A 51,951-nucleotide genomic window follows, 5' to 3' on the forward strand; every position below is an offset into this window, starting at 1 on the left:
ATCTGGTATTGTTTAAATTTTTAGCTGTTTCGTATTTCATAATTTAAGATTATAGCAGATGTTTCGCAGTAACTCTATTATTTGCAACTGATGATCATTACAAGTTCACTGATGATGGTGCAGCAACTGTAAAGATCGACAGAAAAGCTAAGACAATAACTGTTACGATCAAGAAGGGCGTTAAGTGGTCCGATGGTAAGCAAGTTACCGCTAAGGACTATGAATATGCTTATGAAATTATTGCGAATAAGGCAAGTAAATCTCAACGTTACTCATCAAGTTTAGCTGATTTAGTAGGCTTGGAAGAATACCACGAGGGTAAGGCCAAGACTATTTCTGGTTTTGAAATGCCTGATGGTGAAAATGGTCGTGTAGCAGTATTGCACTTTAAGACTATGAAGCCAGGTATGGATACAAGTGGTAATGGTTACTTCTGGGAAACTGCTGCTCCTTACCACTACTTGAAGGATGTTAAGTTTGCAGATTTAATGTCAAGTGACAAGATCCGTAAGCGTCCTTTATACTTTGGTGCTTACAAACTTGATAAAATCGTTCGTGGTCAGTCAGTAACTTGGGTTCCAAATAAGTATTACTACAAGGGTCAACCTAAGATTAAGAAGATTGTTGCCTCAGTAGTTTCACCTAACTCAGTTGCTCAATCGATTAAGTCTGGCAAGTTCGATGTTACTGGAGTATTGAACTCACAATGGCAAAATACTAAGGATGCAAAGGGTGTAAACTTTATTGCTAGTGTTCCATTGAAATATAGTTACCTTGGTTTCAAGGTTGGTAAATGGGATGCTAAGAAGGGCGAAAACGTAATGAACCCTGATGCTAAAATGAATAACAAGTCTTTGCGTCAAGCCATTGCTTACGCTATGAACGTTGATCAAGTTTACGCTCGTTACAGCTATGGTTTGTCATTCCGAATTCCAACTTTAATTCCAAAGGGCTTTGGTGAATACTTCGATAAGAATGCTAAAGGTTACACTTACAATTTGAAGAAAGCTAATGAAATCCTGGATAAAGCTGGATACAAGAAGAAGGGAACCTACCGTGTACAACCAAACGGTAAGCCATTAACTATTTACCTTGCAGCTATGAGTGGTAGTTCAGTTCAAGAACCAATTATTCAAAACTACATTCAACAATGGAAGAAGATTGGGTTAAATGTTAAATTAACTACCGGTCGTTTGATTGAATTTAACTCATTCTATGACAAGATTCAAAATGATGATCCATCAGTTGATATGTTCTTAGGTGCTTGGGGTCTTTCAAGTGAACCATCACAAGCTGACCTCTATGGAAGAACAGCGCCTATGAACTACACTCGTTTTGCTTCTTCAGAAAATGACAAGTTATTGGAAGACATGGATTCACAAAAGGCATTTAACAATGCATATCGTGTGAAGGTATTCCATGAATGGCAACAATACATGCTTGATCAAGCATACGTTGTTCCTGTAGCTAACAGCTACTCAATTGTAGCAGTTAACAAGAAGATCACTGGTTACTCACTGAAGCCATCTAAGTCAATGGGTAATGGCTTCCCTAACTGGTACTACGTATCTTTAGCTAAATAATAATTTAAGATAAAAGACTATTTCTACTGAGGTAGTCTTTTTTCTATGCCTTTAAAAATGTATAATCAATTATTATGAAAGGGCGTTGATAAAATGATAAGCAAAGAATTTATTAAACGGTTGGATCAAAAGTATGGCATTACTTTCAAGAACATCGAATTGCTTGAAGAAGCTTTTACTCATTCTTCATATGCTAATGAACACCCAGATCAAGCCAGAGATTATGAAAAATTGGAATTTCTGGGAGATGCAGTATTGGAATTGGCAATTTCAGACTATTTGTATCGGCATTATCCTAATCTCAATGAAGGGGAATTGACTAGAATGCGTTCTAATATTGTTAGAACGGAAGGCTTTTCTGAATTTGCGATTGAATGTGGTTTTCAAAATGAAATCAATTTAGGTAAGGGAGAAGAAAAAGCGGGATCTCGTTCTCGTAAAACTTTACTTGAAGATGTCTTTGAAGCATTTAACGGAGCATTATTCCTTGATCAAGGGCTTAAAGCAGTTCAGCACTTTTTACATTTAACGGTTTATCCTTTAATTGACAGTGGTGAATTCGATGACTCTCGTGATTACAAGACCGACTTGCAAGAATTATTGCAACAAAATGGACCAGTCAATATTGAATATACTACGATTAGCGAGTCTCAAGCACCCTCTCACTTTGTAGTTGAATTGAAGGTAAATGGAGAATTGCAATCTCAAGGTGAAGGTCACAATAAAAAAGCAGCAGAACAACAAGCAGCTAAGGCAGCTTTAACTAAATTAGAATAGGAGAATTGATCTGTGCCATTAACAGAATTAATCATTGATGGTTTCAAATCTTTTGCCGATAAAACAACAATTCATTTCAATGATGGGATTACTGCGATTGTTGGCCCAAATGGTAGTGGAAAGAGTAATATTACTGAAGCACTCAGATGGGTAATGGGTGAATCTCGTGCTAAAACACTCCGTGGCGATAATATGAAAGACATTATTTTTGCTGGGAGCCAATTTCGCAAACCATTAAATCGTGCAGAAGTTACTTTGATTTTTGACAATAAAAAGCGCGAATTAAGGTTCGATGATGACAGAGTATCAGTCACGAGACGTTTGTTAAGATCTGGAGATAGTGAATATCTCATTAACAAACGACTAGTTCGCCTTCGAGATATTAAAGAGCTATTTATGGATTCAGGAATATCTCAAAATAGTCTTGCAATTATTTCTCAAGGACGAGTTGATCAAATCCTTAATTCTAAACCAGAAGAGCGGAAGGCTCTTTTTGAAGAGGCTGCAGGTGTTCTTCACTTTAAAGCACAAAAAGAAGCTGCAGAGAGTCAACTGGCCAAAACTAATGATAATTTGATTCGAATCAACGATTTGGTAAAAGAATTAGAGAATCAAATAGGACCACTTCAAGAACAGAGCTCGTTAGCCAAGGAGTATCAGTTTCAGAAAAAAGGTCTTGACCAGGCTTTAAAAACCTTGTTAGGATTGGAACTACATTTTTTAAATCAGCAGAAAACTGAGCTTGAAAATCAGAGCGTTAAGAGTCAACAACTTTTAGCTAAATTAGATAATGAAGTAAAGCAATCTCAGGCTGCAGTTCAAGAGAAGCGAGAAGCCTATCAAAAAATTACCAATCAAAGGGATGTACTTCAACAAAAATTAGTGCAAGTAAGCCAAAGAGTTTCGGATTTGACTGCTCAAATACAAGTCGCTAAGCAGAGTAAACAATTTGATTTGGCAACTCAAGCTGAATACCAGAATCAAATATCTGATCTTACAAAACAAATAACTGGTTTGACAGCAGAAATAAAGGAAATAAAAGGTAAGGAACAAGTTGTTGATAAAGAAATAAGAAGCTTACAAGAACAAAAAGCCAAGATTCTAAAACAACTAAAAGATGATCCTGAAAAATTAAATCAATTACTGGATGATGAGAGAAATAATTATATCCAATTGTTGCAAGATCAAACCTCAAATAATAATCAAATAGTATATTTAAAATCGGAATTAAAGCGCGCAAATGAAGAAAAACAATCCCAAGATAATAATGTTGGTGTTCAACTTGCTCAAGCTACTAATCAACTTGAGCAATTAAAACAATCAGGAAAAGCTTTAAAAGAAGAAGCGGAAAAATTACAAATTACTTTTGAAGAAGTCAAAGCTAAAAAAGCAACTTCGGATCAAAAAGCTAGACAGATTCAACAACTAGTTTTACAGCAGCGAGGCAAAATTCAACGGCTTACAGCTCGCAAAGAAGCACTTAATAATATTCAAAAGCGACATGAAGGTTATTACTATGGCGTTCGTAATATTTTGAATCATTTAAGCGATTATCATGGCGTTGTTGGTGCTGTTGGCGAATTGTTAACTTTCCCTGAAAATCTAGAAGCTGCGATGATCACGGCACTTGGAAGTAGCGTTCAAAATTTAATTACTGATACCAAAGAAAATGCCAAAAATGCAATAAACTTGTTGAAGCGTAATAACGCAGGTAGAGCAACTTTTTTGCCATTAGATGGCATACGCCAGTATGAAATTCCTAGTTCAACAGTTAATGTCCTTAAAACATATCCTGGTTTTATAGGAATAGCAAATGAGTTGGTAGCAAATAAAGGCAAAATTGATATAAAACCGGCTATTAATTATTTATTGGGAACTGTTGTAATTGTTGACTCGATTGAAACTGCTGTCCAAGTTTCGCAAAAAGTTAACCGTTATCGGATTGTTACTCTTGAAGGGGATGTAATTTCACCTGGAGGCTCAATGACCGGTGGTGTTCGTAATGAAAGAAACAATACTCCATTGCAAACAACATCTGAAATTAATAAATTGACGCAAGCAATAACAAAATATCAAGAGCAACTTCAAATTGATAGTGAATCTTTGAACGAAATTGAAAGTCAGGGCAAACGTTTAGTAGAGCAAATTGCTCAATTAACTGCCCAACTTCAAGATAAGCATCAAGCATTGAATTCAGTCATGGTGTCATATCAAGCTCAACAAAAAGAAGTTAATCGCTTAGAAAGTGTCAATAAACTTTATACCTCAAGGATTGAACAACAAAAAGCTGAGGTGGCTAAATTAACAGATGAGATTGCACAATTAACCAAAGAACAAAACAATTTTGAAGATAAAATTACTGCTCAAAAAGCAAAGATCAACGATCTGCAGTTGCGAATCAATGATTTTGCTAAGATGAATCAGGAACTTCAAAGTAAGGTTAATGATCTAGAGCCAAAAATTGCGGTAAGTGAAAATAAACTAGAAAATTTACGTGATCAGCGTAAGGATAAGCAGCGACAATTGGCGATGCAAGATAAACAACTAAAACTGATCAAAGCAAAGTTTGCTGATTTATCAAATTCAAGTCAGGCTTCTTCCGACAAACAAGAGCAATTAGAGCAGAATTTGGTAACATTAGAAGCTGAAAAGAAAGCAACCGAGCAACAATTGACTGAGCTTGCAGTTAAGATGGGACAAGCCAATGCTCAAATTAATAAGTTAGATCAAGTAGCAAGCCGAAATTACGATTTGCGCAAGGATGCTGCGGTTGAGCAAGAAGAGCTTTCAGTTAAACTGGCAAAGATCACAAGTCAAATGAACCAACATTTGAATACTTTGAGTGAAGATTATAGTTTGACCTATGAGGCAGTTATTAAGCAAATTACCGTTGAAAACACTGAAGAAGAGCGTGATCGTCTAAAGCGTAGTATCAAGTTGCATCGAATGTCGATCGAAGATATTGGCCCAGTAAACTTGAATGCCATTGAAGAGTACGAAAGCGTTAAGCAACGCTATGATTTCTTAAAGGGTCAACAAGATGATTTAGTGACTGCAAGAGAAAATCTTAAGCAGTCGATGTCTGAGCTCGATGATGAAGTAAATCGGCGTTTTAGCAATACTTTTGAAAAAATTGCTACTAGTTTTTCAAAAATCTTCCCTAAGGTTTTTGGTGGAGGAAGTGCTAAGCTGTTGTTAACTGAACCAGAAAACTTGATGACGACGGGAATCGAAATTATTGCTGAACCACCTGGTAAAAAATTGCAAAGATTGAGTTTGCTTTCAGGTGGAGAACGAGCATTGACGGCAATAACTTTACTATTTGCAATGCTTAATATTAATCCAGTACCTTTCTGTGTTCTGGATGAGGTTGAGGCAGCCCTGGATGATGCCAATATTGATCGTTTTGGAAAATTCTTGAAAAAGTATGATTTAGAAACGCAATTTATTGTTATTACTCACCGTCGTGGCACGATGGAACAAGCAAGTCAATTATTTGGTGTTGTAATGCAAGAATCAGGCGTATCACAGATCTTGTCAGTTAATCTAAAGGATATTGATGAAGAGGTGGAATAATTGGGTTTATTTGATCGTATAAAAAAATCGCTTTTTGGAGTAAAAGAAGAAACTGAAGAAAAAGATAAAGTTGTAAAAGAAAAAGAAGCTGAACAACCGGAAGCAACTTCTGTTGATGAAGAAAATGAGCAAGCCGAAACAGTAGCGGAAAATCATGAACAGCTTTTAAATGAAAATACAACTTCAGAAACTAACGATATTTCAACTGAAAAAGAAACAGAAGATGCTACTCAATCGACTAATGAACCAGAAGTAATTGAGGCAAATAAAGAAGTAGAAGAAGCTGACACTGGCGAAGAAAATGAACCGAATTCAGAAGAGCAACAAGAAAAAACCAGTAATGAAACAGAGCTATATGAAAAAGGATTAGCTAAGACTAATCAGGGCTTTGGGGCTCGTTTGAATGCCTTTTTTGCGAAGTTTAGAAGTGTTGATGAAGATTTCTTTGATGATTTGGAAGAATTATTAATTGAATCAGATGTAGGATATGAAACTGCAGAGGAATTAACTGAGCAACTTCGCGATGAAGCTAAATTACAGAACGCTAAGTCGAGAGATGATTTGAAACGAGTAATCGTTCAAAAACTTGTTGATCTTTATGATCAAAATGGTAATGAAGATGATGAGAAGTTAATCTATCATGCCGAAGAACATCCGAATATCTATCTTTTTGTAGGCGTCAACGGTGCAGGAAAAACAACCACAATTGGTAAGCTTGCAAAAAGATTTAATGATCAAGGCAAGAAAGTTATTTTAGCTGCCGCTGATACCTTTAGAGCAGGTGCGGTTGAACAATTAGTTGAATGGGGTAGACGAGTTGGCGTAACTGTTGTAACAGGCGCTGAAAAAGCAGATCCTGCCTCCGTTGTCTATGACGCTACTAAAAAAGCAATTGAAGAACAAGCTGACTATTTACTTGTAGATACAGCCGGTAGATTGCAGAACAAAAAGAATTTAATGATGGAGCTGGAAAAGATTGAACGAACAATTCAAAAATTGGCTCCAAATGAACCAACTGAAACTTTGCTGGTCTTAGATGGTTCAACTGGTCAGAATGCTTTGTTACAAGCAAAAGATTTTGATAAAACAACTAAATTAACTGGTTTAGTTTTAACCAAGATCGATGGTAGTTCAAAGGGTGGGGTCGTTTTGGCAATTCGCAATGAAATGAAATTGCCAGTTAAATTAGTGGGTCTTGGCGAAAAGCCAGAAGATTTGGCAGATTTTGATGCAGCCAATTATGCTATTGGACTTTTCCGCGGATTGGTATAGTATATATTTAAGTGAATATAGTAAGGAGAAAAAATATGATAGAACCAAGTGCATGTACCACTATCTTAGTTGGTAAAAAGGCTTCAATTGATGGCACAACGATGATCGCCAGAAATGATGATACTTTTAGACCAATCACCCCTCAAAAATTTATTATCGAACCAGCAGCTAAGGGCGAAAAGAATCGTCACATTAAATCATGGCTTAATAAATTTGAAATGGATCTTCCAGAAGACGCTCAACGTGTACCAGCTGTACCAAATGTTGATTATAAGCATCGCGGGTATTATGACGAAAGTGGAATTAATCAAGAAAATGTTGCAATGTCATGTACTGAATCGACATATAGTAATGAAAGAGTCTTGGCATTCGATCCATTAGTAAAAGATGGTTTGGATGAAGACTGTATGCAAACGGTAACTTTACCATATATTCACTCAGCAAGACATGGTGTAGAATACTTAGGCGAATTGATTAAAAAATATGGCTCACCTGCTGGAAATTCAGTCTTGTTTAGTGATAAGGATGAAATTTGGTACATGGAAATCGTTACTGGTCACCACTGGGTAGCCCAACGAATTCCTGATGATGCCTATGCAATTGCTGCCAACCGTGTTTCAATTGAACAAGTTGATCTCGCAGATTCTGATAACTTTATGTGGAGTGAAGGGATTCAAGAATTCGTTGAAAAGTATCACTTAAACCCTGATCATGAAGGTTGGAATTTCCGTCATATTTTTGGAACTTACACAGAACAAGATCGTCACTACAATACTAATCGTGTGTGGTATGGTCAACGTTACTTCAATCCTGATATTGAACAGGATCCTGAGGATGGTGATCTTCCATTTATCCGTCGTGCAAATAAGAAGATTACTCGTGAAGATATTCAATTTGTTTTGGGCTCTCACTACCAAGATACGCGATATGATCCATTTGGTAAGGGAACCGAAGAAGAAAAGCATCGGTTCCGTCCAATTGGATTGAATAGAACTCAAAATGCTCATATTTTACAAATTAGAAACGATGTTCCAGCTGATCGTGCAGCAATTATGTGGTTATGTATTGGTGGCCCAACATTTACTCCTTTTGTCCCATTTTTTGCAAATATGAGTGATACAGATCCTTCATATAACAATACTTCAATGGAATATAATATGGATGATGCATGGTGGTACTATAAATCCGTAGCTACTATTGTAGAAAGCCATTATTCACAATTTGTTCAACTAGACACTACTTACTTAACTGAATTGAATCGTTGGTACCGTGCTCGTGTTGAAGAAGTGCTTGCTGGTGCTGAAGGTAAGAGTGGTGAAGAATTGACTGCTTATTTAACTGCAGAAAATCAAAAGACTGTTGCCCACACTAGAAAAGAAACTGAGAAGCTATGGGGACAAATGATGGTTGAATCCATTAAGATGTCAAAATTAACTTTTAATATGGATAAGAATCTATAAAACTTCGCATATTAAAAAAGAATATGGTCGGTTTTTAAGAACTGACCATATTCTTTTTTGTTACTCTGAATGTCGAATTCCATATGCAAAATAAATAATTAAACCTAAGAGGAACCAGATTCCAGCATATAATTTTGCTTGACTATCTAAGCCTAAGAAAACAATTAGGGATGCAAGAAAAGCTAAAAATGGTAATACTGGATAAAATGGTACTTTAAATGCGGGATCTTCAATATCTTTGCCTTCACGTTTCTTAAGTGGGTAGATTGCTAAAGAAACAAACATAAATGCTATTAAGGTTCCTGCGGAGATCAATTGGGATAGTGCTGAAAACGGGAAAATCGTGCTGATAACTACGGCAATAGCAGTTAGAGCAATTACGGCATGATTGGGCCGGCGTTTTTTATCTAGTTTTCCAAGAAATTTCGGTAACATTCCGTCACGACCAAAAGAATAGATTAAACGTGACCCTGCCATACTCATTCCAATTAGAGCAGTAAACATCCCTAAAACAGCGATTATCTGAACTACTGCTGCAATGACAGGATGATGGATGTAACGCAAAGCTAGTCCAACTGGTTCAGCACTATTAGCATAATTTTGATATGGCATTATACCAACAAGTACTAGACTAACAGAAATAAACAAAACAACAGCAATAATTAGGGAGCCGATTATCCCACGTGGCATAGTTTTTTGTGGATTGATTGCTTCGGCAGAATTGGCAGCTACCGAATCAAAGCCAATATATGATAAGAAAATCATTGATACGCCTGCATATATTCCTTGCCATCCACCAAATGACCCGTGAGCAGTAACTACATGTTTGGGAATGAACGGAATAAAGTTTTGACTTTTAATGGCAGTTGCACCAACGAAAACAAATAGTAAAATGGCAATAACTTTTAAGACCACTAGGGCATTTTCAACTCTTGCAGCTTTGCCAACACCACGCATAATTAAAAATGCCACAATAATGATTGAAGCAACGGCAATGATATCGACTACGCCACCATTTGTTCCAAATGCATTGGATAAATATTTAGGTAACTGAATTCTAATAGGTGCGAGCAAGGCTCTTAAATTTGCGGATAATCCTGAGCCAACAAAAGCCAATGCAATGAAATATTCTGCAAGAAGTGCCCATCCAGCAATCCAGCCCCAAAATTCACCAAATATTACGTTAATCCAAGTATAAGCAGAACCTGCAAATGGCATCGCAGCTGACATTTCAGCATAAGTGAAGGCAACTAAACAGGCCGCTAATGCTGCTAGCAAGAATGAAATTGTTACTGCTGGACCTGCATGCTTGGCAGCTACTTCTCCAGGAAGGGTGAAAATTGAAGCCGAGACAATTGTTCCAACTCCAAGAGCCAGAATATCTTTAACCCTCAATGACCTAATTAAATGACCATCTTTATTTTGATAAATCGTTGGATCAGTTTTTCGATTCATCTTTTTAAAAATTCCCATAAGCATAGCACCTCAAAACAGAATGTAATTTTTTTATAATAAATATTACTAGTCTAGCAATGTTTCTTAGGTAGGTCAATCGAAAATATAGGAACTTTTTGATATACTAGAATGCGGTGAACAATAAAATGGATGAATTAACAAAAAACGAGACCTTAGGCGATCTGTATGCATACTATGGTGCACTTCTAACCAAGGGTCAGCAAAGTTATTTTGAAGATTATTATTATAATGATTTATCACTAGGTGAAATTGCGCAAAATCATCAAGTTTCGCGTCAAGCTGTTTATGATAATCTCAAGCGTTCAAGTAAAATCTTGCAGAATTTTGAAGCAAAATTAAAAATGCAACAAGAGTTTGATCAAATTGAAACAGTCTTGATTGAGACCATCACTTTGCTTGAAACTGGTGATAATAAAACTGCTCAGAATAAACTAAAAAAATTACTTCAACAATTAAGAGGAGAATAAGATGGCATTTGAAAATTTGAGTGAACGAATTCAAAAAGCATTACGCAACCTAACTGGTAAAGGTAAAATCTCAGAAGAAGACATCAATGCTGCTAGTCGTGAAATTAGACTTGCTTTATTAGAGGCCGATGTTAATTTTAAAGTGGTTAAGGACTTCATTAAGAAGATCAAGCAAGAGGCCTTAGGTAAAGAAGTTCAAGAAAGCTTAAATCCAGGTCAACAAGTTATCAAGATTGTTAATGAAGAATTGACAAAAATGATGGGTGAAAGTGCGACGACTTTAACTAAATCTAAGCACATCCCAACGATTGTGATGATGGTCGGACTTCAAGGTACTGGTAAGACTACTACTGTTGGTAAGTTAGCTTATCATTTGCAAAAGACCGAACATGCTAGACCATTGCTGATTGCTGGAGATATCTATCGTCCCGCAGCCGTTGACCAATTAAAGCAAATCGGTCAACAACTGAATGTTCCAGTATATAGTGAAGAAAATGAAAAAGACGTTAGCCAAATTGTAGCAAGAGGATTGGCCGAGGCTGACAAAAATAAGAATGATTATGTTTTAATCGATACTGCTGGTCGACTAGAAATTGACGAACCTTTAATGGAAGAACTAGAAAAGGTTAAGGCAGTAGCACATCCCGACAACATATTGTTAGTTGTTGATGCGATGACTGGTCAGGCTGCGACTGATGTTGCTAAAGGGTTCGATGAACGTTTAGATGTAACTGGCGTAATTTTGACCAAGCTTGATGGTGATACCCGTGGTGGTGCAGCTTTATCAATTAGAGCCGTAACTGGTAAGCCAATAATTTATACTGGACAAGGCGAAAAGTTAACAGATCTTGAAGATTTCCATCCGGATCGAATGGCATCACGTATTTTAGGAATGGGGGATGTGTTAACCCTTATTGAACGAGCACAGCAAGACTATGATGCCAAAGAAGCACAAAAAGTTGCTAAAAAAATGCGCGAAAATACCTTTGATTTCAATGATTTTATTGATCAATTGGAACAGGTACAAAAAATGGGGCCATTAGACCAAATTATGAAAATGATTCCAGGCATGGCTAATAATCCACAACTTCAGAATCTATCAATCGATGAAAAACAAATTGCTCATACTAAAGCAATTGTGTATTCAATGACAGAAGCTGAACGTCAAGACCCTGATATTTTGAATCCAAGTCGAAGAAGAAGAATTGCTGCCGGCTCAGGACGTCCAGTAGTTGAAGTTAATCGAATGATCAAGCAATTTAAGCAGGCTCGGGATTTAATGTCTAAAATCAGTAATGGCAATACCAAAGCTTTAAGTGGATTACCAGGCATGGATACACCAATGGGCAGAATGGCTTTGAGATCAATGAATAAGAAATTTAAGAAGAATAAAAAGAAGCGCATGAAGAAGATCAAGCGATTCCATTCATAAAAATCAAACTGTTAAGTAAAAACACTTTACACCTAAAAATAAAAGTGCTATAGTAATTATCGTTAAGTTTTAGGAGGAAATTAATATATGTCAGTTAAAATTCGTATGCACCGCATGGGTGCCAAGAGAAAGCCATTTTACAGAATCGTTGTAGCAGACTCACGTATGCCTCGTGATGGTCGCTTCATCGAAGAAGTTGGTTACTACAACCCAGTTTCAAACCCAAAGCAATTGAAGCTTGACGAAGACAAGATCTATGCTTGGCTTAAGAAGGGTGCTCAACCTTCAGATACTGTAAGATCACTTATTTCAGGTGCTGGCTTGTTGAAGAAGTTGCACGACGAAAAATACAGCAAGTAATTACTTGCCTTTTAAAAGTTTGAGGCTATGGCTTCAAACTTTTTTTATAGCTTAGAATTGATGAGGTTGTATATGGAATTTTACGATGTTGCGAAAATTTTAACTACACATGGTTTAAATGGTGAAATTAAAGTAAGTGCGATAACTGATTTCCCAGAAGAACGATTTGAGCCGGGAGTAGTGTTACATTTAAAACAAGATCCTACCAAACAGTTAACAGTAAAGTCTAGTCGCCCATTCAAACAGTTTTGGCTCGTACAATTTGATGAGGTACCTTCTATAGAAGAAGCTGAAAAATTAAGAGGGCAAATTTTAGTCATTAGTGAAGCAGACCGGCAAGAGCTTCCAGAAGGTATGTACTATTATAAAGACATTTTAGATTGTCAAGTTAAAGATAATGAGACTGATAAGTTGATTGGAAAAATTGTGGAAATCGAATCTCCCGGTGCCAATGATATTTGGCTGGTAAGAGAAACTGATGGTAAAGAATTTTGGCTACCATACATTGATCAGGTTGTTAAAAAAGTAGATATTGCTAATAAGGTCGTATATGTTGAATTAATGGAGGGCTTAAGAGATGAGGATTAACGTATTAACTCTTTTTCCAGAAATGTTTACGCCAATTCAGACTTCAATTTTGGGTCGTGGCTTGGAAGATAAAAAATGGGAGTTAAATATTGTTAATTTTCGTGAATTCTCTGAAAGAAAGCATCATTCAGTCGATGATACTCCATATGGTGGCGGTGCAGGCATGGTTTTACAAATCATGCCAATCAAAGCAGCATTAGATTCATTGCCATCAAAAGGTAAGGTAATTATTACTGCTCCGCAAGGAAAAACTTTTAACCAACAAATGGCAAAGGAATGGGCTCAAGAGGAAGAATTAACCTTTATTTGTGGACATTTTGAAGGCTTTGATCAACGAGTATATGATTATGTTGATGAAGCTGTGTCAATTGGAGACTATGTATTAACAGGTGGCGAATTGCCAACCATGAGTATGATTGATGCTACTGTCCGCTTAATACCTGGTGTTTTGGGGAATGATTTTTCAAGTGTTGAAGAAAGTTTCTCACATGGATTGCTTGAATATCCACAATATACTCGACCGGCAGAATTTGAAGGGAAAAAAGTACCAGAGGTATTAACATCCGGAAATCACCAAAAAATTGCTGAATGGCGCTTAAAAGAAGCTTTACGTGCTACATATTTGCATCGCCCAGATTTATTAGCCGGTAAAGAACTGACAAAACAAGAAGTTAAACTTCTTGGGGAGGTTAAACGTGAAGAGGAAGAATACCATTAAGTTATTGGCAAAGCAATCGCCGAAAGAAATAAAAATTGTTTGGTTATGGACTAGAATAACCACATTAATACTTATGCTAGTATTTGGCATAGTAGTTAAAATTACCACTACTATTATGAAACTAAATAACGGATGGCTTGCTTGGGGATTGCTGGTATATTTTACTGTGGTTGCTTTAAGTGGAATTTGCTACTTAGTTGTAATTCCTTGGGAATACAATTATCACCGTTATCAAGTATTTGATGATTATCTTGCATTTCAAAAAGGTTTGTTCTTTCGTAGTACTACTTATGTTCCTTTTATCCGTATTCAACATATAACAGTAGATCAAGGGCCATTTTTAAGAATGAAGAATCTTGCTAGTTTGACAATTCATACTGCTGCCACAGATCATGAAATTGTTGGTTTGAAGTATAGTGATGCGACCTGGTTGCGTGAAGAAATTTTGCAAAAAGTAAAGCAGGTGGAAAATGATGTCTAGCAAAAGACGTTTACATCCATTAGCTATTGGAATTTTCTTTTTTAAAAGACTACGAGAGCTGTTTTTTATTTTCATAATATTGCTATTACCTAATGAGCATCTTAATTATGAGCTGGCAAAAAGTTTAGCATTGGGACTACTTATCTTGATTATGCTCTTAAGCGTTGCTAAATTTTGGTTCTTTGATTATCAATTCACAAATGATAGTTTGGTAATTCATAGTGGGATTTTCAAAAAGAATGAAATTATCATTCCTTTTACACGAATTCAGAATGTCAGAAATAGTCAGAATTTTTTGTTGAGACCTTTTAAGTTATCAAAATTGGAAATTGAGACTGCAGCGGGAGGCGCTGATCGTGCCGAGGCTGTGTTAGAAGTGGTGTCGAATGAAGTAAAGACAGAACTTTTCTCAAAAATGAATCATGGAAAAAGTATGACTCAGCGGGAGAAATATTATCAAACTACTTATGTAATGGGGGTTAGACAGAATCTTTTACGAATTATATCAACGCCGGGAAGAGAAATCGGCTATTTAATTATTGCGTTGGTGTTGGATAATGCGCTCGATGTAATACAAATGTTGGTAAAAAATCGAACCAATATTTTAGAGATTACTAGTAATATTAATAATGAAGAATTGATTTTTATTTTAGTAATAGGAGCTGTCCTTTTTGCTATAAATTTTATTTATGAAATTGGTAAGTTCTATAACTTTACAGTTGTGAGAACTAAAAATAGCCTCCAAGTCTCACAAGGATTGGTAAAACGAGTCACGAAGCAGATACCGCTTAATAAAATTCAAACTGTTATTGTTGAACAGTCACTGCTACAACAAATTGTTCACCTTGCCAGCATTCGTTTGCAGCTTGCTGGTTCTCAGGAAGATGATGAAGGATTAGATGATGCAGTCTACTTTTTACCGTTGATTGATATTAATAGTACCTTTATTTTGTTAAATGAATTTCTTCCTGAGTGGGATTTACGACAACCAAACTATCAATTGACAGCTACGGAGACTTGGTATTTTATGCGCTGGCTACTATTAATGGTGCCAAGCACCTTAGTAATATTTAAAATTAATCCGATCTTAGGTATGTTGGCTACTGTACTCGTTGTAATTTATTGTTTGCAGAGAATCTTTCAAAGGCAAAGCCAGGGTTATGAACTTAGTCATAATAGCATATGGATAAGATATTATTCATTTTTAAATCGGCGCCAAGTATTGATAAATAGAGGTAAAATTCAAGAAGTTAAGTATACAACAACGCCATTTTTATCACTTAAGGATGTTGGTCAAATTACGATCATAGCTAAGTCAGGTAATAATAAACTTGCTGCTAGACAAAAGTTTGTTAAACTCGATGATTTTGTTAAGATTCAAAAGTTTTACCTTGATAAATAGTCTAAAGCTTGGTATGATAGACGCTGTGTGAAAACACATTAAGAATATGGGTATTCCGCTGTCACAGAGAGTGAGAATGAATGCCGTAGAAGGAGAAAAAATATGGATCCATTAATTGCTGAATTAACTAAAGAACAATTGCGTGACGATATTCCTGCTTTCCGTGCAGGGGACACTGTTCGTGTTCACGTACGTGTTGTTGAAGGTACTCACGAACGTATTCAGATGTTCGAAGGCGTTGTAATCAAGAAGAAGGGTACTGGCATCGGTGCAACTTACACTGTTCGTAAGATTGCTTCAGGTGTTGGTGTTGAACGTACTTTCCCAGTTAACACTCCACGTGTTGCTAAGGTTGAAGTATTACGCCACGGTCGTGTACGTCGTGCTAAGCTTTACTACTTACGTGATCGTCATGGTAAGGCTGCAAGAATTGCAGAAGCACGTCGTTAATCTTAAATCGACACAAAGAAACGATTTCCAGAGATTGGGAGTCGTTTTTTTATTGCCTGAGAAAAAGTATTTGGGATTGTGCTATTTTAGACTTAAACTAGATAATATAAGACATGTTTAAAAGAAAAGAGGAAATCAAATGATTGGCTTTATTGGTACTGGCGTAATGGGCAAGGGTATAATTAGAAATTTGATCAATAAAGGCGAACAAGTTGTAGTCTTTAATCGGACCAAGGCTCATGCTGAAGATATGCTTGAAATTGGTGCAAAATGGGCAGATACACCAGCAGAGCTTGTTAAGCAAAGTGATGTTATTTTTACTATGGTTGGTTTTCCTAAAGATGTAGAGGAAGTTTATTTTGGTGAACAGGGAATTTTTTCCGCTGTAAAAAGTGGCCAATACCTAGTAGACTTAACGACAAGTAAGCCAAGCTTAGCACGTAGAATTGGTTTAGAGGGTGAAAAGCTTGGGGTACACGTTTTGGATGCCCCTGTCTCAGGTGGCGATATAGGTGCTAAAAATGGTGCTTTAACCATTATGGTTGGTGGCCAAAAAGCTGCTTTAGAATATTTGAAACCGACATTTTTAAAGTTCGGTAAGCAAATTACTTATTTTGGTTCTTATGGTAGTGGTCAACATACCAAGATGGCTAATCAGATCATGATCGCAGGAACAATGACAGGTATGACCGAAATGTTTGTCTATGCTAAAGCTGCAGGATTAGATTTAGAAAAAGTCATGAATACCTTGCAAGGTGGAGCTGCCGAAAACTTCAGCTTAGGTAATTATGGACCAAGAATTTTGCGCGATGATTACACTCCTGGTTTCTTTGCCAAACACTTTTTAAAAGATTTGAGAATTGCCCTTGAGGAAGCTGAAGCAATGAATCTGGATTTACCTAATACGAAACAGGCTAAGGAATTGTATGATCTCTTGGTTAATGAAAAAGGTTTGGGTAATGATGGAACTCAAGCACTAATCAAATTATGGTGGCAGAAATAGCAAAATGAGCAATGAGACTTTTTTAATTTCAATTAGACAAAATAATGATCTTTCAGATGTAGCTGTTAATCAGCTAAGAATGGATTTAGCTGATCATCCATTAAATCAACGACAATATATCACATTTGCTGATCTTAAAGGTAATAGTCGTCAATACGGAGTTAATCAAATACAATTTTGTCCGGAAAAGTTAACAGGTAAGAAGGTACTTTTCTTAGGTTCTTCTGTTACCTTTGGCTATGGTGCCTTGGCTGAATCTTTTGTTGATTATTTATGGAAAAAATGTGGTGTAGTAGCAATTAAAGATGCAGAAAATGGTACTACTTTAGCTGATCATGATGTTTATCGACCTGGAGATTCATATTATCATCGTTTGCTTGAAGAATTGACGGAAACAGAATACATTGATGCATTTGTCTTGCAGCTTTCAACCAATGATGCTTTTAAGAGCTCAAAATTGGGAACGATTGCTCATGATAAAGAAATTTCTACAAAAACGGTAACTGGTGCAATAGAAGCAATTCTTACGCAGGTAAAATCCCGTTGGCATTGTCCGATAATTATTTACAGTAATCCTTATTTTGCTAATGAGATGTATGCTCAAATGGTCAAACAAGTACAACTGCTCAAAAGTAAATATGACTTTACTTTTTTGGACTTTTATCACGACCAAGCTTTTCAAGTAAATCAAGAATTGTATATGGCAGATGAAATTCATCCTACAAGAGCCGGCTATCAAGAAATATGGCTGCCTAGGTTTGAATCGGCTTTGAATAATTTATTAGACTAAAAGCAAATAAATTGCTTTTTCATCTTTTTTTGTGATCATAAATACTGTAAACTAACATATGTTAATATCAAGGGAGTGATTTTGATGGACAAAGACGAAGAAAAGAAAGTCATTGACCGGATTAATTTCTTGTTCCATAAAAAAGAAGAGCAGGGCTTAACTGAAGAAGAAGAGGCAGAACGCAAAGAATTGCATAAAAAATTTATTGCTAACTTCAGAGCAGGTTTTAAGCAACAATTAGAAGATTTAGTAATAATCGATAAAAACGGTAAGGATGTAACATCCGAAAAAGCCAAACGAGCTCAAAGAAGAAAAGGACTAAGAAAAGATTAATTTGGCCTTTAAAAAAATAAAAATATTAGGTAAGATATAAAGTGTTAGTTATGGAGGATTTTTAATATTATGAATTTAGGTTTAGCAATCGTTTTGATTATTGTTGCACTAGGAATAGGTTTAGTGGGCGGTTTTTATGGTGCCCGTGCCTACATGAAGAAATATTTCCAAGATAATCCTCCAATCAATGAAGATATGATTGTTGCGATGATGTCTCAAATGGGTCAAAAACCATCTGCAAAGAAGGTAAACCAAGTAATGAATATGATGAAACATCAACAACGCAAATAATATCTAAAATAATTGTTGAAGGTTAAAGACGGAGAATTTCTTCGTCTCTTTTTGTTTTCTGGTGAAACCGTAGAAAGGAAAAAGTATGGGTATTTTTAAAAAGCTTTCGTGGTTTTTTAAAAAAGAACGAAAAAGATATATATTAGGAATTACTTTTTTAGCCTTGACCTCATTAGCTAACTTAATCCCTCCACGAATATTAGGGTTGATGTCAGACCAGTTAGATCAAGGACAGATAACGTGGAAAAATTATTTCATTGATATTGTTTTAATCATTTTGACAGCAATCTTTTTATATGTGTTACGCTTCTTTTGGCGTAAACAAATTTGGGGTGGAGCTGCTGAACTTGAAAGGCAATTGAGATCGCGTTTGTTCAATCATTTTATGCTGATGGATCGAACTTTTTACCAACGGCATCGAACAGGAGATTTGATGGCTCATGCAACCAACGATGTTTTAGCTATCCAAAATGTTGCTGGGGATGGAGTTTTAACTTTGGTCGATTCATTAATGATGGGAGTTTCAACAATGGTTGCCATGATTATTTTTGTCGACTGGCGTTTAACGATCATTGCGTTAATTCCATTGCCATTTCTTGCTTTAGGTGCTTGGAAACTAGGCGATCGACTTCATGATGCCTTTGATAAATCACAAGCAGCATTTTCTCGGTTGAATAATAAAACTCAAGAATCAGTTTCGGGGATAAAAGTATTAAAGACTTTTGGTCAAGGGCAACAAGATGCCGAAACTTTTGACAAAATGGTTAATGAAACAATCAACATCAATAAAAAAGTTTTTGTGTGGGATTCATTATTTGATCCGCTTGGAACCATTGTTATTGGTTTGACATACTCAATTACGATTATTTATGGTGGTTTGCTTGTAGCTGGTAAGATTTTGACAATTGGTCAATTGGTTTCATTTATTGCTTATATTGGTAATATGGTTTGGCCAATGTTTGCGATTGGATATTTATTCAATATTTTGGAACGTGGTAGCGCCAGTTATGATCGAGTAGAAAAATTATTAGAAGAAAAGCCATTGATTACTGATGATCATGCTGATGATAGTTTAACCGCTAAGGATATTGAAGGAGATTTACGCTATCAAATTGATAGTTTTGCTTATCCAGATGAGCCACAACTACCAGTTCTAAAGAAAATTGACTTTACTTTAAAGGAAGGTCAGACCTTAGGGTTGGTAGGACGAGTTGGAGCAGGTAAAACGACAATTATTCAATTGTTGCTACGAGAATTTGATGGGTATGATGGCTCAATTACGCTAAATGGTTATGATATTAGAGAAATTCCATTAAACGTATTGCTTCGACAAGTTTCGTATGTTCCTCAAAACAACTACCTCTTCTCGACTAGCATTCAGAAAAATATTGCCTTTTCGGATGTTGCAGCTGAAGATACTGCCATTGTTGAAGCTGCTAAAAAGAGCGATCTTCATGATGATATTTTGAAGATGCCACGGTCTTACGAAACCTTGGTAGGTGAAAATGGAGTGGCTTTATCAGGTGGTCAGAAACAAAGAATGTCTATTGCCAGAGCGCTTTTGAAACATAGTGAAATTTTGATTCTTGATGATGCGCTTTCAGCTGTTGATGCTAGAACTGAATCAGAAATTTTGAAAGCACTACGCAAAGAAAGAGCAGGTAAAACGACTTTGATTGCAGCACACCGCTTAACTTCTGTAATGAACGCTGACTTAATTTTAGTATTAAAAGATGGACAAATCGTTGAACGTGGCAATCATCAGGAGTTATTGGCAGAAGATGGTTGGTATGCGGAAATGTGGAGACGACAAGAGTTAGAAGAAAAGGTGGGTGGATAATGAACGACGAAAAAGAAATGAAATCTGTTTGGTCACAAGCCATCCCGGTTTCCGAACAAATCCAAATTTTTAAACGATTATTGAAATTTGTTAGCCATTATAAAGTTGAAATGGCCATTGCTCTGATTGGTGCTTTACTTGTAAGTATTATTAATATGCTATTGCCATTTGGTTTACAGTACTTTTTGGATCATTTCTTATTATTTAAAAATGCTACAGTGAAAATAATTATTTTTGCTGGTGTGGTTTATGCCCTTGGAGCACTTTTAAAGGCAGTGATTCAATTTACATATTTGTACTTTTTCTCGTTGGGATCGGAAAGATCGTTAGAGAGCGTGCGTCGAGCATTGTATAAGAAGCTACATACTCTAGGCATGCGATATTTTGATCAAACCCCAGCAGGATCGATTGTGTCGCGTGTTACTAATGATACCATGACTCTGAGTAACTTCTTGATGGTTCTAGCCAGTGTTATCATTAGTTTCTTCTCCATTATCTCTGCTTTGGTGGCGATGTATTCTACAAATAAAATGGCAGGTTTCCTAGTGACCTTGTTTTTACCGATTTTATTTGCGATCATGGTTATTTATTCAAGAACGAGTTCCAAATTGTATCGTGGATATCGGGAACGATTAAGTCGAATTAATACCAACTTAAATGAGTCTATTGAAGGGGTATCTTTAATTCAACAATTTAAGCAAGAGAAGCGAATTACCGAGGATTTTGAAAAAGAAAATGGAGCTTTGATGCAAACTCGTTTTAGTATGATTAGGGTCAATTCGTTGCTACTCTCGCCTTTGACCAGCATGATGTATTCTTTTGCATTAGCTGTTTCATTAATGTACTTTGGCTACCCACTACATGAAACCTTTGTTCCCGCAGGAGTAGTCTATGCCTTCTCTCAATATATTTCACAATTTTTCAATCCAATTGCAACAATGATGGATCAGATGACGCTTTTTCAAGACGGGATTGTTGCCGGTAAACGTATATTTAGAATTCTTGATGAAGATCAATATGAACCAGCTCAAAATGAAAAGGCAGGATTGACAATTGAACAGGGTAAAATTGAATTTAAGCATGTAAGTTTTTCTTATGATGGCGAACATGAGATTTTGCATGATATTTCATTCACAGTAAATCCTGGTGAAACCTTAGGAATTGTTGGTCATACAGGATCAGGAAAAAGTTCGATTATCAATGTGATGATGCGCTTTTATGAATTCCATCAAGGACAAATTTTGATTGATGGTCATGATATTAAAGATTATCCTAAAGCGGAATTACGAAAAAAATTAGGGTTAGTGTTGCAAGAACCATTTATGTTTCATGGCGACATTGCATCAAATATTCGTTTATATAATGAACAGATCACCGATGAACAAATAAAGAAAGCAGCAAGAGCGGTTCAAGCAGAGCGTTTTATTGACAAGATGCCGGGAAAGTACCATGCTAAGGTTATTGAAGGAGGTAGTGAACTTAGCCAGGGAGAACGGCAGCTAATTTCTTTTGCTCGGACGCTTGTTACTGATCCTAAAGTTTTGGTATTGGATGAAGCAACGGCAAATGTTGATACTGAAACTGAAACTTTAATTCAGCAAGGATTGAAGCGATTGCGTAAAGGACGTACCACCTTAGCTATTGCCCACAGGCTGTCAACTATTGCAGATGCAGATCAGATCATCGTCTTAGATCAGGGGAGAATTATTGAACATGGTTCTCACGAAGAATTATTAGCGCAAAAAGGGTACTATTACAATTTGTATCAATTACAGAACAATAAGAGGGAAGTTTAAAGGAGTTTTTTATGAAAAGATATTTTGCTGTTAGAGGTGGAGTTGGCGATTTAACTAAGCCAGATGTAAATGCAAGACCACAAGACAATCTTTATTTAGCTGTGAATTCAGCTTGGCAAGCTCAAGCTGAAATCCCTGAAGATAAGGTTGATGCAGGGATCAATGATGAATTAGATACCAGAATTGAGAAGAAGTTAATTAATGACTTAAATGAGATACTAGAGCAAACGGTTGCGGTGCCCAAAGTGCCTAACTTTGATAAAGCTGTAAAACTTTATCAATTGGCAAAAGACTTTACTCGTCGTGATAAAGAAGCTGCAGAACCAATTCAAGAAGATTTAAAAGCCTTGCTATCTTTGAAGGATTTCAAGGAGTTGGTTGAACTGGCAGGAGATTTGAATAACACATATTTAACTTTGCCATTTAGCTTTTCAGTCGAGGCTGACATGAAAAACACTAAGGTCAATGTCTTGAATTTTGCTGGACCGGGAACTTTTTTGCCTGATACGACTAGCTATGAAGCTGAAGATGCAACAAGTTTGCTTGAAATTTATCGAAAGCAAACCTTGCACTTGTTAGCAATGGCAGGGGTTGCTGAAGATCAAGTAAAAACTTTGATAGAAGCAGGTTTTGCTTTTGATAAGAAATTGGCTAAAGTGGTTAAGTCAACTGAAGAATGGTCAGATTATCCAGCAGCCTATAATCCTGTATCTTATGATAAATTTGTTGCTAAGTTTGAATCTTTCCCAATGGCATCATTCTTAGAAGAAATTCTACCTACTAGCGTTGAACGGGTAATTGTACAAGAACCAAGATTCTTAGATAGTGCTGAAGAATTAGTAAACCCAGATAACTTTAAAGAACTTAAAGGCTGGATGTTGATTCGCTTTATTAATGGGGCAGCCGGCCTACTATCACAAGAATTTCGTGAAGCAGCCTTTCCATTTGCACAAGCACTTAGTGGCCAACCCAAATTAATTCCTCAAGAAAGACATGCCTATTACATAGCTAATGGATCATTTAGCGAAGTAATTGGAATCTATTATGGACAAAAGTATTTTGGTCAAGATGCTAAAGCCGATGTTACTGATATGATCAACAAAATGATTGGCGTATATGAAGATCGAATTGCTAATAATACATGGTTATCTGACGAAACTAAGAAAAAAGCAATTGTTAAATTACGTTCATTAGTTTTGAAAATTGGTTATCCAGAGAAGAATCAAGCTATTTATGATTTATTAGAAATTGATCCTAATAAGAGTCTTTATGAAAACGAAACAGCAATGTCAAAGGTTATGGTTAAGTATCAACTTGATCAATTAACTAAACCAGTTGATCGTTCTGTGTGGTTGATGCCAGCAAACATGAACAATGCTTGCTATGATCCACAACGTAACGATATTACTTTCCCTGCGGGAATTTTGCAGGCGCCATTCTATGACCTACATCAAAGTCGTGGGCAAAATTATGGTGGTATCGGTGCTACTATTGCTCATGAAATCTCACATGCCTTCGATAATAATGGCGCTAAGTTTGATGAACTTGGAAATATGACTAATTGGTGGACCGATGAAGACTATGCTGAATTTAATCGTCGCACACAAGCAGCAATTGATCTTTACGATGGCTTAGAATACGGTCCAGCTAAATTGAATGGTAGACAGATAGTTGCTGAAAACATTGCCGACTTGGGTGGTTTAACTTGTGCAATTCAAGCAAATAAAGGCGATCAAGGCGAAATGACCGATTTATTTGAAAATTATGCTCGCTCTTGGGCGCAGAAACAACGTCCAGAAGCGATTAAAACTGAGGTTGCCGTTGATGTTCATGCACCTCAACCAACGAGAGTTAACATTCCTAGTCAATGTCAACCAGAATTTTATGAAACGTATCAAGTTACTCCTGAAGATGGTATGTGGCTTGAACCAGAAAAGCGAGTAACTATTTGGTAATGAAAAAGATCATCCGCAGAAAAACTACGGATGATCTTTTTACTTGGGTATATATTTAAAATCAGGATTTTGTTCGCGGTCAAGTTTAGCCCAAGCATCTTCTAATTGTTGATAGATAATTGCTTCATTTTCCTTGGTCAACTTAACTTTAGGATCCAAATATATTGGCTCGCCAATGCATACTTCAAGTCCTTTACGTTTCAGTAACCCACTAAATGTCAATGGGCCTTGATAAACTACAGGTAATAGTGGCTTTTTGGATAATTTAGCAATTACTAATGCGCCACCTTTTAACTCGGACGAATGTCTGGTTCCAGAAGGGAAAATGATTAATGATTTTTCGCCTTCTTTTAAACCTTTGACCGGTATTTTTAAAACTGAAGGTCCTGGATGTTGACGATCAACAGGAAAGGCATGTGCATGACGTAAAATGAAAGCTAAAATTGGATTTTTAAAAAGCTCGATTTTTGCCATGAACATAAATTCCATGGGACTTGCTGCCAAGGCAAACAAAATCGGTTCCCACCAAGTGCGGTGAGGAGCGACAAGGATATAGTTCCCTTCAGGAATACGTTCTTTATGATGAACATGTAGGTGACCATTTAGTACCCATACAATAGAACGGGCAATAGGTCTGATAATTTGATAAAACATAAAAACCCTCCAATGATGTAAAATAATTATAGCAGAATCACTTGAGAGGACAAATTTTTTATGATAGAGCTAAAGGAAAATGAACGTATTGACTACATGTACAATGATCAATTAAAAATTATTCAAGACAAAAAGGCTTTTAGTTTTTCTCTAGATACGTTGTTACTTGGTTATCTAGCAAAAAAGGCTATTAAAGATCGTTCAAAGGTAGTTGATTTATGTGCTGGAAATTGTGCCGCTACAATCTATATGGCTTATTTTAATTGTGCTAAATATGATGCAGTTGAAATTCAACCAGATATTGTATCGCAAGCTCAAAGATCTTTAGCCTTGAATCATTATGAAAATCGGATCACGGTACATGAAGGTAATGTGGTCGATGCTCCGAATTTTTTACGTAAAGACTCTTATGACATAGTTACGGTTAATCCCCCATATTTTAAAGTCCCAAAAGGGCACGAGGTGAATCCTGATCCCAAAAAAGCTATCGCAAGACATGAAATCTTGGTTAATTTAGAAGAAATTATCAAAACTGCAAGTGACCTATTAAAGATGAAAGGGAAGATGTTCATGGTTCATCGCCCAGAGCGTCTAGGTGAGATTGCATATTATTGTATGAAATATGATCTAGCTTTGAAATTAGTTCAACCATTTGTGTCTCATCCTAAAGAAGATACCAATTTGATTGTTATTGAAGCAGTTAAACATACAGCTTTTGATGGAACGGTATTAAAGGATGCAATTTTGGTTCATGATCAAAATGGTGACTTTACTCCGGAAATTATGCAGGTAATTAAAGAAAAATCCCAAAATAGCAGTAATCAGAAAAAGTATTATTTTTATGTACTGTTGTGTAAAGATGGTAGTTTCTATGGTGGTTTTACCGATGATCTTGAGCATCGAGTATCGATGCATAATACCGGTAAAGGGGCAAAATATACCAAGAGTCGAAGACCAGTAAAACTCATTTATCATGAAGAATTTTTAGATAAAAAATTGGCATTAAAGCGTGAGTACTGGTTTAAACATCATGATCGCAAGTGGAAAGAAAAATTTTTAAGTGAGCATGAAGTTGAGTGGAATGCTTGCAAATAGGAAAATTTTTTTGTATTATTTTAAGGTATGCTGTAAAAGCATAAAAACACATCAAGAGCGATCGATATTATGGTGCCTAAGGTAGTGGTCAAATATCGAAATGAACGCTTGAGAGGATTAAAACCTAGGAGGAATTTTATTATGACAGTTGTATCAATGAAGCAATTGCTTGAAGCTGGTGTCCACTTTGGTCACCAAACTAGAAGATGGAACCCAAAGATGGCTCCTTACATTTTTACTCAAAGAAATGGTATCTACATCATTGACTTGCAAAAGACTATCAAGATGTTAGATGATGCCTACAACTTTGTTAAGGACGTTGCTCAAGAAGGTGGCGTATTCTTATTCGTAGGTACTAAGAAGCAAGCTCAAGATTCAATTGCTGAAGAAGCAACTCGTGCAGGTCAATACTTCGTTAACCAACGTTGGTTAGGTGGTACTTTGACTAACTGGACTACTATCCAAAGCCGTGTTAAGAGATTAAAGCAATTAAAGGAAATGTCAGAAGACGGTACTTTTGATGTTCTTCCAAAGAAGGAAGTTGCCCTTTTAACTAAGGAAATGGAAAAATTACAAAAGTTCTTGGGTGGTATTGAAGACATGCCAAGAATTCCAGATGTTTTATTCGTAGTTGATCCAAAGAAGGAAAAGATCGCTGTTCACGAAGCAAACATTTTGGGTATTCCAGTTGTTGCTATGGTTGACACTAACACTGATCCAGATCCTGTTGATGTAGTAATTCCTTCAAACGATGATGCTATTCGTGCAACTCGTTTGATCGCAGGTGCTATGGCAGATGCTATCATCGAAGGTCAACAAGGTAAAGATGACGACCAAACTGTTGAAGTAGACTTCGAAGAAAATGCTGACGGTTCAGAAGAAGTCGTTAGTGCTGAAGAAGTAGACGAAGACCAAGAATAATTATCATTCCATTTTTAGGAGGACTAGGCATGGTTCAAATTACTGCAAAGCAAGTTAAAGAATTGCGTGATCGTACTGGCGCAGGTATGATGGATTCTAAGAAGGCTTTAGTTCAAGCTGAAGGTGATATCGAAAAGGCTATCGATATCTTAAGAGAAAACGGTGTTGCTAAAGCTGCTAAGAAGGCTGGACGTACTGCTGCTGAAGGTTTAGCAGAATTTGCTGTTGACGGAAACAACGCTGTTTTAGTTGAAATTAACTCAGAAACTGACTTTGTTGCAACTAATGACAAGTTTGTTAAGCTTGTAGATGACGTAACTAAGGCTATTTTGGCAAATAAGCCAGCTAACCTTGAAGAAGCATTGAATGCTCCAATGGCTGACTCAACTATTGGTGAAGTAATTACCAACATGACTGCAGTTATTGGTGAAAAGATTACTTTGAGAAGATTTGACCTTCTTTCTAAGAGTGATGATGAAGTATTTGGTGCATACAAGCACAATGGTGGTGCTATTGTTGCTGTTGCTACTTTAAAGGGTGGTAACGAAGAAGCAGCTAAGAACGTTGCAATGCACGTAGCTGCAATTAACCCAGAATACTTAGACAAGGCTTCTGTTCCCGCAGATGAATTAGAACGTCAAAAGGCTGTATTCACTAAGGAAACTGAAAACGAAGGTAAGCCTGAAAAGATTATTCCTAAGATCGTTGAAGGTCGTGTAAACAAGTACTTAAGCGAAATCTGCTTAGTTGATCAACCATACGTTAAGGATGGCGATATGACTGTTGCTGAATACGCTAAGTCACAAAATGCTGAAGTTGTTGCCTTTACTCGTTACGAAGTTGGTGAAGGTATCGAAAAGAAGCAAGAAGACTTTGCTGCTGAAGTACGTGAACAAATGAAGTAATGATATTACTTTAAGGATGGACTAGTTCCATCCTTTTTTTGTATAAAAATTTCACTACAATTGTTTAAGTTATTCCACTTTCATTGCTTTTAATGGTAGAATAATTAGAGCTATTATAGGAGGTTGCTATGAGTCAAGTTAAGTACAAAAGAATTATTCTAAAAATATCAGGTGAAGCATTAGCAGGAGAAGAAGGAACTGGCATTGATCCTACTGTTATTGCGCACTTAGCACAAGAAATTAAAGCGGTTCATGACTTAGGCGTTGAAGTCGGAGTAGTCTGTGGCGGTGGAAATATGTGGCGTGGCGAAACCGGTGCTAAATTAGGTATGGAACGTGCACAAGCTGATTACATGGGGATGTTGGCTACCATTATGAATGGATTAGCTTTACAAGACGGATTGGAGCATATTGGTGTTCCTACTCGTGTACAAACATCAATTGAAATGCGCCAAATTGCTGAACCATACATAAGAAGAAAAGCTATTCGTCATTTTGAAAAGGGCCGAGTAGTAATTTTCGGTGGTGGTACTGGAAACCCATACTTCTCAACTGATACTACTGCAGCATTAAGAGCAGCTGAAATTGATGCTGACGTTATACTTATGGCTAAAAATGGCGTCGACGGCGTATATTCTGCAGATCCAAAACTTGATCCAACTGCAACTAAATATGCAGAATTAACTCAACTTGATTTGATTGCGAAGAATTTAAAAGTTATGGATAGAACTGCAAGTTCATTATCAATGGACACAGATATTCCATTAATTGTTTTCAACATTAACACTCCAGGAAATATTCAAAAGGTAGTTATGGGTGAAAACATTGGTACGGTAATTGAAGGAGGAAAAAATAATGGATAATGAAGCAATTGTAAAAGCTAAAGAAAACATGGAAAAATCCATCAAAGTTTACCAAAGAAACTTGGCATCAATCCGTGCGGGTGTTGCAAATGCAGGATTATTAGAAGGTGTTAGGGTTGAATACTACGGTGTTCCAACCCCATTAACTCAAATGTCTAGTATTACTATTCCTGAACCACGTGTTCTTTTAGTTACTCCTTATGATGTTAACAGTTTAGACAATATTGAACACGCTATTTTAGCTTCTAATTTGGGCTTAACACCGGCTAATGATGGTAAAGTAATCAGATTGGTTATTCCACAATTGACTGGTGAAAGAAGACAAGAAATTGCTAAACAAGTAGGTAAAGAAGCGGAAGAAGCTAAGATTTCTATCAGAAATATTAGACGCGATGCGATGAACTCACTTAAGAAGCAACAAAAAGACGACGAAATTACCGAAGACGAACAACGTAACCTTGAAAAGCAAGTTCAGAAGGTTACCGATGATGCAACTAAAAAAATCGATCAACTTGCTGATACTAAGAGAAAAGAAATTACTCAAGGTAACTAATGAGTAATAAAGAAAACGAGCTGAATCATCTAGCTATCATTATGGATGGCAATGGTCGTTGGGCTAAAAAACAACATCGACCAAGAATTTATGGTCATCGCATAGGAATGGATAACGTTCAAAAAATCACTTTGGCAGCTGACAGGTTGGGAATCAAAGTGTTAACGCTATATGCTTTTTCAACTGAAAATTGGGCTCGACCAAAAGAAGAAGTAGCATATTTGATGAATTTGCCTGTGCGTTTCTTCGACAAATATATGCCTACATTGATAGAAAATAATGTTAAGGTAAACATAATGGGGTATCTCGATGAGTTACCTCAGAAAACCTATGATGTTGTTAAAAAGGCGATGGAACAAACGGCACAAAATACTGGTCTGATTTTAAATTTCGCATTTAATTACGGTTCAAGAAAAGAAATTGTGACAGCTGTTCAAGAACTTGCTAAAGAAGTTGAAGAAGGTAAACTTAAAAGTACTGAAATTGATGAGCAAGCGATTAGTCAGCATCTTATGACTGCGAAGTTTAAGGAGTTTGGGGATCCAGATTTGCTTATTAGAACATCTGGTGAACAAAGAATCTCTAATTTCTTATTGTGGCAAATTGCGTATTCAGAGCTTGCATTTAGCAATAAAAATTGGCCAGATTTTGATGAAGATGATTTAAAGAATTTTGTAGAAAATTACCGTCATAGAGATCGTCGCTTCGGTAAAATTGATGAGTCGGAAAGTTAAATATAGATAGAAATGAAACAACGTGTAATTACGGCAATTGTTGCCTTGATTTTATTTATTCCAATTATCCTTCTAGGTGGTTTATGGATAGATTGGTTGACTGTTGCTCTAGCGGCAGTAGGAATTAGTGAAGTCTTCTTAATGAAGAAGCAGTTACTAGTTTCAGTCGATTTTTTATTGGCGTTACTAGCTACATTGACATGGACAGTGCCAGACGCATTTATAAAAGGATTGCCATGGCATTGGACAAAATATGGTGTATATTTTGCACTAATAATGTTATTACTTACATGGACAGTACTTTCAAAGAATAAAACAACTTTTGATGATGTCGGTGTTTATACCATTGCATCATTATATATTGGTACAGGGTTCCATTATATGGCAGCTATTAGAAATTACTCCAATGGTTTGGCATTGCTCTGCTACGTATTTGTAGTAGTTTGGGCAACTGATATTGGTGCTTACATGATCGGTCGCAAGATTGGTAAGCATAAGTTATGGCCTGTAATTAGCCCAAATAAGACTTGGGAAGGTTCAATTGGGGCAGTTGTTTGTGCTTTAGTATTTGTAGCCATTTACTTAGCATTTGTAAAAATTGATTTCTCTCAAAGTACAATGCTCATTTTGGCTTTCTTCTTATCAATTGTAGGTCAAATGGGAGATTTAGTTGAGTCAGCATACAAACGCTATTATGGTGTAAAAGATTCAGGTAAGATTTTACCAGGACATGGTGGAATTCTTGACCGCTTCGATAGTATGCTGTTTGTATTGCCTGTCGTTGCGGCTGTGTTAGGGATTATGCATTAGGAAGTTGATTGCTTTTGAAAGGTATATTGATCTTTTTAGTAGTTTTTGGCTTGCTCGTGTTCGTTCATGAATTCGGGCATTTTGTCGTGGCAAAAAAATCTGGCATCTTAGTTAGAGAATTTTCGATCGGCATGGGGCCTAAACTATTTCAAGTTAGAAGAAGTACAACGACATACACGATTCGTTGGTTGCCTTTAGGAGGCTATGTTCGACTTGCAGGTTCTGATGATGAAGCCAAATTAGATCCAGGAATGACTGCAGTTTTAGCTTTCAATGATAATGACAGAGTTGTTAGAATCGATGCTTCCGAATCGGACTTACCAATAGAAGGAGTACCTGTTCAAGTTACTAAAGCCGATTTAGTTGATGAGCTTACAATTACCGGTTATGAAAATGGTGATGAATCGGTAGAGAAAACTTATCAAGTTGAACCAACAGCCACAATTATTGAGAAAAATAAAACGGAATTGGTAATTGCTCCTAGAGATAAACAGTTCCAAGAAGCTAAGGTTTGGCAGAAATTGGCGGTTAACTTTGCTGGCCCATTCATGAATATAGTTTTAGGGTTCGTGGTTTTCTTAATATGGTCAATCACTAGTCCTGGACCAGCAACTACTACTGTCGCTCGTACTTCGACAAACAGCCCAGCAAGACAAGCTCAAATAATTAAAGGCGATAAAATACTTGCTATTAATGGCAAAAAGATGTCCTCTTTTGCAGATATCTCAATTGCTATTGATGAAAGCAAGGGAAAACAGCTTGATATAACACTTGAAAATAATGGTAAAAAGCGTCAAGTTCAATTGACACCAAAAAAGACAGCTGATAAGTCTTATCAAATTGGAATTTTAGCAGCAACAAATGAAAGCTTTGGTGTTAAACTCCAGCGAGGCTGGACAACTGCAGTGGGAACAACCGGTCTGATTTTCAATGCGGTTGGCAATTTGTTCAGACACTTTAGTTTGAACAAGTTATCTGGTCCAGTTGGGATTTATTCTCAAACGGCTCAAGTATCTAAAATGGGTCTGACTTATTTACTAGCTTTTTTAGCAATGATCTCGATTAACTTGGGAATTGTAAACTTGATTCCAATTCCAGGTTTAGATGGCGGAAAATTATTGCTTAACTTAATAGAACTAGTAAGAGGTAAGCCAATTTCAGAAGAACATGAAGCGATTGTTGAGCTAATTGGATTTGCTCTGCTTTTGATTTTGATTATTGCTGTAACCGGTAATGATATTTATCGCTATTTCATTAAATAAATTAGGAGGAAAATGGAAAAGATGCGTCAATCACAATTTTTTATGCCAACTTTAAAAGAAGCACCATCTGATGCAGTGGCTGAAAGCCACAAGCTGATGTTGCGTGGAGGTTATATTCGTCAGGTAACAGCTGGGGTTTATTCATACTTGCCATTAGGTTACCGCGTTTTACGCAAGGCAGAAAAGATCATGGAAGAAGAAATGGAAAAGATCAACGTTCCGGAAATGATTATGCCTCACTTTTTGCCTGCTACTATGTGGCAAGAATCGGGACGCTACAAAAAGTATGGCGATGAAATGTTTAAATTGAAGGATAGACATGGCCGTGAAAGTCTTCTGGGACCAACTCATGAAGAAACCTTCACAGAGATCATTGCTAAGAATTTAAAGAGTTACAAGCAAATGCCAATTGCATTGTATCAAATTCAAACTAAATTCCGTGATGAAAACCGTCCTCGTTTTGGTTTGTTACGTGGCCGAGAATTTGTGATGTTAGATGCATATAGTTTCGCTGCAACTAGAGAGCAATTAGATCAGCAATTTGAAGATGAGGCTCGTGCCTTTAAAGCCATTTTTGATCGTTGTGGTGTTAAGGTACACCCAGTTATTGCTGATTCAGGAACAATGGGTGGTAAGAATTCAACTGAATTCCAAGCACCAGCAGCTATTGGTGAAGATATTATTGCGACCAACCAAAGCGGCACTTATGCAGCTAATTTGGAAATGGCGAAGAGTATCGATACTTTTAAGCAGGAACCTGAGGCTTTAAAAGAATTGACCAAAGTTGCCACTCCAAATTGTGATTCAATTGAAAAATTGAGTGAATTCTTGAAGGTGCCTGCTACTAGAATCGTTAAGAGTATTTTGTTTATTGCCGATGATAAAAAAGTCCTTGTTTTAATTCGTGGTGATAAGCAAATAAACGAAGTAAAGCTTGGTCATGTCCTTGATGCTGATGAAGTTAGAGAAGCAACTCCAGAAGAATTATTGGAAATCACAGGTTCTGCAAAGGGCGGAGTTGGCCCAATTGATGCCAAATATGCAGATAAAATTATTGCCGATGAGACAGTTAAAGACTTGTACAATGTAGTAGTTGGCGCCAATGAAACGGATTTCCAATTTACAAATGCTAACTTAGATCGTGATTTCAAAGTTGATGAATTCGCTGATCTTCGTACGGCTAATGAAGGTGAACCAGATCCAGTTGATCATGAACCACTTAAATTTACAACTTCAATTGAAGTAGGTCATATTTTTAAGTTGGGCACTTACTACACAGAAACTATGGGAGCAGATTTCCTAGATAATAATGGTAAAGCTCAACCAGTTATCATGGGTTCTTACGGTATCGGAGTAACTAGAATGTTGTCTGCAGTTGTTGAACAACATTTGACTAACAATGGTATTCAATGGCCAAAAGAAATTGCTCCATTCTCAATTCACTTGATTCAAATGAAGATGAATGATGAAGATCAAACTAAGCTTGCGGAATCAATTGAACATGCTTTGTCTCCAATTTATGACATTCTTTACGACGATCGTAAGGAAAGACCTGGAGTTAAGTTTAATGATGCAGATCTAGTTGGTGCACCTGTTCGAATTACTGTTGGACGTAAGGCAGCTGAAAACATTGTAGAAGTTAAGCGTGCGGGTGATGATAAATCCACTGAAATTCCAGTGAGCCAATTAGTTAACTTTGTGACTGAAGAGTTAGGATAATTATTGTGACAAATAAAAATGATTTGTTCTTAAAACTTTTAAAGCAAATCAGATTTCCGGATAGTTTCAAGGATAATGATATCCTTGAAAAAGGGGAAATTGAGAACGTGGATGTATACGCTAAGGAACATAAGTGGGATATCCACGTTCTTTTTGATACGCCACTAAAGTTTGAGACATACACCAATTTAAAGAAAGCGATTATTGAAAACTTTCATGACTTTGTAAATGTTGCTTTATTTGTTAAAACCAAAGACGGAGCTGATACATATTTACCAGAATATTGGCATTACCTTTTACAAAATTCACCTTCTTTGCAAGCCGTAACAAGAGAGTTTTTATTGAAGCAACAGCCTGAAAAGAATTCAGGTCGTTGGATCATACCGGTTGATAATAGCGTTGTAGACGGGCTGATTGAACAGAAAGCGCTTGATCAATTAGCGATGGAAGCTCGTGATCTAGGATTTTTCAATCTTAAGTTTATTACTAAGGTTGATCAAGCTGTTGATGATAATAATCTCTTGAGCTTACAACAGCTTCAAGAAGAACATGAACGCAATATGCAACAGGTGTTTGAAGCGACTCCAGATAAACCACAACCGAAGCCACAGCCTAAGCAATATCCAACAAGACGTAAAAATTATGGTAATGAAAAAATTGCTGATGATGCCACGATCACTCAAATTAAAGAATTAGAAGATGGCATGCATAATGTTGTAATCGAAGGTAATATTTTCAATATTGAAAAACATGAATTAAAATCAGGTTCAGTGATTTTTACAGGTGAGATAACAGATTACTCAGATTCGATTGCTTTCAAGAAGTTTGCGTCTAATCAGGAACAAATTGAAAAATTGTCGGAAATCAAAGCTGGTACTTGGGCCAAAATGCAAGGTTCGGTTCAGGATGATCAGTGGGAGCACGACTTAGTTTTAAATTTAAATGCAATTGAAACCATTGAACATGTAGGACGTCAAGAATCGTATCAGGGTGAGCAAAAGCGAGTAGAATTGCATTTGCATACTAATATGAGCCAACTAGATGCTACTAATACAGCAACTGATTTTGTAAAGGCAGCAAAGAATTTTGGACAAACAGCAATTGCAATTACCGATCATGGGGATGTTCAATCCTTTCCAGAAGCATATCAAGCTGGAAAGAAATTAGGAGTTAAGGTCTTATATGGCCTTGAAGCTAATATGATCGATGATCATGCTTTATTGGTATTAAATCCAGCAAACATGACTTATGAAGATCGTGAATTTGTAATTTTTGACGTTGAAACGACAGGTCTTTCATCAGTTTACGATACTATCATTGAAATCGGGGCCGTTAAGATGAAAAATGGTGAGGTAATTGAGAGATTCGACAAATTTATCAATCCACATCATCCTTTAAGCGAACAGACGATTAATTTGACTTCGATTACAGATGAAATGGTAAGTGCTGCTGATGATGAAGCTATTGTTATTAAACAGTTCCAAGATTTCTATGGGGATCGCCCATTGTGTGGACATAATGTTCAATTTGATGTTGGTTTTGTAAATGCTGCTCTACGTCGTAGTGGACTATCTGAAATTACACAACCTGTTGTTGATACTTTAGAAGTCTCACGCTTACTTCATCCTGAACAAAATCGTCACACGCTTGATTCATTAGCCAAGAAATATAATGTAGTCCTTGAACATCATCACCGGGCAAATCAAGATGCAGAAGCAACGGGATATTTGATGTTTAAACTTCTTGATGCCTTTAAGGAACGTTTCAATGAAGATAATTTAGGCAAGTTGAATGATTATGCTAATCAAGGGCAAGTCTATCGTCGTGCACGACCAACGCATATGTCTATTCTGGCAAAAGACCAAGTTGGCTTGAAGAATCTATATAAGCTCGTGTCCTTGGCAAGTACGACTTACTTTTACCGCATACCTCGAACTCCTAAATCTGATCTAAGAAGACTTCATGAAGGCTTGCTGTATGGTAGTGGATGTGCACAAGGTGAAGTATTTATTGCAATGATGCAAAAAGGGTATGATGAAGCCCGCGAAAAAGCCGAATTTTACGATTATCTTGAAGTTCAACCTCCAGCATCATACGAGCAACTAATTGCTGAACATTTAATTGCTGATGAAGCTGAATTACAAGAGATTCTAGCCAATATTTATAAATTGGGTAAGGAGCTAGGTAAACCTGTTGTTGCAACAAGTGATGCTCATTACGTAGAACCTCATGAGGCAATCTATCGGACGATTTTAATTGCGGCACAAAGAAGTAACCCTAATCGTAACAATCCTCAACCAGATCTTCATTTTTATACAACTCAAGAAATGCTTGATGCGTTTGCATTTTTAGGTAATGAAGCTGCTAAAGAAATAGTTATTGATAATCCAAACAAGATAGCTGAAAGCACTAGTGAAATTGCTCCAATAAAGGATGGATTATATCCACCTCATATTGAAAATGCAGACCAAGAGATGAAGGATTTGACATACAATAAAGCTTATGAACTTTATGGCAATCCTTTACCTGACTTAGTAAAAGATCGAATTGAAATGGAATTAAATTCCATTATTTCAAATGGATATGCGGTGATTTACTTAATTTCTCAACGTTTGGTGGCCAAATCAAATAAGGATGGCTATTTGGTAGGCTCACGAGGATCAGTCGGATCAAGTCTTGTAGCAACAATGTCTGGAATAACGGAAGTTAATCCTTTGCCACCTCATTATCGGTGTCCAAATTGTAAGTATTCACACTTCTATACTGAAGGAGAATATGGATCAGGTTATGACTTGCCTGATAAAGATTGTCCTAAATGTGGAACTCTAATGGTTAAAGATGGGCAAGATATTCCGTTTGCTACTTTTTTGGGATTCCATGGTGACAAGGTTCCAGATATCGATCTAAACTTTTCTGGAGACTATCAACCTGTAGCGCATAATTTTATTCGCGTAATGTTTGGACCGGACAATTCATATCGTGCGGGAACGATTGCTACGGTTGCAGACAAAACCGCTTATGGTTATGCCAAACATTATGATGAAGAAAATGAACTAAAATTGCGGACTGCAGAATTAGATCGTCTTGCTGCTGGAATAACCGGTGTTAAACGGACAACCGGACAACATCCGGCGGGCATTGTTGTGGTTCCTAACGACATGGATATCTATGATTTCACCCCTGTACAGTATCCTGCAGATGATGTGAATGCTGCTTGGTTGACGACCCACTTTGATTTCCATTCGATTCACGATAATATCCTTAAGTTTGATATTCTGGGTCACGATGATCCTACTATGATAAGAATGCTTCAAGATCTTTCAGGAGTAGATCCACTGACTATTCCGCCAAATGATCCAGGGGTGATGTCTTTGTTCTCAAATCCTGATATTTTAGGAGTTACGCCGGAACAAATACAATCTAAGACTGGTACTTTGGGTGTCCCTGAGTTTGGAACCCGTTTTGTACGAGGGATGTTGGAAGAAACCAAACCAACTACTTTTGCTGAATTGCTTCAGATTTCTGGATTGTCACATGGTACTGATGTGTGGTTGGGTAACGCAGAAGATTTGATTAATAATGGAATCTGTAACCTTAAAGATGTAATTGGTTGTCGTGATAACATCATGATGGACTTGATCCACTGGGGAGTAAAACCGGAAGTTGCTTTTAGTACTATGGAATCAGTTCGTAAGGGTAAAGGTATTAGTGATGAAAATATGGTAGTTCTTAAAGAGAACAAGAACATTCCAGACTGGTACATACCTTCATGTTTAAAGATTAAATATATGTTCCCGAAAGCCCATGCCACTGCATATATTTTGATGGCCTTACGAATTGCATGGTTTAAAGTTTATTATCCTGAAATTTATTACACTGCTTATTTCTCTGTTCGTGCTGACTTGTTTGATTTAATTGCTATGAGCCATGGTAAAAATACAGTTAAGGCTGCAATGAAAGCAATTCAAGATAAGGGTAATGATGCCTCTGCTAAAGACAAGAGTTTATTAACGGTGTTAGAAATTGCCAATGAGTGTCTTGAAAGGGGAATCAAGATTAAAATGGTAGACATCAATGAATCTGAAGCCTTGAATTTCAAGATAATTGATAAACACACTATTTTGGCTCCATTTAATGCGGTTCCTGGCTTGGGTGACAATGCGGCTAAGCAAATTGTGGCGGCGAGAACAGAACAAAAGTTTTTGTCAAAAGAAGACCTTGCTAAACGTGGAAAGGTTTCACAAACAATTATGAATTACTTTGAAGATAATGGCGTGCTTGAAGGGATGCCTGATCAAAATCAACTTTCACTTTTCTAAGCTAACAATTTTGAAAATGAATAATTGATATGATACAATATTTTTGAAGTTCGAATATGTAAATTCGAGTGAGCAGTAATGCTCACTCTTTTTATTGCGGAGGAAAGTTTTTGTCAAAAGTTATAGAACTAATTCGTTCAGAAATTGAACCAATTATTATCAAACAAAATGATGAACTAGTTGATATCGAGTACGTTAAAGAAAAGAATCAAAACTATCTTAGAATCTACGTTGATCGTGATCAACCGGGTGGAATTGATATCGATGAGATAGCTACTTTAAGTGAACTAGTTTCAGAAAAGTTGGACAATATTGAACCTGATCCTTTGCCTGACCCATATGTGTTGGAACTCTCATCTCCAGGTGCAGAAAGACCTATTAAGACACAACGTGATTGGCAACAAGCAAAAGGTCAATATATTCACGTAGGCTTATATCAAAAGATTGAAAACAACAAGATGTATGAGGGCACCTTGATTGATTTTGATGAGGATCAGATCGAATTAGAAATCAAAGTCAAGACTCGTAAGAAGATAATGACTATTCCTCGGTCACTGATTGCGAATATTAGATTTGCAATTGAATTTTAGAAAGGTTGATCAAAACTTATGTCGAAAGAAATGCTAGAAGCATTCGCTGTTCTAGAAGAAAAAAAGGGTATTAAAAAGGATTTAATCGTTGAAGCAATTAAAGCTGCTTTGGTTGCTGCTTATAAGAAAAATTACAACCAAGCTCAGAACGTGGAAGTTGAATTTAACGATAAAACTGGTAATTTTAAAGTTGTAGCAGTTAAAACTGTTGTTGATGAAGTTCAAGATGATCGTCTTGAAATTAGCCTTGCTGATGCGTTGGCAATTAATCGTGCTTACGAAGTGGGAGATGAAATCCGCTTTGAAGTAACACCAAAGAACTTTGGTCGAATTGCTGCTCAAACTGCTAAGCAAGTAATCATGCAAAGACTTCGTGAAGCAGAGAGAAATCATATTATTGAAGAATACTCACAATATCAGGATGAGTTAATTACTGGTACTGTTGAGCGTCGGGATAATCGCTTTGTTTATGTTACAATAGGCAATGTTGAAGCTGTAATGCCAGCACATGATCAAATGCCTAATGAAACATATAATCCTCAAGATCAAGTTAAGGTTATCGTGACTCATGTTGGTACTGACTCAAAAGGAGCACAAATTGTTGTTTCCAGAACTGCTCCAGATTTAGTTAAGAGATTATTTGAACAAGAAGTACCAGAAATTTATGATGGTACAGTTGAAATTGTGTCAATTTCTCGTGAAGCGGGGGACAGAACTAAAATTGCTGTTAAATCAGCCGACCCTAATATTGATCCTGTTGGTACTTGTGTGGGACCACGGGGTGCTAGAGTCCAAAATATTGTTAATGAATTAGGTGGAGAAAATATTGATGTTGTAAAATATGAAGAGGATCCATCTGATTACATTGCCAATGCATTGAATCCAGCAGAAGTTATTGCAGTTCAATTTAGTGATGAAGAAGATCAAAAGAGTGCTTTGGTCATTGTTCCAGATTATCAACTTTCATTGGCGATTGGTAAGCGTGGACAAAATGTCCGTCTTGCAGCAAGACTAACTGGATATAAGATTGATATTCGTCCTGAATCAGAAGTTGAGTTCGTTGATGAAGATAATTCTGATGATAGTGAAGAAATCTTATCTCAACCAGAAGTAGCTACTTCAGAGGAAGCTACAGCAGAAGATGTTGAAGATGTAGTTGAAAATGAAGAAAAGACTGCTGAAGATAGCACGTCTGAAAGTGATACAGAAGAGTAAGGATTGGTGATCTTTTGAAAAAAAGAAAAATCCCAATGCGGAAAGATTTACTAACTAATACGATGCAACCTAAAAAGGAGCTCGTAAGAGTGGTCATTGATAAAGAAAAAAATATTTCGGTTGATCCTACGGGGAAAAAACCAGGAAGAGGCGCATACGTTTCTTTGGATCCTGATAAGATTGCTTATGCAAAGGAAAAAGCAATCATCGAAAAGAGTCTAGGTGCAAAAGTTCCAGATGAATTTTATGATGAACTTTATCAATATGTAGATCATCAAAAGGCAAGAAAAGAATTGTTTGGTGATAAATAATTTGCAAAATCGAGAAAAAGCCCTTAATTTGCTAGGCTTAGCAACCAAAGCTGGGAAAATTATTTCTGGAACCGAAATGGTAATAGCCGGCTTGGAAAAGGGTAAAGTTAAATTAGTCGTTGTAGCTAGTGACTTACAAGCAAATACTTTGGAAAAAGTAACCAGAGTGGCCAGTAAAAAGCAGATTAAACTCGTTAATGAATTTTCTGCAGAGGAATTACGGCATGCGATCGGTAAGACGCGAAAAGTTTTGGCGCTTACTGATCAGGGATTTGCTAAAGCATTGGCTCAAAAATTAGAAAAGGAGTGTGATTAGATGACTAAAGCGCGAGTATATGAAGTCGCAAAGGAATTAGGCATCGATAATAAAGTGGTAGTCCAGAAGGCAAAAGAATTAGGCTTTGATGTTTCTAACCACATGTCATCTTTAGAAGATTCGCAAGTGAATCAATTAAAGAATAGTTTCCACACCTCCACAAATTCAAAAAAATCTGAAAAAGGTGGCAAAATTAAGATTTCAGTCTCTTCAATTCGTAAGAATGAAAAGAATACTACTGAAAATAAGAAAAACAATAATCGTCGTAAGAATCGTAATTCTAATAGACGTCGTAACGATCAAGATCGTAAAGATGAAAATCGTGCAAACAATAACACAAATAAGGTTGCTACAGGAGATTTGTTAAAGCAGTTTAAGCAAAAACAACGTGCTGAAGCAACTACGCTTAATAAGCAAACTCAAAAGGCTAAGGAAGAATACCACAAGTCTTTAAATACTTCAAAAAAGGAAGCGGAAGTTATTAATAAGCAAGAAAACACTAAGCAGGAAACTAATAAAGTAGAAAAGACTGAGACTAAAGTTATTGGTCCTAAGATTTTAAAACCATCTCCTGCTAGATTTAAGAAAGAAAATGATGACAGTCAAACAAAGTCATCAAAGAAAAACAATAGAAAGCCACGCTCTCAGTCTAAACCACAAATTGATGTTGCCGATGCGCCAGTTCCAAATAAAGAAGAACGTCGTAATGGTAATGGTCATGGACGTAATTCTGGCAAAGTTGGTAGAAAAGGCAAGAATCAATATCAAAATAATGAACGTGATAATGATAATGGTTCAGATCGTCAAGAAAGAAGACGTCGCAAGAATAAAAAACGTCAACAAGAACAAACTCCAAAGAAGCCAGTAACTAAGCGTAAAGAACGTCCATTACCAGAAACCTTGGTGTTTGAAGAGGGCATGAATGCTCAAGATCTTGGTAAGTTGCTTCACAGAGAACCAGCAGAAATAGTTAAGAAACTCTTTATGCTAGGGATTATGACCAACCAAAATCAATCACTTGATAAAGATACGATTGAATTGTTGGCTGCTGAATATGGTATTGAAGCGCAAGAAAAGGTTCATGAAGACATTTCTGATATCGATAAGATTTATGACAAGCAAATGGAAGCTTCTAAGGAATCGGAAAATCAAGAATCACGTCCACCAATTGTTACGATCATGGGTCACGTTGACCACGGTAAGACCACTCTTCTTGACCGTTTGCGTCATACTCATGTTTCAGCTCATGAAGCTGGTGGTATTACTCAGAAGATCGGTGCTTATCAGGTAAGATTGGATGATCGTTTGATCACTTTCCTTGATACTCCAGGACACGCAGCCTTCTCAAATATGCGTGCACGTGGTGCTGAAGTAACTGACATTGTTGTATTGGTAGTAGCTGCTGATGATGGTGTAATGCCACAGACAATTGAAGCGATTGACCACGCTAAGAGTGCTAATGTTCCAATTATCGTTGCCATCAATAAGATGGATGTTCCAGGCGCCAACCCAGCACATGTTACTGAACAATTGATGAAGTATGGGTTGATTCCAGAAGATTACGGTGGCGATACAATTTTTGTTAACATTTCTGCTAAGACTGGTGAAAATGTAGAAGATCTATTGCAAATGATTCTATTGCAGGCTGACGTGATGGAATTAAAGGCAGATCCTAAGCAAAAGGCTATTGGTACTGTAATTGAGGCTAGATTATCTAGAGGTCGTGGATCAGTTGCTGACGTTTTGGTACAACAAGGTACTTTACATGTCGGAGACCCGATCGTTGTAGGGAATACTTTCGGTAGAATTCGTACTATGACAAACGACCGTGGTCGTCAAGTTAAGAAAGCAACTCCATCTATGCCAGTTGAAATTACCGGTTTAAATGATGTTCCTGAATCAGCAGATAAATTAGTTGTCTTTGATGATGAAAAGACAGCTCGTTCAGTTGGTGAACAACGTGCGCAACAAGCATTGCAAAAGTCTCGTGAAAAAGTACAACATGTAACGCTTGATAACTTGTTTGCAACAATGAAGCGCGATAATATGAAAGAAGTTGACATTGTTCTTAAGGCAGACGTTCAAGGTTCAGTTGAAGCATTACAACAATCATTGGAAAAGATTGATGTTGAAGGTGTAAGAGTAAACATTATTCACTCTGGTGTTGGTGCTATTAATGAATCTGATGTAACTCTTGCTGGTGCTTCAAATGCCTTTATCATCGGTTTCAATGTAAGACCAACTGTAACAGCTAAATCACAGGCAGATTCTGAGGGTGTTGATATCAGACTTTACAGTATCATTTACAAGGCAATTGACGATGTTACTGCAGCTATGAAGGGTATGCTTGAACCAACGTTTGAAGAAAAAGTTACTGGTAATCTTACTGTACGTGAAACTTGGAAGGTTTCAAAGGTTGGGACAATTGCCGGTGCCTTCGTAGATTCCGGTTATGTAACTAGAGATTCTGGAATTCGTGTCATCAGAGATGGTGTTGTTGTCTATGATGGCAAGGTTGGTTCACTGAAGCGGTTCAAGGATGATGTCAAAGAAGTTAAGCAAGGTTTCGATTGTGGTTTGACTATTGAAGGCTACAACGATATTAAGCTTGATGACCAACTTGAAGCATACGAAATGCAAGAAGTTAAGCCTGATTAGATGATTTTTAGGAGAAAAAATGAAACACAGAGTAGGTCGTGTTGAAGGAGAAATCCTTCGTGAATTATCTAAGATCTTGCAAAAAAATATTCGTGATCCACGAGTAAATGAAATTACACTTACTGCTGTTGAATGTAGCAATGACTTATCATATGCAACGATTTACTATAGTTTGTTAAGCGAAGATCCTGCCAAGGAAAAAGAAGCTGCTTTAGGACTTGAGAAAGCAAAGGGCATGATGCGCCATTTACTAGGACAAGTTTTAACAGTTTATAAAGTTCCCGAACTAATCTTTAAGCGCGACAATTCAGTAAAATATGGTAGTAAGATTGATCGTTTGCTTGCTGAACTAAAAAAGCAAGATCAAGAACGTAATAATTAGTTAAAACGTGGGGATGACCCACGTTTTTTATTAGGTATAAAAATGTTGAATGGAATTTTAGTAATTGATAAAGATAAAGGCATGACAAGTGCAGACGTAGTTTATCATTTGAGAAAAGCACTACACATTAGAAAAATCGGTCATGCTGGAACATTAGATCCAGATGTTACTGGAGTTTTACCAATTGCCATTGGACAGGCAACAAAACTAATTGAGTTAATGCATCAACGTCCAAAAAAATATATAGGATCAGGCTTATTAGCGTATAGTACTGATTCATATGATATTTCAGGTCAAACAATATTGGCCAAGCCCGTTGAAGAAGAAATACCAGCAAACACAATCCAATCAGCTATGAACAGTTTTGTTGGTGAAATAACCCAAGTTCCTCCAATATACTCTGCAGTAAAAGTTAATGGTAAGCATTTATATGAATATGCAAGAGCTGGTATTCAAGTAGAACGCCCTAAAAGAGAAGTCACAGTTTATCAATATGATTTGTTGGACCAGCCTAATTATGATTTAGAAAATCAATCGGAGGATTTTAGTTTTATCGTTAAATGTAGTAAAGGAACATATGTTCGCTCACTAGTAAACGATTTAGGTGAAAAACTTGGACAACCTGCGGTTATGACTGGATTGCGCCGTATTGAAAGCTCTGGCTTTAAAATTGAGCAGGCGGTAAAATTATCTAAGATTGTTGACCATCCTGAATTAGTTGAGAATTACTTGCAACCAATTGATAGTTTCTTTACTCAGTACCCAATTATTAACTTAGATGAGGAAAATTGGCGAAAAGTTCAAAATGGTGCAATAATTCAGGTGAAAACGGATGCAAAAAAGTTGACTTTACGGTACAATAACAAAGTTAAGGCAATATACAAGAAAACTAAGCGAGGATATCAACCAGATTTGATGTTATTAGCTAATCAATAATGAAATGAAGGAATCTATTGTGCAATTAATCCATTTGAATTATCCAGTTGAAGAACATATTACCCCTAGCAAAGTAGTTTTGGCACTGGGTTTCTTTGATGGGGTTCACAAAGGACATAAGCGCCTTCTACAAATGGCCAAAGAAGTAGCAGAGAAGAAAAATTTGCCTTTGATGGTGATGACTTTTGATCGGCATCCTAGCGAAGTTTATGCTGGTAAAAAAGATTTTGCTTATATTGATGATTTAGATGAAAAAGCTGATAAAATGGCGCATGCTGGAGTAGACTATTTAGCAGTCATTAAATTTACAGAAGCTTTTAGCAAAATTTCTGGGCAAGAATTTGTTGATAATGTAATTGTCAAACTCAATGCTGACACAGTTGTAGCAGGTTTCGATTATACTTATGGTCCAAAAGATGTTGCTAATATGGAACATTTACCTGCTTTTTCAAAGGGTAGATTTGATATTGTAACTGTGCCTAAGCAGACAATGGATGGTCAAAAAATCGGCTCCACTGAAATCAGAAAGGCAATTGCTGATGGCAAGATGGAGTTAGTTTATGAATTATTAGGTCATCACTATGTAATGAGTGGTACTATCGGACATGGAAAACGAAATGGCCATAAGCTAGGCTATCCAACTGCAAATCTGGTTTGGAATAATAAAAAGGCGATTCCTAAAATTGGTGTCTATGCTACTAGAACATGGGTTGACGGAAAGTGGTATGACTCAATGACGAGTGTTGGTTATAATGTTACAATTGGCGATTCTCAACAAATTTTTATTGAATCAAATTTGTTTGATTTTGATAAGGATGTTTATGGTCAAAAGATGACGATTAAATGGTATAAGTATACTCGAGGAGAAGTAAAGTTTAACAGCTTTGCTGAATTAAAAGACCAATTGGCTAAAGATAAAACTGAGATTGAAAATTATTTTGCAAAGCTAGAGCTTGAAGAAAAATAATATATTTGATACAATTCTATACAAAGATCTCAATTTGAAAGAAGGGTGTCCATTGCGTAACTAATTTAGTTTAAAAGAAGCATAGTAAATAGTAATTAAAATATTAAAGGATTACTATGCACTTTTGACTATTTTAGTTATGACAAGGGACACTCTTTTTGTGTGCTCAAAAAGTCGAAAGTGTATTTCCTAGTAAGAAAGTAGGTTTATATGAGCACAATAAAAATATCCAAATTATCATTTGCATATGAAGGAAGTAGCAAAGAAATTTTTCAACAGTTTGATTTGAATATTGATTCTAGTTGGAAATTAGGCTTAGTGGGGCGCAATGGAAGAGGAAAGACCACATTTTTAAACTTGCTACTTGGAAAATTAACAGGGACCGGGAAAATTTTTTCAACTTTAAAGTTTAATTATTTTCCTCAAAATATATCTGACCCAGAAAATCTTACCATATATGAATTGCAAGAACTTGCTACAGTTGAACAATGGGAGCTCGAACGTGAGTTAACGCTTTTGCATCTAGATACAGCTTTGCTATGGCAACCATTTTCCTCTTTAAGTGGTGGTGAAAAAACTAAAATGCTATTAGCTTTAGCATTTGCTGATAAGGATGGATTTCCTTTACTTGATGAGCCAACCAATCATCTTGATGAAGCATCACGTGAACATGTAGCTAATTATCTGCAGCATCATCATTCTGGCTATATTTTAGTTAGTCATGATCGTGCATTTTTGAATCAAACTACTGATCATACTTTAGCAATTGAAAATCAAGAAATTCATCTGTATCAAGGAAATTTTGAACAATATGAAGAAGTAAAGCGACTTCGTGATGAATATAATCAAGCAAAGAACGAACGTTTAAAAGGAGAGATAAGCAGGTTGACGCAGGTCCGTGGCAATTATAAGGACTGGTCACACACTATTGAAAATCAAAAGAAAAGTGGCCAAAAAACAGCTCATGTTATCAACCGTCGTACCCAATTAAATAAAGGTGCTATTGGCCATAAGGCAGAAAAAATGATGCGTAAAGCTATGAATGTCGAACGTAGAATCGAAAAAAATATTGCTGAAAAACAGGGATTGATGACTAATATTGAGGAGTCACCAATGTTAACAATGAACTTTGTTCCTGATCATCATCATACCTTGTTGCCCTGCAAAAATTTCAAATTGCAATATGACGATGATAAAACTGCTTTATTTGAAAACCAAACATTTTTAATTAATAATCATGAAATTACAGCAATTATTGGGTCAAATGGAGTGGGTAAGACGTCACTGCTAAAAAATATATTTAGCAATAGTGAAAACTTGACTCGAACGGGAGAATTAAATCTTGTCGAAGATTTGAAAATATCATATTTACCGCAAGAATTTTCTAAGTATTGTGGCAAATTGGAGGAATTTGCCGAACAACATCAGCTTTCTTATGAAATGCTACTTAACAATTTAAAAAAGATGGGTTTTCCAAGAGAAGATTTTGCTTTACGAATCGAAGAGATGAGCATGGGTCAACAAAAGCGTGTAGCAATTGCTAAATCATTGACTGAAGAAGCTAACTTATATCTTTGGGATGAGCCGGCAAATTATTTAGATGTATTTAATCAAGATCAGTTAATTAAGCTTCTGAAAGAAATAAAACCTGCGATGATTCTGATTGAACATGACAAATATTTTGTCGATCAAGTAGCTGACCAAATTATCGCTTTGAAAAAAATTGAAAAAATTTAGCAGTCCTCTTGCTTTTTTGCTAATATTTAGTATCATAGTATTTGTTAGCACCTGGAAGGTTAGAGTGCTAAAAGTGAGGGCGATATTTATGTTGACCGAGCGTCAAGAATTAATTTTAAAAACAATAATTCAAGATTTTACTAAAAAACATGAGCCAGTTGGTTCAAAAACAGTGATGAGTCAACTTCCAATTAAAGTTTCAAGTGCAACTATTCGAAATGAAATGGCGGTACTTGAAGATAAAGGTTTAATTGAGAAGACTCATTCATCAAGTGGACGAGTTCCATCTAGTGATGGATATCGTTACTATCTTGATCATTTGGTTGAACCACTTCAATTGCCTGAAGCGGTTTATCAAAAGATTGTTTATCAATTAGATCGACCTTTTCATCAAGTAAATGAGATCGTTCAAGAAGCTGCTAAAATTTTGTCAGATTTGACTAATTACACGGCTTTTGCTGAAGGTCCAGAAAGCTATGATGTGATGGTTACTGGGTTTAGAATTGTTCCATTATCTAGGAGACAGATCATGGCAATTCTCGTAACTAGCGATGGTAATATTCAAAATCAAATTTATGCTTTACCTCATCATATTCATGGGGATGAAATTGAAAAAGCCGTTCGAATGATCAATGATGAGTTGGTAGGAAAGACTTTAAAGCAAATCACACCGACACTGTTGAAAAAACTATCGTTACAGCAAATTGGTGGCGAACATGCTAGTGACTTATTGAGCCTTGTTCAAGATGTTATTAAGGATGCTGCCAGCGAACAAATGTATGTTGATGGACAGATAAATTTGCTTAATAATAGTTCATTGAACAACGTTAAAGATATTAGATCATTGTATGAATTAGTAGGGCATGATGATTTAATGTCATCATTAATGGATTCTAGCTCATTTGATGATTCAGGATCCTATCCAATAAAAGTTAGACTTGGCTCAGAACTTCCCAATGATTTATTAAAGGATTATAGTCTATTGACAGCGGAATATAACGTAGGAGAGCATGGTAAAGGAACAATTGCCTTGCTCGGGCCAACCAATATGCCGTATTCAGAAATGATAGGATTACTTGAATATTTTAGAAATGAATTAGCAAAAAAACTAATGGATTATTACGGAAGGTTTCAATAATAGAGGGAGGCTAATGTGAGTAAAGAAGAATTTCCAAGCGAAAAAGATTTAGATCAAAAAGTAGCTAAGGTTGAGGATGCTGAAGAGGCAAAAAATGCTTCTGAGGAGCGAGTAGATTCAGATGCAAAAACTACTGATACAGAATCAGAAGTAGTAGCTTTAACGAAGAAAATAGCTGACCTTGAAGAAAAAAATCAACAATTAGAAGATAAGTATTTAAGAAGCGAAGCTGAAATTCAAAATGCACAAAATCGATATGCTAAGGAACGTGCTCAGTTAATTAAGTATGAGTCACAAAGCTTGGCTAAAGATATCTTGCCAGCAATGGATAATTTGGAACGAGCTTTAAGTGTTGAAGCAGACGATGATGCTTCAAGACAATTGAAAAAGGGCGTTCAAATGACACTTGATGCGCTAGTCAAGTCAATGCAAGATCATGGCATTGTTGAAATTGAAGCAGATGGCGCTAAGTTTGATCCGACATTGCATCAAGCTGTACAAACTGTTGCAGCGGAGAATGATGATCAAAAAGATTGCGTCATTCAAGTCCTACAAAAGGGATATCAATATAAAGATCGGACTTTAAGACCAGCAATGGTTGTTGTCGCACAATAGAAGGGAAGAATACTAAATGTCAAAAGTAATCGGAATTGACTTAGGTACTACTAACTCCGCTGTAGCGGTTTTAGAAGGTAAAGAACCAAAGATTATTACTAATCCAGAAGGAAATAGAACTACTCCATCAGTGGTTGCTTTTAAAGATGGTGAAATTCAAGTTGGTGAAGTTGCAAAACGTCAAGCAATCACTAACCCTAACACTATTGTTTCTATTAAGCGTCACATGGGTGAAGGTGATTACAAGGTAAAAGTTGGCGATAAGGAATACACTCCACAAGAAATCTCAGCATTTATTTTGCAATACATTAAGAAGTTCTCAGAAGATTATTTAGGTGAAGAAGTAACTGATGCTGTTATCACCGTACCTGCATACTTTAATGACGCTCAACGTCAAGCTACTAAAGATGCTGGTAAGATTGCTGGTTTGAATGTTCAAAGAATTATTAACGAACCAACGGCTTCATCACTTGCATATGGACTAGATAAAGACGAAAACGATGAAACTGTTTTAGTTTACGACCTTGGTGGTGGTACTTTCGACGTTTCAGTTCTTCAATTGGGTGATGGTGTCTTCCAAGTATTATCAACTAATGGTGACACTGAACTTGGTGGTGATGACTTTGATAAGCGCATCATGGATTGGTTGATTGAAAACTTCAAGAATGACAACGGTGTTGACTTGTCTAAAGACAAGATGGCAATGCAACGTTTGAAGGATGCTTCAGAAAAAGCTAAGAAAGATCTTTCAGGTGTATCTTCAACTCACATTTCATTGCCATTCATCTCAGCTGGTGAATCAGGTCCTCTTCACCTTGAAGCAGACTTAACTCGTGCTAAGTTTGAAGAATTAACTGATGACTTGGTTCAAAAGACCAAAGTTCCATTCGATAATGCATTGAGAGATGCGGGTCTTACTGTAAATGATATTGATAAAGTTATTTTGAATGGTGGTTCAACTCGTATTCCTGCAGTTCAAAAAGCTGTTAAGGAATGGGCTGGCAAAGAACCTGACCACTCAATTAACCCTGATGAAGCAGTTGCTTTAGGTGCTGCAATTCAAGGTGGTGTTATTTCTGGTGATGTTAAGGATATCGTATTGCTTGATGTTACTCCACTTTCATTAGGTATTGAAACTATGGGTGGTGTCTTCACCAAGTTGATCGACCGTAACACTACTATCCCAACTTCAAAGAGTCAAATCTTCTCAACCGCGGCTGATAATCAACCTGCAGTTGATGTTCACGTATTGCAAGGTGAACGCCCAATGGCAGCAGATGACAAGACTCTTGGTCGCTTCCAATTAACCGATATTCCACCTGCACCACGTGGTGTTCCTCAAATTCAAGTTACTTTTGATATCGACAAGAACGGTATTGTAAATGTATCTGCTAAGGATATGGGAACTGGTAAGGAACAAAAGATTACTATTAAGAGTTCATCTGGTTTATCTGATGAAGAAATCAAGCGGATGCAAAAAGACGCTGAAGAACATGCAGAAGAAGATAAGAAGCGTAAAGAAGAAGCTGATCTGCGTAACGAAGTTGATCAATTGATCTTTACTGCTGAAAAGACTCTTAAGGAAACTAAGGATAAAGTTCCAGCTGATGAAACTAAGAAGGTTCAAGATGCTCTTGATGCCCTTAAGAAGGCTAAGGAAGACAACAATTTGGACGAAATGAAGGCTAAGAAGGATGAATTGTCACAGGCTGCTCAAGATTTAGCAGTTAAGCTCTACCAACAAAATGGTGGTGCTCAAGGTGCTGCTGGACAAGCTGGTCCTCAAGGTGGCAACCCTAACCCAGACAATGGCCCTCAAGATGGAACTTTCCACAAAGTAGACCCAGAGAAGTAAAGAGTTTATAATTTAAATAACCTATTAAGAAAAGAACTGCTTAAGGGTAGTTCTTTTCTTTTCAATGTAAGGAGTTTAAATTTTGGCACAAGAAGACTATTACAAGATCCTTGGAGTTGATCGTAATGCTAGCGATCAAGATATTAGCAAGGCATATCGTAAATTAGCAAAGAAGTATCACCCTGATTTGAACCATGAGCCGGGTGCTGAACAAAAATATAAGGATGTAAACGAAGCCTATGAGGTACTCCACGATAAACAAAAGCGTGCACAATATGATCAATTTGGTGCAGCTGGTGTAAATGGTCAAGCTGGATTTGGTGGTCAAGGAGCTTATGGTGGCTTTGGAGGCCAAGGTTTCGGAGACTTTGGTGATATCTTTAGTGACATTTTTGGAAGTAGCTTCGGTGGTGGGCGTCGCCGTGCTAATCCAACTGATCCAGTTCGTGGTCAGGATTTAGACTACACGCTTACGATTGATTTCATGGATGCAATTAAAGGTAAGAAGACTCAAGTTAGTTACACACGTAGTGAGACTTGTGAAACTTGTCATGGAACAGGTGCTGAAAAGGGCACACATCCTATTACTTGTGATAAATGTCGTGGTACTGGATATATGACAGTAACTCAACAATCAGCATTTGGTGTGATTCAGCGACAAGTTGTCTGTGACAAGTGTCAAGGAAAAGGTGCTATTATTGAGCATCCTTGCCAAACTTGTCATGGTCAAGGGGTTATTGATCGTAAGAATACAATTGAAGTAGAAATTCCAGCAGGTATTGATAATGGTCAACAACTTCGCTATCAAGGTCAGGGTGAAGCAGGTCGAAATGGTGGCCCTTATGGTGATCTTTATATTAATTACCGCATTACGCCATCAAATGAGTTTGAACGTCGAGGAACGACTATTTATACTACTGTTCCAATTTCTTTCGCACAAGCAACTCTAGGCGATGAAATTGAGATCAAAACAGTTCATGGCTCAACTAAATTGAAGATCCCTGCAGGAACTCAGCCAAACAAGAAATTTACCATTCATGGTCAAGGTGTTCCTTACCTTCGTGGTGGTGGAAATGGTGATCAAATCACTACTGTTGAGGTCAAGATTCCTAAACAAGTAAATGAAAAACAAAGAGAAGCTTTGGTAGAATTTGTCAAAGCTAGTGGTGAATCAATTACCCCACAAGGAAAAGGCTTCTTTGAACGCCTGAAAGAAAAACTTAGTGGTGAAGAATAGCCATAACCTAAGAAGGCATTGAAAATAATAGCTAAGTGTAAAATAATTTGCGGTAAGGTAAAGAACAAATGAAAAAGGAGTCAAATCCCCCTAGGGACTTGACTCCAAA

The 51,951-nt window shown here is 36.7% G+C and carries 44 protein-coding genes and 1 pseudogene; 43 read left to right on the plus strand and 2 right to left on the minus strand.

The window, feature by feature from the left end:
- Positions 1-77: 77 nt before the first annotated feature.
- From BN52_RS00395 to BN52_RS00415, 5 genes and pseudogenes are all read left to right on the plus strand, one after another.
- A pseudogene (locus BN52_RS00395) lies at positions 78-1,583 on the plus strand (oligopeptide ABC transporter substrate-binding protein); the annotation flags it as partial.
- Between the two features lie 93 nt (positions 1,584-1,676).
- Positions 1,677-2,360: a ribonuclease III gene (rnc, locus tag BN52_RS00400; protein ID WP_008472038.1), complete on the plus strand. Its 684-nt coding sequence runs from the start codon at positions 1,677-1,679 to the stop codon at positions 2,358-2,360.
- Between the two features lie 12 nt (positions 2,361-2,372).
- On the plus strand, positions 2,373-5,936 hold the full coding sequence (smc, locus tag BN52_RS00405) for a chromosome segregation protein SMC (RefSeq protein WP_008472039.1): 3,564 nt from the start codon (positions 2,373-2,375) through the stop codon (positions 5,934-5,936).
- Complete coding sequence (gene ftsY, locus BN52_RS00410) at positions 5,937-7,208, plus strand: signal recognition particle-docking protein FtsY (RefSeq protein WP_008472040.1); 1,272 nt, start codon at positions 5,937-5,939, stop codon at positions 7,206-7,208. It begins immediately after the preceding gene.
- A 35-nt stretch (positions 7,209-7,243) separates the two neighbouring features.
- The gene (locus tag BN52_RS00415) at positions 7,244-8,668 is read left to right on the plus strand and encodes a C69 family dipeptidase (protein ID WP_008472041.1); all 1,425 of its coding nucleotides are present in this window, start codon (positions 7,244-7,246) and stop codon (positions 8,666-8,668) included.
- A gap of 60 nt (positions 8,669-8,728) precedes the next feature.
- Here the strand turns inward: BN52_RS00415 and BN52_RS00420 are convergent, their stop codons facing one another.
- Positions 8,729-10,141: an APC family permease gene (locus BN52_RS00420; RefSeq protein ID WP_008472042.1), complete on the minus strand. Its 1,413-nt coding sequence runs from the start codon at positions 10,139-10,141 to the stop codon at positions 8,729-8,731.
- Between the two features lie 128 nt (positions 10,142-10,269).
- Here BN52_RS00420 and ylxM point away from each other — a divergent pair, with 128 nt between their 5' ends.
- The 15 genes from ylxM (at position 10,270) to BN52_RS00495 (ending at position 24,050) form a co-directional block, all read left to right on the plus strand.
- Positions 10,270-10,611 (plus strand): YlxM family DNA-binding protein, encoded by a 342-nt coding sequence (ylxM, locus tag BN52_RS00425; RefSeq protein ID WP_008472046.1) that lies wholly within the window; start codon positions 10,270-10,272, stop codon positions 10,609-10,611.
- Between the two features lies 1 nt (position 10,612).
- A complete protein-coding gene (ffh, locus tag BN52_RS00430) occupies positions 10,613-12,043 on the plus strand; it encodes a signal recognition particle protein (protein ID WP_008472047.1) in 1,431 nt (476 codons plus the stop codon).
- A gap of 87 nt (positions 12,044-12,130) precedes the next feature.
- Entirely contained in the window at positions 12,131-12,403 is a 273-nt protein-coding gene (gene rpsP / locus BN52_RS00435) for a 30S ribosomal protein S16 (protein ID WP_008472048.1), read from the plus strand.
- A 72-nt stretch (positions 12,404-12,475) separates the two neighbouring features.
- Positions 12,476-12,991, plus strand: coding sequence for a ribosome maturation factor RimM (gene rimM, locus BN52_RS00440; RefSeq protein WP_008472049.1), 516 nt, complete (start codon positions 12,476-12,478; stop codon positions 12,989-12,991).
- On the plus strand, positions 12,981-13,709 hold the full coding sequence (gene trmD, locus BN52_RS00445) for a tRNA (guanosine(37)-N1)-methyltransferase TrmD (protein ID WP_008472050.1): 729 nt from the start codon (positions 12,981-12,983) through the stop codon (positions 13,707-13,709). Before rimM ends, trmD begins: the two co-directional genes overlap by 11 nt.
- Positions 13,687-14,190, plus strand: coding sequence for a PH domain-containing protein (locus BN52_RS00450; protein ID WP_236698452.1), 504 nt, complete (start codon positions 13,687-13,689; stop codon positions 14,188-14,190). The genes trmD and BN52_RS00450 overlap by 23 nt, the downstream gene beginning before the upstream one ends.
- 130 nt (positions 14,191-14,320) lie before the next feature.
- Positions 14,321-15,592: a PH domain-containing protein gene (locus tag BN52_RS00455; protein WP_241762020.1), complete on the plus strand. Its 1,272-nt coding sequence runs from the start codon at positions 14,321-14,323 to the stop codon at positions 15,590-15,592.
- A gap of 102 nt (positions 15,593-15,694) precedes the next feature.
- A complete protein-coding gene (gene rplS, locus BN52_RS00460; RefSeq protein ID WP_008472053.1) occupies positions 15,695-16,042 on the plus strand; it encodes a 50S ribosomal protein L19 in 348 nt (115 codons plus the stop codon).
- A 139-nt stretch (positions 16,043-16,181) separates the two neighbouring features.
- A complete protein-coding gene (locus BN52_RS00465; protein WP_008472054.1) occupies positions 16,182-17,045 on the plus strand; it encodes an NAD(P)-dependent oxidoreductase in 864 nt (287 codons plus the stop codon).
- A gap of 4 nt (positions 17,046-17,049) precedes the next feature.
- Positions 17,050-17,835: an SGNH/GDSL hydrolase family protein gene (locus tag BN52_RS00470; protein ID WP_008472057.1), complete on the plus strand. Its 786-nt coding sequence runs from the start codon at positions 17,050-17,052 to the stop codon at positions 17,833-17,835.
- 84 nt (positions 17,836-17,919) lie between these two features.
- Positions 17,920-18,168, plus strand: coding sequence for a DUF896 domain-containing protein (locus tag BN52_RS00475; RefSeq protein ID WP_008472059.1), 249 nt, complete (start codon positions 17,920-17,922; stop codon positions 18,166-18,168).
- A 69-nt stretch (positions 18,169-18,237) separates the two neighbouring features.
- Positions 18,238-18,459, plus strand: coding sequence for a YneF family protein (locus tag BN52_RS00480; RefSeq protein ID WP_008472062.1), 222 nt, complete (start codon positions 18,238-18,240; stop codon positions 18,457-18,459).
- Positions 18,460-18,544: 85 nt separating this feature from the next.
- A complete protein-coding gene (locus BN52_RS00485; protein WP_008472066.1) occupies positions 18,545-20,299 on the plus strand; it encodes an ABC transporter ATP-binding protein in 1,755 nt (584 codons plus the stop codon).
- Complete coding sequence (locus BN52_RS00490) at positions 20,299-22,095, plus strand: ABC transporter ATP-binding protein (RefSeq protein WP_008472067.1); 1,797 nt, start codon at positions 20,299-20,301, stop codon at positions 22,093-22,095. Before BN52_RS00485 ends, BN52_RS00490 begins: the two co-directional genes overlap by 1 nt.
- 11 nt (positions 22,096-22,106) lie before the next feature.
- The gene (locus BN52_RS00495) at positions 22,107-24,050 is read left to right on the plus strand and encodes a M13 family metallopeptidase (protein ID WP_008472068.1); all 1,944 of its coding nucleotides are present in this window, start codon (positions 22,107-22,109) and stop codon (positions 24,048-24,050) included.
- Positions 24,051-24,089: 39 nt separating this feature from the next.
- Here the strand turns inward: BN52_RS00495 and BN52_RS00500 are convergent, their stop codons facing one another.
- Complete coding sequence (locus BN52_RS00500; RefSeq protein WP_008472069.1) at positions 24,090-24,704, minus strand: lysophospholipid acyltransferase family protein; 615 nt, start codon at positions 24,702-24,704, stop codon at positions 24,090-24,092.
- Positions 24,705-24,764: 60 nt separating this feature from the next.
- On the opposite strand from BN52_RS00500, the gene BN52_RS00505 reads away from it, so the two are divergent.
- The 23 genes from BN52_RS00505 (at position 24,765) to dnaJ (ending at position 51,842) form a co-directional block, all read left to right on the plus strand.
- Positions 24,765-25,799, plus strand: a complete 1,035-nt coding sequence (locus tag BN52_RS00505; protein ID WP_008472070.1) for a GIY-YIG nuclease family protein — start codon at positions 24,765-24,767, stop codon at positions 25,797-25,799.
- 141 nt (positions 25,800-25,940) lie between these two features.
- Positions 25,941-26,720: a 30S ribosomal protein S2 gene (gene rpsB, locus BN52_RS00510; protein WP_008472071.1), complete on the plus strand. Its 780-nt coding sequence runs from the start codon at positions 25,941-25,943 to the stop codon at positions 26,718-26,720.
- A gap of 29 nt (positions 26,721-26,749) precedes the next feature.
- Entirely contained in the window at positions 26,750-27,625 is an 876-nt protein-coding gene (gene tsf, locus BN52_RS00515; protein ID WP_008472072.1) for a translation elongation factor Ts, read from the plus strand.
- A 128-nt stretch (positions 27,626-27,753) separates the two neighbouring features.
- Positions 27,754-28,488, plus strand: a complete 735-nt coding sequence (gene pyrH, locus BN52_RS00520; RefSeq protein WP_008472073.1) for a UMP kinase — start codon at positions 27,754-27,756, stop codon at positions 28,486-28,488.
- Positions 28,481-29,041 carry a ribosome recycling factor gene (frr, locus tag BN52_RS00525; protein ID WP_040473262.1) on the plus strand — a complete coding sequence of 187 codons (561 nt, stop codon included), beginning with the start codon at positions 28,481-28,483 and terminating at the stop codon, positions 29,039-29,041. Before pyrH ends, frr begins: the two co-directional genes overlap by 8 nt.
- A complete protein-coding gene (locus BN52_RS00530; protein WP_008472075.1) occupies positions 29,041-29,775 on the plus strand; it encodes an isoprenyl transferase in 735 nt (244 codons plus the stop codon). Before frr ends, BN52_RS00530 begins: the two co-directional genes overlap by 1 nt.
- A gap of 12 nt (positions 29,776-29,787) precedes the next feature.
- On the plus strand, positions 29,788-30,585 hold the full coding sequence (locus BN52_RS00535) for a phosphatidate cytidylyltransferase (RefSeq protein WP_008472077.1): 798 nt from the start codon (positions 29,788-29,790) through the stop codon (positions 30,583-30,585).
- A 14-nt stretch (positions 30,586-30,599) separates the two neighbouring features.
- Complete coding sequence (rseP, locus tag BN52_RS00540; RefSeq protein WP_040473263.1) at positions 30,600-31,847, plus strand: RIP metalloprotease RseP; 1,248 nt, start codon at positions 30,600-30,602, stop codon at positions 31,845-31,847.
- 21 nt (positions 31,848-31,868) lie between these two features.
- Positions 31,869-33,566: a proline--tRNA ligase gene (locus BN52_RS00545; RefSeq protein WP_040473266.1), complete on the plus strand. Its 1,698-nt coding sequence runs from the start codon at positions 31,869-31,871 to the stop codon at positions 33,564-33,566.
- Between the two features lie 5 nt (positions 33,567-33,571).
- Entirely contained in the window at positions 33,572-37,885 is a 4,314-nt protein-coding gene (locus BN52_RS00550; RefSeq protein WP_008472080.1) for a PolC-type DNA polymerase III, read from the plus strand.
- Between the two features lie 110 nt (positions 37,886-37,995).
- Positions 37,996-38,475, plus strand: a complete 480-nt coding sequence (rimP, locus tag BN52_RS00555) for a ribosome maturation factor RimP (protein ID WP_008472081.1) — start codon at positions 37,996-37,998, stop codon at positions 38,473-38,475.
- An 18-nt stretch (positions 38,476-38,493) separates the two neighbouring features.
- A complete protein-coding gene (nusA, locus tag BN52_RS00560; protein WP_008472082.1) occupies positions 38,494-39,690 on the plus strand; it encodes a transcription termination factor NusA in 1,197 nt (398 codons plus the stop codon).
- A 14-nt stretch (positions 39,691-39,704) separates the two neighbouring features.
- Positions 39,705-40,001 carry an RNase P modulator RnpM gene (gene rnpM / locus BN52_RS00565; RefSeq protein WP_094777107.1) on the plus strand — a complete coding sequence of 99 codons (297 nt, stop codon included), beginning with the start codon at positions 39,705-39,707 and terminating at the stop codon, positions 39,999-40,001.
- Position 40,002: 1 nt separating this feature from the next.
- On the plus strand, positions 40,003-40,317 hold the full coding sequence (locus tag BN52_RS00570) for a L7Ae/L30e/S12e/Gadd45 family ribosomal protein (RefSeq protein WP_008472084.1): 315 nt from the start codon (positions 40,003-40,005) through the stop codon (positions 40,315-40,317).
- The gene (infB, locus tag BN52_RS00575; protein WP_008472085.1) at positions 40,318-42,975 is read left to right on the plus strand and encodes a translation initiation factor IF-2; all 2,658 of its coding nucleotides are present in this window, start codon (positions 40,318-40,320) and stop codon (positions 42,973-42,975) included. It abuts the gene before it with no gap.
- Positions 42,976-42,994: 19 nt separating this feature from the next.
- Positions 42,995-43,357, plus strand: coding sequence for a ribosome-binding factor A (locus tag BN52_RS00580; RefSeq protein ID WP_008472086.1), 363 nt, complete (start codon positions 42,995-42,997; stop codon positions 43,355-43,357).
- Between the two features lie 42 nt (positions 43,358-43,399).
- On the plus strand, positions 43,400-44,293 hold the full coding sequence (truB, locus tag BN52_RS00585; protein ID WP_008472087.1) for a tRNA pseudouridine(55) synthase TruB: 894 nt from the start codon (positions 43,400-43,402) through the stop codon (positions 44,291-44,293).
- Between the two features lie 4 nt (positions 44,294-44,297).
- On the plus strand, positions 44,298-45,260 hold the full coding sequence (ribF, locus tag BN52_RS00590; RefSeq protein ID WP_169790190.1) for a riboflavin biosynthesis protein RibF: 963 nt from the start codon (positions 44,298-44,300) through the stop codon (positions 45,258-45,260).
- A 210-nt stretch (positions 45,261-45,470) separates the two neighbouring features.
- A complete protein-coding gene (gene abc-f / locus BN52_RS00595; protein WP_008472090.1) occupies positions 45,471-46,997 on the plus strand; it encodes a ribosomal protection-like ABC-F family protein in 1,527 nt (508 codons plus the stop codon).
- Between the two features lie 88 nt (positions 46,998-47,085).
- On the plus strand, positions 47,086-48,135 hold the full coding sequence (gene hrcA / locus BN52_RS00600) for a heat-inducible transcriptional repressor HrcA (protein ID WP_008472091.1): 1,050 nt from the start codon (positions 47,086-47,088) through the stop codon (positions 48,133-48,135).
- Between the two features lie 15 nt (positions 48,136-48,150).
- Positions 48,151-48,750 (plus strand): nucleotide exchange factor GrpE, encoded by a 600-nt coding sequence (gene grpE, locus BN52_RS00605; protein ID WP_008472092.1) that lies wholly within the window; start codon positions 48,151-48,153, stop codon positions 48,748-48,750.
- A 16-nt stretch (positions 48,751-48,766) separates the two neighbouring features.
- Entirely contained in the window at positions 48,767-50,605 is a 1,839-nt protein-coding gene (gene dnaK / locus BN52_RS00610) for a molecular chaperone DnaK (RefSeq protein WP_008472093.1), read from the plus strand.
- 82 nt (positions 50,606-50,687) lie between these two features.
- Positions 50,688-51,842 carry a molecular chaperone DnaJ gene (gene dnaJ / locus BN52_RS00615; protein ID WP_008472094.1) on the plus strand — a complete coding sequence of 385 codons (1,155 nt, stop codon included), beginning with the start codon at positions 50,688-50,690 and terminating at the stop codon, positions 51,840-51,842.
- The last annotated feature ends 109 nt before the right edge of the window (positions 51,843-51,951 follow it).

The sequence above is a fragment of the Lactobacillus gigeriorum DSM 23908 = CRBIP 24.85 genome (genome assembly GCF_000296855.1).
Taxonomy (GTDB): domain Bacteria; phylum Bacillota; class Bacilli; order Lactobacillales; family Lactobacillaceae; genus Lactobacillus; species Lactobacillus gigeriorum.

Excerpts from the sequence above, each read along its gene's own strand:
- rnc (WP_008472038.1), top strand. The coding sequence starts at position 1,677 with ATGATAAGCAAAGAATTTATTAAACGGTTGGATCAAAAGTATGGCATT.
- BN52_RS00415 (WP_008472041.1), top strand. The coding sequence starts at position 7,244 with ATGATAGAACCAAGTGCATGTACCACTATCTTAGTTGGTAAAAAGGCT.
- BN52_RS00420 (WP_008472042.1), bottom strand. The coding sequence starts at position 10,141 with ATGGGAATTTTTAAAAAGATGAATCGAAAAACTGATCCAACGATTTAT.
- ylxM (WP_008472046.1), top strand. The coding sequence starts at position 10,270 with ATGGATGAATTAACAAAAAACGAGACCTTAGGCGATCTGTATGCATAC.
- ffh (WP_008472047.1), top strand. The coding sequence starts at position 10,613 with ATGGCATTTGAAAATTTGAGTGAACGAATTCAAAAAGCATTACGCAAC.
- rpsP (WP_008472048.1), top strand. The coding sequence starts at position 12,131 with ATGTCAGTTAAAATTCGTATGCACCGCATGGGTGCCAAGAGAAAGCCA.
- rimM (WP_008472049.1), top strand. The coding sequence starts at position 12,476 with ATGGAATTTTACGATGTTGCGAAAATTTTAACTACACATGGTTTAAAT.
- trmD (WP_008472050.1), top strand. The coding sequence starts at position 12,981 with ATGAGGATTAACGTATTAACTCTTTTTCCAGAAATGTTTACGCCAATT.
- rplS (WP_008472053.1), top strand. The coding sequence starts at position 15,695 with ATGGATCCATTAATTGCTGAATTAACTAAAGAACAATTGCGTGACGAT.
- BN52_RS00465 (WP_008472054.1), top strand. The coding sequence starts at position 16,182 with ATGATTGGCTTTATTGGTACTGGCGTAATGGGCAAGGGTATAATTAGA.
- BN52_RS00470 (WP_008472057.1), top strand. The coding sequence starts at position 17,050 with ATGAGCAATGAGACTTTTTTAATTTCAATTAGACAAAATAATGATCTT.
- BN52_RS00475 (WP_008472059.1), top strand. The coding sequence starts at position 17,920 with ATGGACAAAGACGAAGAAAAGAAAGTCATTGACCGGATTAATTTCTTG.
- BN52_RS00480 (WP_008472062.1), top strand. The coding sequence starts at position 18,238 with ATGAATTTAGGTTTAGCAATCGTTTTGATTATTGTTGCACTAGGAATA.
- BN52_RS00485 (WP_008472066.1), top strand. The coding sequence starts at position 18,545 with ATGGGTATTTTTAAAAAGCTTTCGTGGTTTTTTAAAAAAGAACGAAAA.
- BN52_RS00490 (WP_008472067.1), top strand. The coding sequence starts at position 20,299 with ATGAACGACGAAAAAGAAATGAAATCTGTTTGGTCACAAGCCATCCCG.
- BN52_RS00495 (WP_008472068.1), top strand. The coding sequence starts at position 22,107 with ATGAAAAGATATTTTGCTGTTAGAGGTGGAGTTGGCGATTTAACTAAG.
- BN52_RS00500 (WP_008472069.1), bottom strand. The coding sequence starts at position 24,704 with ATGTTTTATCAAATTATCAGACCTATTGCCCGTTCTATTGTATGGGTA.
- BN52_RS00505 (WP_008472070.1), top strand. The coding sequence starts at position 24,765 with ATGATAGAGCTAAAGGAAAATGAACGTATTGACTACATGTACAATGAT.
- rpsB (WP_008472071.1), top strand. The coding sequence starts at position 25,941 with ATGACAGTTGTATCAATGAAGCAATTGCTTGAAGCTGGTGTCCACTTT.
- tsf (WP_008472072.1), top strand. The coding sequence starts at position 26,750 with ATGGTTCAAATTACTGCAAAGCAAGTTAAAGAATTGCGTGATCGTACT.
- pyrH (WP_008472073.1), top strand. The coding sequence starts at position 27,754 with ATGAGTCAAGTTAAGTACAAAAGAATTATTCTAAAAATATCAGGTGAA.
- frr (WP_040473262.1), top strand. The coding sequence starts at position 28,481 with ATGGATAATGAAGCAATTGTAAAAGCTAAAGAAAACATGGAAAAATCC.
- BN52_RS00530 (WP_008472075.1), top strand. The coding sequence starts at position 29,041 with ATGAGTAATAAAGAAAACGAGCTGAATCATCTAGCTATCATTATGGAT.
- BN52_RS00535 (WP_008472077.1), top strand. The coding sequence starts at position 29,788 with ATGAAACAACGTGTAATTACGGCAATTGTTGCCTTGATTTTATTTATT.
- BN52_RS00545 (WP_040473266.1), top strand. The coding sequence starts at position 31,869 with ATGCGTCAATCACAATTTTTTATGCCAACTTTAAAAGAAGCACCATCT.
- nusA (WP_008472082.1), top strand. The coding sequence starts at position 38,494 with ATGTCGAAAGAAATGCTAGAAGCATTCGCTGTTCTAGAAGAAAAAAAG.
- infB (WP_008472085.1), top strand. The coding sequence starts at position 40,318 with ATGACTAAAGCGCGAGTATATGAAGTCGCAAAGGAATTAGGCATCGAT.
- BN52_RS00580 (WP_008472086.1), top strand. The coding sequence starts at position 42,995 with ATGAAACACAGAGTAGGTCGTGTTGAAGGAGAAATCCTTCGTGAATTA.
- truB (WP_008472087.1), top strand. The coding sequence starts at position 43,400 with ATGTTGAATGGAATTTTAGTAATTGATAAAGATAAAGGCATGACAAGT.
- ribF (WP_169790190.1), top strand. The coding sequence starts at position 44,298 with ATGAAGGAATCTATTGTGCAATTAATCCATTTGAATTATCCAGTTGAA.
- abc-f (WP_008472090.1), top strand. The coding sequence starts at position 45,471 with ATGAGCACAATAAAAATATCCAAATTATCATTTGCATATGAAGGAAGT.
- hrcA (WP_008472091.1), top strand. The coding sequence starts at position 47,086 with ATGTTGACCGAGCGTCAAGAATTAATTTTAAAAACAATAATTCAAGAT.
- dnaK (WP_008472093.1), top strand. The coding sequence starts at position 48,767 with ATGTCAAAAGTAATCGGAATTGACTTAGGTACTACTAACTCCGCTGTA.